The organism is Micromonospora sp. CA-240977, from assembly GCF_050942285.1.
In the GTDB taxonomy this organism is placed as follows: Bacteria; Actinomycetota; Actinomycetes; order Mycobacteriales; family Micromonosporaceae; genus Micromonospora.
This window is the reverse complement of the sequence record NZ_CP192055.1, coordinates 4894630-4952300: the sequence shown is the minus strand read 5'-3', so window position 1 is coordinate 4952300 and position 57671 is coordinate 4894630. Positions and strand designations below refer to the sequence as shown.

Annotated in this window: 47 protein-coding genes (2 of these 47 only partly in view); 34 read left to right on the top strand and 13 right to left on the bottom strand. The window is 69.2% G+C overall.

Translation table 11 applies throughout. The features are described from left to right. The 8 genes from ACQPWW_RS22280 to ACQPWW_RS22245 all read right to left on the bottom strand — a co-directional run. Positions 1-400, bottom strand: the 5' end (the start) of a protein-coding gene (locus tag ACQPWW_RS22280; RefSeq protein WP_433125253.1) for an iron-containing alcohol dehydrogenase. 809 nt of this gene lie to the left of the window's left edge; only the first 400 of its 1209 coding nucleotides appear in the window; the start codon lies at positions 398-400; its stop codon lies beyond the left edge, outside the window. A 326-nt stretch (positions 401-726) separates the two neighbouring features. Further along, positions 727-2187, bottom strand: a complete 1461-nt coding sequence (locus ACQPWW_RS22275; protein ID WP_433125251.1) for an NAD-dependent succinate-semialdehyde dehydrogenase — start codon at positions 2185-2187, stop codon at positions 727-729. 73 nt (positions 2188-2260) lie between these two features. Further along, complete coding sequence (locus ACQPWW_RS22270; RefSeq protein WP_433125249.1) at positions 2261-2422, bottom strand: hypothetical protein; 162 nt, start codon at positions 2420-2422, stop codon at positions 2261-2263. Between the two features lie 35 nt (positions 2423-2457). Further along, the gene (locus tag ACQPWW_RS22265; RefSeq protein WP_433125248.1) at positions 2458-3534 is read right to left on the bottom strand and encodes an ABC transporter ATP-binding protein; all 1077 of its coding nucleotides are present in this window, start codon (positions 3532-3534) and stop codon (positions 2458-2460) included. Next, positions 3534-4601 carry an ABC transporter ATP-binding protein gene (locus ACQPWW_RS22260; RefSeq protein ID WP_433125246.1) on the bottom strand — a complete coding sequence of 356 codons (1068 nt, stop codon included), beginning with the start codon at positions 4599-4601 and terminating at the stop codon, positions 3534-3536. The genes ACQPWW_RS22265 and ACQPWW_RS22260 overlap by 1 nt, the downstream gene beginning before the upstream one ends. Further along, positions 4601-5512, bottom strand: coding sequence for a carbohydrate ABC transporter permease (locus tag ACQPWW_RS22255; RefSeq protein ID WP_433125244.1), 912 nt, complete (start codon positions 5510-5512; stop codon positions 4601-4603). Before ACQPWW_RS22255 ends, ACQPWW_RS22260 begins: the two co-directional genes overlap by 1 nt. After that, positions 5512-6444, bottom strand: a complete 933-nt coding sequence (locus ACQPWW_RS22250; RefSeq protein WP_357402277.1) for a carbohydrate ABC transporter permease — start codon at positions 6442-6444, stop codon at positions 5512-5514. Before ACQPWW_RS22250 ends, ACQPWW_RS22255 begins: the two co-directional genes overlap by 1 nt. Positions 6445-6458: 14 nt before the next feature. Beyond that, positions 6459-7865 (bottom strand): sugar ABC transporter substrate-binding protein, encoded by a 1407-nt coding sequence (locus ACQPWW_RS22245; RefSeq protein WP_433125243.1) that lies wholly within the window; start codon positions 7863-7865, stop codon positions 6459-6461. Positions 7866-8128: 263 nt separating this feature from the next. On the opposite strand from ACQPWW_RS22245, the gene ACQPWW_RS22240 reads away from it, so the two are divergent. The 3 genes from ACQPWW_RS22240 to ACQPWW_RS22230 all read left to right on the top strand — a co-directional run bounded on the left by ACQPWW_RS22240 (position 8129) and on the right by ACQPWW_RS22230 (position 10383). Then, positions 8129-8872 (top strand): GntR family transcriptional regulator, encoded by a 744-nt coding sequence (locus tag ACQPWW_RS22240; RefSeq protein WP_433125242.1) that lies wholly within the window; start codon positions 8129-8131, stop codon positions 8870-8872. Between the two features lie 94 nt (positions 8873-8966). Next, positions 8967-9536: a DJ-1/PfpI family protein gene (locus ACQPWW_RS22235; RefSeq protein WP_433125240.1), complete on the top strand. Its 570-nt coding sequence runs from the start codon at positions 8967-8969 to the stop codon at positions 9534-9536. Positions 9537-9555: 19 nt separating this feature from the next. Next, positions 9556-10383 carry an alpha/beta fold hydrolase gene (locus ACQPWW_RS22230; RefSeq protein ID WP_433125238.1) on the top strand — a complete coding sequence of 276 codons (828 nt, stop codon included), beginning with the start codon at positions 9556-9558 and terminating at the stop codon, positions 10381-10383. A 56-nt stretch (positions 10384-10439) separates the two neighbouring features. On the opposite strand, the gene ACQPWW_RS22225 is transcribed toward ACQPWW_RS22230, so the two are convergent. Further along, on the bottom strand, positions 10440-11180 hold the full coding sequence (locus ACQPWW_RS22225) for a class I SAM-dependent DNA methyltransferase (protein ID WP_433125236.1): 741 nt from the start codon (positions 11178-11180) through the stop codon (positions 10440-10442). Positions 11181-11887: 707 nt separating this feature from the next. Between ACQPWW_RS22225 and ACQPWW_RS22220 the strand changes: the two genes are divergently transcribed. The 21 genes from ACQPWW_RS22220 (at position 11888) to ACQPWW_RS22120 (ending at position 38853) form a co-directional block, all read left to right on the top strand. Then, entirely contained in the window at positions 11888-13159 is a 1272-nt protein-coding gene (locus ACQPWW_RS22220) for a hypothetical protein (RefSeq protein WP_433134484.1), read from the top strand. A gap of 32 nt (positions 13160-13191) precedes the next feature. Next, positions 13192-14151: a hypothetical protein gene (locus tag ACQPWW_RS22215; RefSeq protein ID WP_433125235.1), complete on the top strand. Its 960-nt coding sequence runs from the start codon at positions 13192-13194 to the stop codon at positions 14149-14151. Continuing rightward, on the top strand, positions 14148-14366 hold the full coding sequence (locus ACQPWW_RS22210; protein WP_433125234.1) for a (2Fe-2S)-binding protein: 219 nt from the start codon (positions 14148-14150) through the stop codon (positions 14364-14366). Before ACQPWW_RS22215 ends, ACQPWW_RS22210 begins: the two co-directional genes overlap by 4 nt. 4 nt (positions 14367-14370) lie before the next feature. Next, positions 14371-15330 carry an acetylxylan esterase gene (locus tag ACQPWW_RS22205; protein ID WP_433125232.1) on the top strand — a complete coding sequence of 320 codons (960 nt, stop codon included), beginning with the start codon at positions 14371-14373 and terminating at the stop codon, positions 15328-15330. Then, entirely contained in the window at positions 15327-16295 is a 969-nt protein-coding gene (locus ACQPWW_RS22200) for a hypothetical protein (protein ID WP_433125231.1), read from the top strand. The genes ACQPWW_RS22205 and ACQPWW_RS22200 overlap by 4 nt, the downstream gene beginning before the upstream one ends. Beyond that, positions 16292-16942, top strand: a complete 651-nt coding sequence (locus ACQPWW_RS22195; protein WP_433125230.1) for an MOSC domain-containing protein — start codon at positions 16292-16294, stop codon at positions 16940-16942. The genes ACQPWW_RS22200 and ACQPWW_RS22195 overlap by 4 nt, the downstream gene beginning before the upstream one ends. After that, complete coding sequence (locus ACQPWW_RS22190; protein WP_433125229.1) at positions 16939-17607, top strand: hypothetical protein; 669 nt, start codon at positions 16939-16941, stop codon at positions 17605-17607. The genes ACQPWW_RS22195 and ACQPWW_RS22190 overlap by 4 nt, the downstream gene beginning before the upstream one ends. Continuing rightward, positions 17604-18320: an HAD family hydrolase gene (locus ACQPWW_RS22185; protein ID WP_433125227.1), complete on the top strand. Its 717-nt coding sequence runs from the start codon at positions 17604-17606 to the stop codon at positions 18318-18320. Before ACQPWW_RS22190 ends, ACQPWW_RS22185 begins: the two co-directional genes overlap by 4 nt. Further along, positions 18304-18792, top strand: a complete 489-nt coding sequence (locus ACQPWW_RS22180) for a CYTH domain-containing protein (protein ID WP_433125225.1) — start codon at positions 18304-18306, stop codon at positions 18790-18792. The genes ACQPWW_RS22185 and ACQPWW_RS22180 overlap by 17 nt, the downstream gene beginning before the upstream one ends. 181 nt (positions 18793-18973) lie before the next feature. Next, a complete protein-coding gene (locus ACQPWW_RS22175) occupies positions 18974-23938 on the top strand; it encodes an amino acid adenylation domain-containing protein (protein WP_433125223.1) in 4965 nt (1654 codons plus the stop codon). Between the two features lie 14 nt (positions 23939-23952). Then, a complete protein-coding gene (locus ACQPWW_RS22170; RefSeq protein WP_433125222.1) occupies positions 23953-24171 on the top strand; it encodes an MbtH family protein in 219 nt (72 codons plus the stop codon). Positions 24172-24280: 109 nt separating this feature from the next. Continuing rightward, complete coding sequence (locus ACQPWW_RS22165) at positions 24281-24505, top strand: phosphopantetheine-binding protein (protein WP_433125221.1); 225 nt, start codon at positions 24281-24283, stop codon at positions 24503-24505. Next, a complete protein-coding gene (locus ACQPWW_RS22160; protein WP_433125219.1) occupies positions 24505-25677 on the top strand; it encodes an acyl-CoA dehydrogenase family protein in 1173 nt (390 codons plus the stop codon). Before ACQPWW_RS22165 ends, ACQPWW_RS22160 begins: the two co-directional genes overlap by 1 nt. Before the next feature lie 25 nt (positions 25678-25702). Continuing rightward, positions 25703-26584 (top strand): aminoacyl--tRNA ligase-related protein, encoded by an 882-nt coding sequence (locus ACQPWW_RS22155; RefSeq protein ID WP_433125218.1) that lies wholly within the window; start codon positions 25703-25705, stop codon positions 26582-26584. A 79-nt stretch (positions 26585-26663) separates the two neighbouring features. Beyond that, positions 26664-27995, top strand: coding sequence for a condensation domain-containing protein (locus tag ACQPWW_RS22150; RefSeq protein WP_433125216.1), 1332 nt, complete (start codon positions 26664-26666; stop codon positions 27993-27995). A gap of 8 nt (positions 27996-28003) precedes the next feature. Beyond that, positions 28004-29863, top strand: coding sequence for an ABC transporter ATP-binding protein (locus tag ACQPWW_RS22145; protein ID WP_433125214.1), 1860 nt, complete (start codon positions 28004-28006; stop codon positions 29861-29863). Next, entirely contained in the window at positions 29860-31641 is a 1782-nt protein-coding gene (locus ACQPWW_RS22140) for an ABC transporter ATP-binding protein (protein WP_433125212.1), read from the top strand. Before ACQPWW_RS22145 ends, ACQPWW_RS22140 begins: the two co-directional genes overlap by 4 nt. Beyond that, complete coding sequence (locus ACQPWW_RS22135; protein ID WP_433125211.1) at positions 31638-35600, top strand: non-ribosomal peptide synthetase; 3963 nt, start codon at positions 31638-31640, stop codon at positions 35598-35600. Before ACQPWW_RS22140 ends, ACQPWW_RS22135 begins: the two co-directional genes overlap by 4 nt. A gap of 111 nt (positions 35601-35711) precedes the next feature. Further along, positions 35712-36863, top strand: coding sequence for a nucleotidyltransferase family protein (locus ACQPWW_RS22130; protein ID WP_433125210.1), 1152 nt, complete (start codon positions 35712-35714; stop codon positions 36861-36863). A 76-nt stretch (positions 36864-36939) separates the two neighbouring features. Then, complete coding sequence (locus tag ACQPWW_RS22125; RefSeq protein WP_433125208.1) at positions 36940-37398, top strand: flavin reductase family protein; 459 nt, start codon at positions 36940-36942, stop codon at positions 37396-37398. Between the two features lie 588 nt (positions 37399-37986). Beyond that, positions 37987-38853: an alpha/beta fold hydrolase gene (locus tag ACQPWW_RS22120; protein WP_433125207.1), complete on the top strand. Its 867-nt coding sequence runs from the start codon at positions 37987-37989 to the stop codon at positions 38851-38853. Positions 38854-39023: 170 nt separating this feature from the next. Here ACQPWW_RS22120 and ACQPWW_RS22115 read toward each other — a convergent pair whose 3' ends face one another. Together ACQPWW_RS22115 and ACQPWW_RS22110 are read right to left on the bottom strand one after the other, a co-directional pair. After that, the gene (locus ACQPWW_RS22115; RefSeq protein ID WP_433125205.1) at positions 39024-39872 is read right to left on the bottom strand and encodes an alpha/beta fold hydrolase; all 849 of its coding nucleotides are present in this window, start codon (positions 39870-39872) and stop codon (positions 39024-39026) included. An 11-nt stretch (positions 39873-39883) separates the two neighbouring features. Next, on the bottom strand, positions 39884-40717 hold the full coding sequence (locus ACQPWW_RS22110) for an alpha/beta fold hydrolase (RefSeq protein ID WP_433125203.1): 834 nt from the start codon (positions 40715-40717) through the stop codon (positions 39884-39886). Between the two features lie 209 nt (positions 40718-40926). Between ACQPWW_RS22110 and ACQPWW_RS22105 the strand changes: the two genes are divergently transcribed. From ACQPWW_RS22105 to ACQPWW_RS22080, 6 genes are all read left to right on the top strand, one after another. After that, entirely contained in the window at positions 40927-43800 is a 2874-nt protein-coding gene (locus ACQPWW_RS22105) for a BTAD domain-containing putative transcriptional regulator (protein WP_433125202.1), read from the top strand. A 92-nt stretch (positions 43801-43892) separates the two neighbouring features. Further along, positions 43893-44378: a response regulator transcription factor gene (locus ACQPWW_RS22100; protein WP_433125201.1), complete on the top strand. Its 486-nt coding sequence runs from the start codon at positions 43893-43895 to the stop codon at positions 44376-44378. Between the two features lie 117 nt (positions 44379-44495). Beyond that, positions 44496-46109: a LamG domain-containing protein gene (locus ACQPWW_RS22095; RefSeq protein ID WP_433125200.1), complete on the top strand. Its 1614-nt coding sequence runs from the start codon at positions 44496-44498 to the stop codon at positions 46107-46109. Between the two features lie 179 nt (positions 46110-46288). Then, complete coding sequence (locus ACQPWW_RS22090) at positions 46289-47536, top strand: FAD-dependent oxidoreductase (RefSeq protein ID WP_433125199.1); 1248 nt, start codon at positions 46289-46291, stop codon at positions 47534-47536. An 8-nt stretch (positions 47537-47544) separates the two neighbouring features. After that, positions 47545-48033, top strand: a complete 489-nt coding sequence (locus ACQPWW_RS22085) for a MarR family transcriptional regulator (RefSeq protein WP_433125198.1) — start codon at positions 47545-47547, stop codon at positions 48031-48033. A gap of 253 nt (positions 48034-48286) precedes the next feature. Further along, on the top strand, positions 48287-49678 hold the full coding sequence (locus ACQPWW_RS22080; protein WP_433125197.1) for a hypothetical protein: 1392 nt from the start codon (positions 48287-48289) through the stop codon (positions 49676-49678). A 113-nt stretch (positions 49679-49791) separates the two neighbouring features. Here ACQPWW_RS22080 and ACQPWW_RS22075 read toward each other — a convergent pair whose 3' ends face one another. Beyond that, complete coding sequence (locus ACQPWW_RS22075) at positions 49792-50796, bottom strand: LacI family DNA-binding transcriptional regulator (RefSeq protein ID WP_433125195.1); 1005 nt, start codon at positions 50794-50796, stop codon at positions 49792-49794. A gap of 138 nt (positions 50797-50934) precedes the next feature. Between ACQPWW_RS22075 and ACQPWW_RS22070 the strand changes: the two genes are divergently transcribed. The 4 genes from ACQPWW_RS22070 to ACQPWW_RS22055 are packed head-to-tail and all read left to right on the top strand — an operon-like array spanning position 50935 to position 56464. Then, positions 50935-52242: an extracellular solute-binding protein gene (locus ACQPWW_RS22070; RefSeq protein WP_433125194.1), complete on the top strand. Its 1308-nt coding sequence runs from the start codon at positions 50935-50937 to the stop codon at positions 52240-52242. Next, complete coding sequence (locus ACQPWW_RS22065; RefSeq protein ID WP_433125192.1) at positions 52239-53237, top strand: carbohydrate ABC transporter permease; 999 nt, start codon at positions 52239-52241, stop codon at positions 53235-53237. Before ACQPWW_RS22070 ends, ACQPWW_RS22065 begins: the two co-directional genes overlap by 4 nt. After that, a complete protein-coding gene (locus ACQPWW_RS22060; RefSeq protein WP_433125190.1) occupies positions 53234-54100 on the top strand; it encodes a carbohydrate ABC transporter permease in 867 nt (288 codons plus the stop codon). The genes ACQPWW_RS22065 and ACQPWW_RS22060 overlap by 4 nt, the downstream gene beginning before the upstream one ends. A gap of 39 nt (positions 54101-54139) precedes the next feature. After that, positions 54140-56464, top strand: coding sequence for a glycoside hydrolase family 3 N-terminal domain-containing protein (locus tag ACQPWW_RS22055; protein WP_433125189.1), 2325 nt, complete (start codon positions 54140-54142; stop codon positions 56462-56464). Between the two features lie 145 nt (positions 56465-56609). On the opposite strand, the gene ACQPWW_RS22050 is transcribed toward ACQPWW_RS22055, so the two are convergent. Further along, positions 56610-57671 carry the 3' portion of an FAD-binding oxidoreductase gene (locus ACQPWW_RS22050; protein WP_433125187.1) on the bottom strand. 288 nt of this gene lie beyond the right edge of the window, so only the last 1062 of its 1350 coding nucleotides appear in the window; the start codon falls outside the window, past its right edge — the gene reads right to left on this strand; the stop codon is at positions 56610-56612.

Genomic DNA, 57671 nt, shown 5'->3' with positions numbered 1-57671 from the left:
CCGCGACGAGAGGAAACGTCGGCCCCGGCACCTTCGACTCGCCGTAGTAGTCGCGCGGCGTTCCACCGTGGCGTCGGATGACGCCGACGATTTTGGCGAGGTCGATCACCGTGCCACCCCCGATGGCGAGGATCACGTTGGCGTCCACCTCGGCGGCGGCCGAGACGGCCACTGCGACATCGGCGAGTGGCACGTCCGGGGTCGCGTCGGAGAAGACCTTGACGACCTCGACCTTCTCCCGCACGGCGGCGACGATCTCGGCCACGCCTGGCTGTCCGAGAAGGACCCGGTCGGTCACGATGAGGACCCGCGAGCCACTCTCGGCGACCACTCGTGGGATGTTCTGCGCGACCCCTTCGCCCACTATCAGCTGGCGTGGTCCGCGGACGGTCTCAAGCATGTCGGTGCCTCTCCGGATCGTCGGCGGCGATGTGCTGGGCGGACGTCCCGGTCACCGGCGAGACCGGGAGGGCGTCGGCGACGTTGTCCGCCCGGGTGGCGCAGGCGCGCGCCCGGACTGGATCGTGCCCGGTCGCCCTCGGCCCCATTTCGATGAGGACGCCGCCCGGTGTGGACGGGTGGTGGGTCGGGTCGGGGGTTCCGCGGACATCGTTGCCATGGGCGGTACGAGGCCGGGTCGCGACCAGCGCCCCGGTCATGAGCCCGAGGGCGTGGCCGTCGGGACCGCCGGAGGGGCTGATCGCCCCCACCACCGCGGCAGGCCGGTCACGGTAGGTCGATCGCGGCGTAGGTGAGGTCGAGGTACTCGAGGATGCCCTCGTGCGACCCCTCCTTGCCGATCCCGGACTGCTTCACGCCTCCGAACGGGGCTGACGGGTCCGAGATCAGACCACGGTTGATGCCGACCATCCCCGTTTCCAGTCCCTCGGTGAACCGGAGCGCCCGCTGGAGGTCCCTGGTGAAGATGTATCCGACAAGGCCGTGCTCGGTGTCGTTGGCCTTCGCCAGCACCTCGGCGTCGGACGTGAACGAGATGATCGGCGCCACCGGGCCGAAGATCTCCGTCGCCAGCATCCGCGCATCGTCGGGCACGTCGGCGAGGACCGTCGGCGGGTAGAAGTGGCCGGGCCCGTCCGGACGCTCGCCGCCCACCACGACCCGGGCGCCGCGATCGACAGCGTCGGTGACGAGCTCGTCGATCTTGTCCACCGAGGCCTCGTCGATCAACGCCCCGACGTCCACGCCGTCGTCGAGACCATGGCCCACCGACAGCGCGCCCATCCGCTCGGCGAAGCGCGCCGTGAACTCCTCACGTACCGGCTCCTCGACGTAGATCCGGTTGGCCGCGATGCAGGACTCCCCGATGTTGCGCATCTTGGCCACCATGGCACCGTCGACAGCGACGTCCAGGTCAGCGTCGGCACACACGATCAGGGCCGCGTTGCCGCCCAGTTCCATTGAGGTACGCAGCACGTTGTCCGCGGCCTGTCGCAGCAGCACGCGCCCGACCTCGGTCGACCCGGTGAACGAGAGCTTGCGGGTCCGACTGTCGGCAAGCAGTGCGGAGACCACCTTGCCGGAACGCTTGGTGGTCAGCACGTTGACGACGCCCGGGGGAACGCCGACCTCCTCCATGATGCGGGCCAGCAACAGCATGGTGAGTGGCGTCTGGGCTGCTGGCTTGGTGATCGTCGTGCAGCCCGCGGCCAGCGCGGGAGCGATCTTGCGGGCACCCATTGCCAACGGAAAGTTCCACGGCGTCACGAAGACGCACGGTCCGACCGGCTTCGGTACGGTGAGGATGCGATATCCACCGGCGGGAGCGATGCTGTAGCGCCCCTCGACGCGCACCGCCTCCTCGGCGAACCAACGGAAGAACTCGGCGCCGTAGGCCACCTCTCCCCGGGCCTCGGCGAGCGGCTTGCCCATTTCGAGCGTTATCAGCCGGGCGACCTCCTCGGATCGCTCGGTCAGTGCCCGGTACGTCGCTGTCAACAACTCTGACCGCTTCCGCGGCGGGGTCGCCGCCCACCCCGCCATCGCCGTGCTCGCCGCGTCCAGGGCGGCGAGCCCGTCAACGACGTCGGCGTCCGCCACCTCGGCGATGGTCTTGCCGGTGGCCGGGTCCTCGACGGCAAAGGTCGCTCCGCTCGCGGCGTCGCGCCAGGCGTCGCCGATCCGGAGCCGCCGGTGCTCGGGGGCCAGGACGTTCATCGGGTCACTCACTGCGTCACCTCCTGTGATCTTCTTGGTGCTGTCCGGCGTGCCTCAGTGATCGCCGTGCGCGTGGTCGGACGGGTCACCCGCCCTCGTCGGGGGCGAGGTTGCCGAGCGGGTCGAGGGTGGCGGTGGCCCTGTCCGCAGGGCGACGCCCGCCACCGATCGCCTTCTCGGGCCACGACCGTCTCAGCGTCGTCGGACCGTGCGCACTGCTGACGGTCCGCCGGGGCTCGACCGCCACGTGCGGGCGCATGGTGTCGTCGCCGCCCGGCGCTGTTACCGCCCAGCCTCGGACAGCGACAGCCCGGTGCCCGCGTCGAACAGGTGCGCACGGTCCAGGTCGACGGTGACCTGCAGCCGCTCGCCCGGCGTACCGGTGACGGTGGGTCGTGCCTTGACCTTGAGGATCTCCGTCCCCACCCGGACGTCGACAACAGTGCGGTCACCGAGCGGCTCGAGCCCGTAGAGTTCCCCCGACAACGACGCGTTCCCGCGCTGCTCGACGGACAGGTCCTCGGAGCGCAGGCCCAGCAGCAGCGGACGACCGTCCTCGGCAGTGGTCCAGTGGGGCCGCGGCAGCGTCCAGCCTTCCGCACCGACCAGACGATCGCCCTCGGCGTGGCAGGCGAGCAGGCTGATCGGCGGGCTCCCGACGAATCCGGCGACCCACTGGTTGGCGGGACGCTCGTACACCTCGGTCGGCGTTCCGACCTGTTGCACCTTCCCCTCCTTGAGGACCGCGACCTGGTCGGCCATGGACAGGGCCTCGACCTGGTCGTTCGTCACGTAGACGAAGGTCGCGCCGAGGCTCCGGTGGATGCGGGTGAGCTCGGTGCGCATCTCGACGCGGAGCTTGAGGTCGAGGTTCGTCAGCGGCTCGTCCATGAGGAACGCGCGCGGGCGACGGACCAGCGCCCGGGCCAGGGCGACACGCTGCATCTCACCGCCCGACAACTGTGCGGGACGACGCTGCAGCAGACGTTCGATGTGCAGCAGGTTCGACATCTGTTCGACGGCAGCGGCGATCTCGCTCGACGAGCAGCGGCGTGCCCGCAGCGGTGAGGCGATGTTCTCGTACACCGTGTGTCGCGGGTAGAGGGCGTAGCTCTGGAAGACCATTGCCAGGTCGCGTTCGGCCGGGGCGTCACCTGTCGCGTCTCTGCCGTCCAGGTGCACCGAGCCGGCGTCGAGCTTCTCCAGGCCGGCGATCGCTCGCAGGGTCGTCGTCTTGCCTGCCCCGGAGGGCCCGAGCACGACGAAGAACGAGCCGTCCGGCACGTCCAGCGTCACCCCGTCCAGCGCCTGGACCTTGCCGAAGGACTTGCGTAGCCCGTCTGCTGCAACGGTTCCCATCAGGCCACCAGTTCTTCCGTGCGCACGTCGTAGACCGCCGGGGTTCCGCCGGTGTGCCGCAGGCCGACCTTTGCTTCAGCGGCGAATCGAACAGTCGGTGGCATCCGGACCCGGACGTCCCGTTGGCCGCCGTGGTCGACCACGTAGATGATTTCGTCGCCCAACCACTCCACCGAGACCACCCGGGCCGCGATGGTGCCGTCCGCCTCGGGTGCGGTGACTTCCATCGCCTCCGGCCGGACGCCGGCGACCAGGGCACGGTCGCGTGGCAGGCCGGGCGGCGGCGGAAGAACCAGTCCGCCCTGACCGCGCAGCTCCCCGTCGGCCACCTCCACCTCGATCAGGTTCATCGGTGGAGAGCCGATGAACGCGGCGCAGAAGAGACTCGCCGGGCGGTCGTAGACCTCCAGCGGTGTGCCGATCTGCTCCACCCGGCCCTTGTTGAGGATGGCGATCCGGTGACCGAGCGACATCGCCTCGACCTGGTCGTGGGTGACGTAGACCATCGTCGCGCCGAGTTCCCCTTGCAGGTGCTTGATCTCCGTGCGCATGTCCGCCCGCAGCTCCGCGTCCAGGTTGGTGAGCGGTTCGTCCATGAGGAAGGCGCGCGGTCGGCGCACCAGGGCGCGTGCGAGCGCGACACGCTGCTGCTCCCCGCCGGACAGTTGGCGCGGTCGCCGGTCCAGGAGTGGGCCGAGCCGCATCAGCCGGGCGGCCTCGTCGACCCGCGCGTGCACCTCAGGTTTGGGCAGCCCCTCGGCGCGCAGTGGGAACGCCAGGTTGTCGCGGATTCTCAGATGCGGGTAGAGGGCGTAGAACTGGAACACCATGGCGATGTCGCGCTCGGCGGGCGGCAGGTCGTTGACAAGCGTGTCGCCGATGCGGATGTCGCCAGTCGTCTGCCTCTCCAGGCCGGCGATGGCGCGCAGGGTGGTCGTCTTGCCGCAGCCCGAGGGGCCGAGCATCACGAACAGTTCACCGTCGCCGATGGACAGGTCGACGTGCTCGACCGCGACGGTCCCGTCCGGGTAGCGCTTGTGCAGCGCTGTCACCTCGATGCCCGCCATCAGCGTCGCACCGCCCCGAGCGTCACACCGGCGATGAGGTGCCTGCGCACCAGGTACGCGAAGATGAGCACCGGTAGGGCGAATACCACTGAGGAGGCGGCCACGAGGCCCCAGTCCGTGGTGGTGCCGCCGATCAGGCCGGCGATGGCCGGTGGGGCCGTCCGCACGCTGTCGCTGGAGGTGAGGAAGGTGGCGAACACGAACTCGTTCCAGGAGAAAATGAGGGCGAAGACCGCCGTCGCGGCGATGCCGGGCAGGAGCAGGGGGAGGGTGTACTTCCGGAACGCCTGCAGACGGGTGTAGCCGTCGAGCATGGCGGCATCCTCGTACTCGGCGGGCACCTCGTCGACGAATCCCTTCATCATCCAGATCGTGAACGGGACGTTGAAGGCGGCGTAGATGAAGATCAGGCCGAGCTTGTTGTCGATGAGTCCGAACTCGCGGTACATGAGGAAGATCGGGATCACGACCACCACGGGCGGCATGAAGCGGGTGGACAGGATGAAGAACAGCTGGTCCTTCTTGGCTCTCACCGCGAAGCGTGAGTAGGCCCAGGCCGCCGGGACCCCCAGCACGGTGGCCAGCAGCGTGGAGACTCCGGCGACCACCACCGAGTTGAAGAACGAGACGGACAGGGCAGTGCGACCGCCGTCGGGGGCGACGAACACGTCCTTGAAGTGATCCATGGTGACGTCGAAGTTGAAGAACTTCGCCGGGATGGCGTAGACGTCCCGGTTCTCCTTGATCGACGTCTCGAGCATCCACAGCACTGGAAAGAGCATCACCACGGCCAGCACGGTCAGCAGCGCGACCTCCAGCAGGGAGCGGCCCCGGCCGCCAAGGCGGCGCGCGGGGGGAGTGTGATCCCGGCCCGGACCTGTGGACACGGCCTCGTCGACGGAGACGGCCATCAGTCCTCCTTGAGCTTGTTCAGGTAGCGCAGGTAGAGCTGCGTGAGGACGATGACGACGAGGACCATGAGGATCCCGTACGCCGAGGCGGTTCCCGTGTTGAAGCCCAGGAACGCGACCTTGTAGATGTGGAACGACAACGTCTCGGTGGAGACGCCGGGGCCTCCGTTGGTGAGGATGTAGACGAGGTCGAACAGCCGGAAGGCCTCGATGGCCCGGAACATCACGGCAATGAGAAGCAGTGGCCACACAAGCGGAAGAGTGATGGTGCGGAACCGGAACCACTCGGAGGCCCGGTCGATCGAGGCGGCCTCGTACAGGTACTTGGGCACCGCGCTGAGGCCCGCGAGCGCGATGAGCATGATGAACGGCGTCCACTGCCAGGTGTCGACAACGATCAGGGAGATCAGTGCCGTCCGCTGCCGGGTGAGCCATTCCACCTGACCCAGACCGACCGAGCCGAGCATGCTGTTGACCACGCCGAACTGCGCGTCGAGCATGAACCGCCAGAACAGCCCGACCACGACCGGCGACAGCATCATCGGCACCAGGAACAGCGTGGTCAGCACTCCTCGCCCGTGCGTGCGCCGTGAGATCAGGTAGGCGATGCCGAAACCGAGCACGGTCTGCAGGCCGACCGCGCCGACCACGTAGATCAACGTCGTCAGCGCCCTGGTGTGGACCTGCGCCGAGGTCAGGATGGCCGTGTAGTTGCCGAACCCGATGAAGTTGGCCGGGCCGCCGCGGGTGGCCGAGTAGTCGGTGAAGGACAGGTACAACGACCACAGCAACGGGAACACCGACATGGCGAGCAACAGCAGCATCGCGGGGGAGATGAACGTGACGGCGAGCCAGCGGTCGCTCAGCCGCCGGGACCGCCCCGGTGCAGGTGGCGTCGCGGACGCCACCTGCCCGGGGTTGTCGGTTTTCACAGGGGTGGGGCCACTCACAGTCCGCCGCCGCCCTTGCGGTTGCTGGAGTCGAGCACGCTCTGCTGCTCCTTGGCGATGTCGTCGAGCGCGTCCTTCGGCTTCTTCGCGCCGTTGAGAGCCGCGTTGACGTTCGTGTTCTCGATGTCGACGAGACGCGCGTACTCGGGCACGTTCCACATGTCCCGCATTCGCGGCACCGAGTCGGCGTACACCTTGTTGAACGGCCCGGCGTTGAGGAACTCGGGTGACTGGATGGCGTCCGTACGCGATGGCACGCCACCGGCCGCGGCCCACTTCTTCTGAACGTCAGCCTGCTCGAACCACTTCATGAAGTTCAGGGCCTCGGCCTGGTTCGCCTTGGCGGAGTAGGCCGACACGTGCATCCCCATACCGCCGAGCGGGACCAGGTTCGTCTTCTGGGTCGGCAGGGTGGCGAAGGCCAGCTTGTCGAGAATCTGCTCCCGCGTGGTGCCGAGCGTCGACTGCTTCGGGTCGAGCAGGCCGCCGCTCGCGGCGATCCAGTTGAACGCGATGCATGCCTTGCCCTGGGCGACCGCGGCGTTGACCTCGTCGATGAACCAGTTGCCGGAGCCCTTGGCGGTCAGTGGCTTCATCTTGTTGACCAGGACGTCCATCGCCTCCTGGCCGGCGGCGTCGTTGAGGACGCCGTCGATCTTGCGCGCCTTCGCGTCCCAGAGGTTGCCGCCGTAGACGCCGTTCACCGTGTTGTAGGTGACGGCCGCGGCGTCCGAGCCGTTCGCCTGGTGGAAGGCCAGCCCGCTGACGCCTGGGTTGTCCGCCTGGCACTTCTCGGCGGCTGCGATCATCTGGTCCCAGGTCTGCGGTGGCTTGTCGCCGATCAGGTCCTTGCGGTAGATCATCGTCCAGGTGTCGCCGAGCAGCGGCAGTCCGTAGAGGCTGGCGTTCTCGTCGCGCTTGCCGGTCTCCGCCTGGGGGAACTGACCGTAGGCCGCCAGGAGGTACGGGTTGTAGGCCGTGACGTCGATGTTCGCCTTGACGTAGTCGGTGAGGTCGAGGATGTTGCCGTTCGTCACCGCCTCGCCGATGTGTTGCGAGTCCAGGATCGCGATGTCGAAGTCGGTCTTGTGCGCGGCGAACTGGGTGAACATCGCGTCGTGCCAGTTCGCGTTCGGCACGGTGTTGACCTTGATGGTCGCGTTCGGCCGTACTTTCTTGTACTCGGTGTTCGCGAAGGTCTCCAGCGCCTTGGCGGGCGGCCAGTCGAACCAGATGAAGCTGAGGGTCAGCGGGTCCGTGGTGAGCTCCGGGATGGTCGCCGGTGCCTTCGGGGCGCTCGCCTTCTCACTGTCGTCCTTGCCATCGCCGCAAGCCGTTACGGTCGTGGCCACCAGCAGCATGGCCGCCGTCGCCAGCCGTACCTTTCGCCCCGGAACGGACATTCGTCCTATTCGCTTTGGTTGCCGCATCTTAGTGCCTGCTTTCTGGGTGGGGACTTCTAGAGCCTCGCTATGTGCTTCGCCGAGCAGTTGCTGGGTTGTTCAGGCGTGCCGCCGGGCTGTCGTGGGGGCCGACCCGCGGTGGTGGAGAATGAAGATCATCCGCCACTTTTCCTATACGATCGAGTTGGGGGCGTCAGCATGCCGCAGCGTCGTGACTGGTGTCAACAGGTTCGCGAAGACGCAGGAGAGGACCTCAGGTCACGATGGACGACGAAGCGATGATCGCGCGGGGCCGCAGGGCCATGACGGGCGGAATGCCGCCGGGAAGATCTCGCGGCCGGCTTGCCGACGAGGTGTACGACACGCTGCTCGAACAGCTGATGTCGCTACGGATCGAGCCTGGCTCCCGCGTCACTATCGACGTCCTGGCACGAGAGCTGGGGGTCTCGCAGACGCCGATCCGGGACGCGCTGAACCGCATGGAGGCCGAGGGCCTGGTCGTGCGCGTTCCCCATGCCGGCTACCGCATTCCCCCCCAGATCACCAGGCACCGATTCGAGGACATGCTCGAGGTCCGCCTGCTCCTCGAGCCGGCGGCGGCGCGCCGATCCGCCGAACGCGCATCGTCGGAGCAGGTGGCCGGTCTGCGACGGATGCTGGAGGAGATGGCGGAGCTGGAGGGGGGCAACGGGCTGACGGCCTACGGCGCCTTCGGCCTACGCGACGCCGCCTTTCACGATCTCGTCGCGCTGAGCGCGGAGAACCAGGTCATCCGTGAGGCGCTCGCTCGCCTGCACAGCCACGTGCACCTCTTCCGGCTGCACCACGACACCCAGGTCACCCACTTGGCCATGGCCGAGCACGAGGAGGTGGTGGCCGCGATCGCCGCGCGTGACCCCGACGCCGCCGCCTACGCGATGCGTCGGCACATCCTGCGATCCGGTGAACGTTTTCGACGATTGTTCGATGAGGTCGAGGACGCGGACGGAATGGCGCTGGAGGCTTGACGGGCGGGTTGGGCCGAGCAATGCTAACTCGACCGGATCGGATCGGATCCGATTGGATCCCACCTCACCCGCCACCAGATGCGAGGAGAAGCAGGTGCCCAGAGCGCTGCTCCTGACCGGCGACGCCGCCGAGGAACTCGACACCATGTATCCCTACTACCGCGTGCAGGAGGGCGGCTGGGACGTCGACGTCTCGTCACGGACGATGCGTGACGTACAACTGGTCATCCACGAGTTCGACCCCAACTCCGACGCCTACGTGGAGAAGGACGGCCGGAAGCTGCCTGTCGACGTGCCCTGGGCCGACGTCGACGTCGAGCGCTACGACGCCCTCATCATCCCCGGGGGACGTGCCCCCGAGTGGATCCGGGTCGACGCCGACGTCAGGCGCATCACCGAGCACTTCTTCGCGCGCAACCTCCCCATCGCGCTGGTGTGCCACGGCGCGCAGGTACCCGCGGTGTACGGGCTCCTGAAGGGTCGAAAGACCGCGTGCTTCCCTCCCATCACCGGTGACATGGAGAACGCGGGCGCCACGGTCATCGACGCTCCCGACGTGGTGGACGGCAACCTCGTCTCCTGCCGGGGATGGCCCGACATGCCGCAGTTCGGCCGCGCGATGATGGACGTCTTTTCGAAGTCGGTCAACCCCGCTTCGGCATGACCACACCTGGCCTGCCCCGGTGACCGCACTTCGGACCGTCACAGTCGACGGCTCTCCCGTCCACGTCCTGGAGAGCGGCACCGGGCCCGCGGTGCTGATGCTGCACGGCTCCGGACCCGGTACGACCGGGTCCGGCGCCTGGGCAACGACGGCGCAGGCGCTGGGCACGTCCTTGCACCTGGTGGCTCCTGACCAGGCGGGGTTCGGCGGCACACCGGTCCCGGCGGGCTCCAGGGGTGGGCTCCGGCTGTGGACGGAGCAGGCCGCGGGCCTGATGGCTGCTCTCGGTATCGAGCGCTACGCAGTGGTGGGTCACTCCATGGGCGGTGCCGTGGCGCTGGCGTTGGCGGCCGCGCGCCCCCAGCAGGTCACCCGTGTCGTGGCGGTCTCGACGATGGGCGCCCCCGGGGCGCCGCTCTCGGCTGACCTCGACGCGCTCTGGGCCGCCCCCGCCGGCCCGCTCGGGGCACGGGACATGCTGAGTCGCCTCATCCTCGACCAGGCGCTCGTTACCGATGCGGCAGTCGACGCCCGTGCGACCGCGATGCGAGCGGGGGCGGCCGCGTTCGCGTCGTTGTTCCCTCCACCCAGGGCCCGATGGGTCGAGGACCTCACCCTCGCGCCGCAGACGCTGGCAGCGATCCGCGTGCCCGTGCTGCTCGTGCACGGCGCCGAGGACCGGGTCACCCCGCTCGCGACGGCGGCCCAGCCCCTGCTCGAACACCTGGCCGATGTCCGTCTGCACGTGTTCGGCCGGTGCGGGCACGTGCCGGCGGTCGAGCACCCGCACGAGTTCCGGCAACTGCTGTCGTGCTTCCTCGGCCGGGACCGAGGCGACACCGTCTGACCCTGGCCGCCTTCCGTCTCTGATCACGGTCCGATGCGTTGGCCCGGCGGACATCGTCAGATTGGTCTGCGCCACACAGAGATGTGCTTCGCGGAGTCCTGGGTGAACGCAGAGCCGTCCCAGTCCGCAACTCGGCGTTCCAGCTCGAGCCCCGCGATCCGTGCCATCAGGTCGAGTTCTGCCGGCCAGGCGTACCGGTGCCGGGAATTGTCGCGGCGGTAGTGGCCATCGTCGCCGTCGCGGGTGAAGTGGTGCGAAACGAGGATCTGCTCGACCAGGTCGAAGGTGTCGAAGCCGAGATGCTGCTGAGAGACGTCGAACGGCACCGCGACCTGGCCGGGCGGCAGCAGCCGCAGCGGCGGCACACCCAGCTCGATGACGAACCTGCCGCCGGGCTCCAGATGGCGTGCGGCATTGCGGAAGCACTCGACCTGCTCGTCCTGCGTGAGCAGGTTCGTGATGGTGTTGTAGACGAGGTAGACCAGGGTGAACCCGCCGGGAACGACGGTGGTGGCCATGTCCCCGATGACCACCGGGAGGGCCCTCTCGTCGATCTTGCGCCGCAGCACCGCCGCCATGTGCTCGGACAGCTCGATGCCCACCACCGGCACGCCGCGTTCCCGCAGCGGTACTCCGACCCGTCCGGTTCCGATGGCGAACTCCAGCGCCCGGCCGCCTCCGGCCAGCTCGGCGAGGAAGTCGAGGGTCGGTCCGAGGACGGCAGTCGACGAGGCTTCGGTTTCCTCGGCGTCGTAGCGGTCGGCGGTCGTACGGGTCCACAGTTCACTGCTCGTCACGGACCATGACTGTGCCGGGTGCCGAGGGCGCTGTCGACGCAATTAGGGTTCTCCGCAGGCGGTGATCATGCTGGTCGTGGCCGTGCCCAGCTACCCACCGCCGACGTCGTCGAGTACGTGATCGGCCGCGCATTCCTATACCGCGCCTAGGCGATCCGCGCCCACCTGGCGCCCGCGATCTTCGTCACCCGGCTTCCTTCCCGAGGTCACGACGGTTAGGAAAGTTTATTGACGTCGATCTGTTGACACGCCGTAAGATTCCGTCTACTTTGATCATGGATGTCGGCAACGGTCAATGCCTGCGCCGCTCCTATGCCTCGGATGATCCTCACCCATCCAGGCGCCGCATCTCGGATGATTGTGGCTGTTGCACCACGGCGTCGTTCCAGCGGATCTTTTCGCGTGGAACATGGCCGACCGTCGTCTGTCAACCGGGCGATGATGATCCACGGGGGAAGGGTACGGCTATGGATGTGTCTGCGGATTTATTCCGATATCGGGTAGTTGCGAGTGCGGCCACTGGCTGACTTGGCCCCGGTGACTCTCCGTCGAGGGTGACAGCTCATCCCGTCTTCGGTTCTTCTCGGCCCGACCTGCATGGCTGGCTCAGCTCGTCCAGGCCTTGTGGTGCGGCAGCCGCCGTCGGCGTTTCAGCGCGCCCTTTGTCAGCTCACCCTGCTTGCGATTCACGGGAGGCCTGTGTGGCAATGTCAGAGTTCACTCCTTCCTCGAAAGCCTGGATCGATCCTTCTGGTTCATTCGGTGTATTCGCGGAACGACGTGACGGCCTGATCAACATCGACAAGTACGAACCGCGGCAATTGGGCGTCGACGAGCCGTACCTGGTTCCGTCGCTGCCTGTCGAAGTGCACTGTCACGGGCTGGGGACCGTCGACTTCTCCAATTTTGCCGATATCGATCTGTTTGCGGTCGACCGGCACGCCGCCTCCGAGGGCCTCCTCTGTATCCCGACGCTGTACCTGCGTCAGGAGCGGCTCGACGGATTCGTCGCGTTCATGCACGAGTTCGCAGCCCTCAAGGCGGACGGCAAGCTCCCGTTCGTGCCCGCCATCGCGCTGGAAGGCCCGCTCGTCGCCAGCTTCGGCGGCACGCCGGCCTCGTCGGTCTGGGCCCCCTCCAAGGAGGAATGGGAGAAGCTCGCCGGTTGTGGCCCGCTCGGTCTGGTCTACATCATGCTGTCGCCCGACGCCCTGCAATCCAGCTCGTACCTGGCGGCCCAGTTCACCCCGGACCACCCGTCTCTCGAGTGGATCGTGACGCGGCTCGTCGAGAGCGGCGTACGTCCCGCGCTCGGCCACTTCGCCAAGGAGAATCCGCAGCTGGGCGCCGACTGCATCGAGGAGGTCCTGGCCGCGGCCGAGGCCGCCGACTGCCCGCACCCGGGCGTCCGGGTCGTCACCGACCACCTCTTCAACGAGATGCCGCTGCTGATAAAGCACGCCTTCCGGACCTCCAAGGCGCGGGCGAACCGGGATCGGCTGCTGGCCGAGTACGATCTTCCGTCCTGGAATTTGGCCGATCTGCACGAACAGGTCGGGCCCGTGCCGGCGGCGATCATGCGGGGCGCGCATCAGGGGCGCATCGCCGCATGCCTGAACTTCGACGGCGAGCACGTCGACTTCGCGATCGCCAAGCGCGCCATCGAGATTGTCGGCCCGTCGAACATGATGCTCATGACCGACCGCAGTGACGTCGCGCGTCTCGCGGGTCAAGACCTGCACCAGGAGCCCGGCAGCGACCTGTGGTACCAGGAACAGGGCGTCGTCGCGGCGGGCACGCAGCCGATCGACCAGCAGATCGAGAACGTGCGTGCGCTCGGCGTGCCCGAGGCTGACATCTGGCACCTCGTCTCGTTCACCGCCTATCGCACCTTCTTCCCCGAGCTGGACCTGAGCGCCGGGCCGTTCGCCAAGGGCTGTTTCGTGGACGCGAAGCGGCAGCGGTTCGCGCTCATCTAGCGCCGCACGACGTCGTTGATCGGGGGGCAGTGATGAGCGAGGTGGCAATGGATATCGGTGGGAACGCCGCAGCACGCAGGCACGACATTCCGGCAGACCTGTTGGCTGCCCTGACGCGCTCGCCTGTCAAGGCCCGGATGTTCGCGGCCGACAACTATTTCCGAGAGGCGACGTGGACCTTCGGGGATCACGTTCAGGACGTCCTCGGTATCGCCTCGTGTGTGCTCAAGCCGGACGCCGCGGTGGGCCGGCGGTACGGCATCGCGCTACAGGCCCTCCGGGAACACGGCTTCACCCCGGTGGACGTCCTGCGGGTACGACACAACCGGCTGACGATCCGCGAGACCTGGCGTTTCCAGCTGAACTTCGCGGATCGACACCGGATCGCCACGATGGACCTCTACCTGCGGTCCCTCGACTCCGTGCTACTGATCCTTCGCGACGATCGGCACCGGCCCGGCGGGGTGCCCGGATCGGTCCGGCTGGCCTCCCTCAAAGGGCCCGCCACCGCCCGCCTCCGCCGACCCGAGCACCTGCGTGAACGTCTCGGCGCCATCAACGGTCTGTTCAACTTCCTCCACACCACCGACGAACCGCTGGATGTGCTTCGCGACCTGAGCGTGCTGTTGCCGCCGGCGGACCGGGAACGCGTGCTTCGCCGGATCTGCTCGCCGCGCGACGTCGGCCAGGAGTGCGCGGAGACCTTTGCCGCGATCGAGGCCGTCACCGAACCGCACGACCTGGACGTCGGCAACAGCTGGAAGCGACTGTCCGAGTCCGACGCTCCGGTCGGTGACCTGTCCCGCAGGCAGCGGGCCGGCGAGCGGATCAGCGCTGTGGAGCTGCTCGCCGCGGCGCACCATCCGGACGCGCAGCCGTCGGAGTTCTGGGATCTGCTCACGGTGCTGACCGACACCGTGCGGTTCAACGTCCCGGACATCGAACGGCTCTATCCGAACGTCCTGCTCGAAGCGTGGCAGGAGGCGGTGTGAGCATCCTGATCTGCGTCTGCAAGCGCGTCACCGAGGACGAGATAATCGGTTGGATTCAGCGCGGCGTCCGCACTGTCGACGGCCTCGGCGCGTACTGCGACGCCGGCACCGGTTGCAGCGACTGCCACGACTCCCTCGAAGAGCTGATCGAGGATTTCCGGACCGACGAGGTGGTTTCGCGACCGACACCGGAGGCACCGGTTGGCTCCCACTGACGCCGTGTTGCGGCAGTTTTGGCGAGAGGCTGTCCAGCAGACAGACGGATTTCCCCTGGATGTCTCGTGCGTCGCGGTAGCGAGCCCGTTGGCGAACCACGCCGTGTACGACATCTCGTTCGCGGGCGCCCACGGCCACCGCATCAGCGGCTGGTTCGTCGTGCCCGCAGGTCAGGCCGAGCCCCTGCCGTGCGTTGTGCAGTTCCTCGGCTACGGCGAGGGGCGGGGCCATCCGGTGGACCGCCTGTTCTGGCCGGCGTTGGGCTACGCCACCCTGGTGGTGGACACCCGGGGCCAGAGCGGATCGTCCGGGCGGGCGGGCGCCACCCCCGATCCGGTCGGGCTCGTCCATCCGCAGATGCCGGGGTTCACCACGCGTGGCATCCTCGATCCGGCGACCTACTACTACCGCGACGCCTATCTGGATGCCTACCGGGCGGTGGCGGTGGCCGCCGGGCTGCCGGCTGTCGACCCGACGCGCATCAGTACGGCCGGATGCAGCCAAGGCGGACAGTTGGCCCTGGCCGCGGCGGTGCTGAGCGCCGGCGTCGCCGCGGCGCTTATCGAATCGCCCTTCCTCTCCGGCGTCGGGGATCTGCTTCGGCTTCCCGACCGTCAGCCGTACCGGGAACTGCTGCGGTTCGCCGGGAGCTATCCGGAGCTGCTGCCCACTGCCGCACACACGCTCGGATTCTTCGATGTCACCACGTTGGCGGCGTACGGCAGGTGCGCGGCGCTCTTCTCCGTCGCCGGCCGAGACGAACGCTGCGCGCCGGAGACCGGGCGGGCGGCTCACGCTGCCTACACCGGGGACAAACGTCTGCACGTCTGGCCGCTCGCCGAGCACGCCGCCCCGAACACCCCGCTGCGGCTGGCGGAGGCTGACTTTCTGACGGAGGTCCTCTCCGAGCGGCGCGACAACCCCGGCCCGCGGATCCTCTCGCCGGAAGGAGACCAACGATGACAGCGCTTCAGGAGAGGTCACCGGTGGACCAGCTCACGGAGATTCCGCCCGCTGTCCGCCAGGCGGTGACCTGGTCCAGCGTGAAGGCCGATCTCTACGCGGTCGACCACTACTTCCGCGAGGCCTACTGGGCCTTCGGGGACATCATCGGCGAGATGCAGAGCATCGCGTTGTGCATGCTCAAGGCGGAGGCGACCGCCGGTCGCCGGCTGGTCCCCGCGCTCCGTGCCCTCGAACAGGCGGGATTCCGGGCGGTCGACGCCGTCCGCTTCCGGCACGACCGGCTGACCATCCGGGAGGTGTGGCGCTACCAGTTCAACATCGCCACCCGGCATCGGATAGAGGCGATGGACGTCATCCTGCCCAGCACCGACACGGTTGCCCTCGTGCTGCGCGACGAGCGCTGGACGTCCGCAGCGGTGCCGGCGGCGGTTCGGCTCAACGCCCTCAAGGGGCCGGCCGATCCCGCGCTCCGGCAGCCCACCCATCTGCGTCACCAGCTCGGCGTCGTACAGGGTCTGTTCAACTTCACCCACATCTCCGACGAACTCGCCGATGTGATGCGTGAGCTGGCCGTGATCAGTGACGAGGCGCGTCGCCTGAAGACCCGGGAACGCATCCTGGCGAACCACGACGCGCGTGCGGAGGTGCTGGAGATCTTCGCTGACCTCGAGGCGCGGCACCCCGCGCACGACTTCGACATCGAGCACAGCTGGGCCAGGCTGGCGGCGCGGGAGGGGCCGGCGGCCGAGGCTGCCCAGCGCCGGGCGCGAGGCGACACGCCGTCGCTGGACGAGATGCTGGCGCTCACCCGGGCGATGCCCGTCGAGGCGCCCGGAAGGTGGGACCTGCTCACGATTGTCACGCACCTGCTCGGCGACATGAACGTTCCCGGTGTGACGCCCACGGTCCCGAACGTCACCGAGGAGTGGCGTCCCGACGCAGCACGTCCAGTCGGATCATGAGCGCGATCCTCGCCACCCTCAACCTCGGCGTCGAGCGACGCGGCGCCTGGACCAGCATCGGCCGGAGCGGCATCGACAAGCGGCCCGTGCCTCATCGGGTCATGGCCCGTACCCATGGCCTGGAGGGTGACCTGGTCGCCAACCTCGCCGTGCACGGCGGTCCGAACAAGGCCGTCTACGCGTTCGCCCGGGAGGACGCCGCCTTCTGGGAGCAGGAGTTGCAACGCCCCGTCGGGCCGGGCAACTTCGGAGAGAACTTCAGCACCGAGGGCCTGGACATCACCAACGCCGAGGTGGGTGAGCAGTGGGCCATCGGCGAAGCGTTGTTCGAGGTCATCCGCGCCCGCAAACCGTGTCGGGTGTTCGCCGGCTTCTGGGAGGTTCCGGACCTGGTGCAGCGTTTCATCGCGCACGGCGCGCCGGGGGCCTACCTGCGTGTTCTCCGGGAGGGGACCGTCGGTGCCGGGGATCCGATCGACATCGTCAAGAAGCCGGGACACGGCGTGACGATCAACATCATGTTGCGGGCGCTGACCTCGGAGCGGCACCTGCTTCCACTGTTCCTCAACGCTCCGGAAATGCTTCCCAAACACCACGAGAAGGCGCGCCACTGGCTCGCCGCCCAGAAGAAGGAGATCGGCTCGTGACACAGACGACGACAAGCGCCCCACTGATCGACCCCGCCCGTCTGGCCGCACTGGACTGGACGGACATGCCGAAACTGCTCGGTCCGCTGGAGGAGCTGCTTGACGATCTGGTCAGCTCCCCGACCTGGCTCAACGACGCCTTCGATCACGTGCTGCGCACTCCGGCACTACTCAATCAGTGTGAGCGGCTACAGGAACTCGACCGGGTGGTGCTGGTCAGTGACAAGAACAGCGACGTTCGGGTACGCCTGCACCTCTTCACCGGCAGCGACTTCGACCGGCCGCACAACCACCGGTGGAGCTTCGGCAGCCGCCTGCTGCACGGTAGCTACCAGCACTACCTGTTCGGCGACTACGAGGAGCTCGACACCGAGACGCGGATCGGCACGCCGGCCCTCGTACGCGAGGAGAAGGCCGGCTCCGGATACCTCATCCGCCACACGATGGTGCACACCGTCGCCTCGCCGCCGGGAACGACGTCGCTCATCGTCCGCGGCCCTGCCGAGAAGGACCGCTTCGTGGTGATGAACCGAAACACCGGCGAGGCCTGGTGGCAGTACGGGCAGAAGGCCGAGAAGCCGGAGGACCAGGCGAAGCGGCGTCTCGGCGCGGAGCGGGTCGAGGAGATCCGACAACTCCTGATCAGCCAGGGCGCGATCAAGTGACCCAGCCCTCGCTCGAGGAGCCGGTGGATCTCCTGATCTTCGACTGCGACGGCGTCCTGGTCGACAGCGAACCCATCGCGGTACGCACACACGTCGGGATCGGCGCCGAGCTGGGCTGGGCGCTCACCGCCGACGAGGTCGTGCAGCGCTTCATTGGCCGGTCGACCACCTCCATCAACGCCCAGATCGCCGAGCGGTTGGGTGAGGCGGTCGCGCTCGACTGGGACGAGCGTTTCCGGGTGGGCCACGCCGAGGCCGTCGACACCGATCTGTCTATCGTGGACGGTATCGACGACGCGCTCGACGCCCTGGAGGCGATGGGCATCGGCGCGGACCGCCGATGCATCGCGTCCAGCGGCAGCCACGAGAAGATGCGTCACACCCTCGGCCGCACCGGGCTCTATCCGAGGTTCCAAGGCAGGATCTTCAGCGCGCACGAGGTCCAGCACGGCAAACCCGCGCCGGACCTCTTCCTGCACGCCGCGCGCAGCCTCGGCGTGGAACCGCGACGATGCGTCGTCATCGAGGACAGTCGCTACGGGGTGCAGGCCGCCGCCGCAGCCGGGATGCGTTGTTTCGGCTACGCGGGCGGCCTGACCCCGGCGGACTGGCTCGAGCAGCCCGGCACGACGGTCTTCACCGACATGCGTGAGCTGCCCCGCCTGGTCGCGATGTCCCAAGGGCGGGAGAGCGTGCATGGCTCTCGAAATTGAGCGCAAGTTCCTCGTCGACGACTTCGTCGCGCCGGTCGACGCTGCTCGGCTCGAACTCGAACAGGGTTACCTCGCCGCGGGCGACAACGGCATCGAGGTACGGCTGCGTCGCAGCGGGTCGGAACTCCTGCTCGGGGTGAAGCGGAAGGTCGGCGAGATGTCCCGGGTGGAGGTCGAGCTTCCGATCAGCGAGGAGGAGTTCGCCGACCTGTGGCCGGCGACCGCGGCTATGCGGCTCCGCAAGACCCGCCACGTCGTCACCCGAGACGGCCTGGTGTTCTACGTCGACGAGTACCGCGATGAGCTGGCGGGGCTCGTGACGGCGGAGATCGAGTTCGGCTCCGAGTCGGAGGCGGAGGAGTTCCGACCGACGTCCTGGCTCGGGCCGGAGATCACCGGCGCCGAGGCGTACAAGAACCGCACGCTCGCGCACGCCGGTCTGCCGAAGAGCGCGGCGGACCCGCCGACATGACAACCGACGGGGGGTAACCGCGGCTGCGCGTTGTCCGGCGTGATTCATGACATCGACTTGGGGGGCAGGTATGACCGAAGAGCCTGATCGCCGACCGACCCGGCGCACACCGGCTCGCCTCGTCAGCGAGTGGGCACGGTCCTCGCCTGCCGCGATCGCTGTCGTCTGCGGCGACCGCAGCATGACTTATCAGCAGCTCGACGAGGCGTCGGACGAGCTCGCCGCCCGGCTCGCGGCTGCCGGGGCGAGCCCGGAGCAGCTGATCGCTGTCGCGCTGCCGCGCACCGTCGAACTCGTGGTCACCCTGCTCGCGATCGGCAAGACCGGTGCCGCGTACCTGCCGCTGGACCCAGCGCACCCCAGCGCCCGTAACCGGCGCATCGTGGCGGCCGCCCGGCCGTCGTTGCTGGTGAGCGACAGCGTCACCGAGGCCACCATCACGTTCGCCGACCAGGTGCGACGGGTTCTGGTCGACGTGCCTGCCGAGAACCAGGATCCGGGCCGGCGGCCGCCGTCGCCGGAACCGGCCGACGCGCACGCCTTCTACGTCCTCTACACCTCGGGATCCACAGGCGCCCCGAAGGGGGTGGTAAACACCCTCGGCAATCTGATGAACCTCCTCGACGACTTCGTGGAACGGCTCGAACTGAGCCCCGACGACCGGTTCCTGGCCGTCACCACCATCGGCTTCGACATCGCGGGCCTCGAACTGTTCGCCCCCCTGGTGAGCGGCGCGCGCCTGGTGCTGGCCACCGGTGCGGAGCAGGGCGACCCGATCGCGCTGGCCGCGCAGCTGCCGGCGCGGGACATCACCGTCGTCCAGGCGACGCCGGCCCTCTGGCAGGGCCTGCTCGACGCGGCGGAACCGGATCTCACCGGCATCCGGGTTCTCGTCGGAGGCGAATCGCTGCCACCGCTGCTGGCGCGCCGGCTACGGGCTGGCGCGGCAGAGGTGACGAACGTCTACGGACCGACGGAGACGACGATCTGGTCGACCGCCCGCAGGCTGGACGCCGCGCTCGACCTGGACGACGGCACGGTGCCGATCGGCGTTCCGATCCGGGAGACCGGGATCCGGGTGCTCAACGAGAAGCTGGCGCCGGTCACCGATGGCGCCATCGGTGAGCTCTACCTCAGCGGTGCCGGCGTCGCCCGTGGCTACCTGGGGCAGCCCGCTCTGAGCGCCCAACGGTTCGTGGCCGATCCGACCGGCGCGCCGGGCACCCGGATGTACCGGACGGGCGATCTCGTACGGCAGCGTCCGGACGGGGATCTCGAGTTCGTGGGGCGCGCCGACACGCAGATCAAGATCCGCGGCTTCCGGGTGGAGCTGGGGGAGATCGAGGCCGCCGCGACCGTTCTTCCGGGCGTCACCCGGGCGGTGGCCATGCTCCGCGAGGATCGGCCCGGCGACCGGCGCATCGTGCTGTACCTGGTCGGCGCGGCCGGCGACCTGCCCGAGCCGGCGGAGGCCCGCGCGCTGCTGGCCAAGGCGCTGCCCGACTACATGGTGCCGTGGACGGTCGTCAACCTCGACCGGCTGCCGTTGACGCCGAACGGCAAGACCGATCGTGCGGCCCTTCCGGCGCCGGCGCTGCCGAAGAGTTCGGACGGCCCGTATCGCACCGCCACCGAGCGCCAGCTGGCCGCACTGGTCGCCGCGGTGCTCGGACTCGACTCGGTCGGCGCCGACGACGACTTCCTCGCGCTCGGTGGGGACTCGCTCCTGGCCGCGGGGCTGATCGGGCTGGTACGTCGGGAGCTGGGCGCAGTGCTGTCCATGCGGCAGATCTTCACTCGGCGAACGGTGCGGGGCCTCGCCGAATTGCTCGCCCCCGGTGCGGGGCCGGCGGCGACGCCGGCGGGGACACCGGTACGTCAGCCACGTCCGCGGCGCATCCCGCTGTCGTTCGCCCAGCAACGACTCTGGTTCCTCAACCGGATGGAAGCAGGCAGTGATTCCTACCTCCTTCCGCTGACCCTGTGGGTTCGGGGTCCGTTGGACACCGCGGCCGCGGTGGCCGCGTGGGACGACGTGCGGGCCCGGCACGAGATCCTGCGCACCATCCTTGCCGAGACCGACGACGGCGAACCCGTGCAGCGCGTGCTGACACCGCAGGAGTGCCCGGCAGAGCCGCACCTGCTGCGCTGCGCGACCCGGGAGGAGATGGCCGCCCGTCGGGCGGAGCTGCTCCGCCCGGGGTTTGACCTGTCCAGCGAGCCGCCCGTCCGGGCCTATGTGCTGTCGACACCTGCTGACGAGCATGCCGTGCTCTTCGTCTTCCACCACGTGGCATGCGACGGCTGGTCGATCGCGCCGCTCGTCTCGGACTACCTCGCGGCCTACGACGCGCGGCGGGCCGGTCGCGCGCCCACGCTGCGGCCCCTGCCCCTTCAGTACGCGGACTTCGCCGTCTGGCAACGCGACCAGCTCGGTGACGCCACCGACCCGTCCAGCGTGGCTGCTCGCGACCTCGGCTACTGGCGAGCGGCGTTGGACGGGCTACCCGATCAACTCGCGCTCCCGTACGACAGGCAACGCGCCGCGCGGCCGTCGCACCGCAGCGGCACCGTCGAGCTGACGGTGGACGCCGTGCTGCACGAGCAGCTGACGCGGCTGGCGCGCGACGGTGGCGCGACGCTCTTCATGGTGTTCCACGCGGCGCTCGCCGTGGTCCTGTCGCGACTGGGCGCGGGAGCGGACATCCCGATCGGAAGCCCCGTGTCGGGGCGTAACGACAGGGTCCTCGACCCGATTGTGGGTTTCTTCGTCAACACGCTCGTCCTGCGCACCGACACGTCGGGTGATCCGTCCTTCGCCGAACTGCTGAGTCGGGTCCGCGAGGCCGACCTGGCGGCATTCGACCACGACCAGTTGCCGTTCGAAGTGCTTGTGGAGGCGTTGAACCCGGTCCGGACGCCGTCCCGGCACCCGTTGTTCCAGGTGCTCCTGGCGGCGCAGAACCCCCGCCCTCCCATCCGTACCGTCGGCGACCTGACCATCGAGGTGGACGAGTCGGGCGCGAAGGCCGCCACCTTTGATCTTCTGCTGAACTACACCCCCACGACCACTGATGACGGCTCTCCGGGCGGCGTCGACCTGTCGCTCGACTACGCGACGGACCTCTTCGACAAGGAGACCGCCACCCGGCTCGGCGGATACCTGCTGCGGATCCTCCGGGCGGCCGTCGGCGATCCGACCGTTCCTGTGCATGCCCTCCCCATGCTGTCCGCCGGCGAGCGCTGGCAGGTCCTGGAGGGCTGGAACTCCACGCGACGGACAGTGGACGGCACGTTGCTGCCCGAGCTGCTGCACCGTCAGGCGGCCCGCGCACCCGATGCTGTCGCCGTCCGTTTCGAGGAGAGCTCGCTGACGTACGCGGAGCTCGACGAGCAGTCGAACCGGCTCGCCCGGCTGATCATCGGCCACGGCATCGGTCCGGAGGCGATCGTGGCCGTGGCGGTTCCTCGGTCGGTCGAGCAGGTCGTCGCGGTGCTCGCCGTCGTCAAGGCCGGTGCGGCGTACCTGCCGGTGGACACCGGTTACCCGGCGGACCGCATCTCGCACATGCTGGCTGACGCGGCGCCGGCCTGCGTACTGACCGCTGGCGAGGCTCCGATCGGCGACGGCGGCTCGCTCACCATCGACGTCCGCAGCCCACAGATCAGGGCCCGGCTCGACGCCCTCTCCGGCGCGGACATCGCCGCTGGCGAGCGGGTCAGCCCGCTCCGACCGTCGCATCCGGTCTACGTGATCTACACCTCCGGGTCGACGGGTCGGCCCAAGGGGGTCGTGATGCACCACGCGGCCCTTGTCAACCTGATGGCGTGGCACGCGGATTTCGTACCCGACGGTGGCGTGGGCACTGTGGTCGCGCAGTTCGCCTCGCTGAGCTTCGACGTCGCGGCGCAGGAGATCTTCTCCGCGCTGACCAGCGGTAAGACGCTCGCGGTACCGCCGGACCACATCCGCAGGGACCCCGACGAACTGACCCGCTGGCTCGACCGCTGTGCCGTTGGCGAGCTGTACGCGCCGACGTCTGTGGTGGAGAGCGTCGCAGCCGCCGCCCAGCGGTTGGGTACGCGGCTGGACGCGCTGCGTCACCTCGCTCAGGCCGGCGAGGCGCTGGACCTCTCGCCGGCGGTCCGTGCTCTCTACGAGGGTCGACCCGACCACTACCTCTACAACTACTACGGCCCCACCGAAACCCACGCCGTCACCGGGTCCGTCGTCCCTGCCGCCACCATCAGCACCGGGCGTACCGCGCCGATCGGTCCGCCCATCCCGAACATGCGGACCTATGTGCTGGACCACCGGTTGCAGCCGGTGCCGGTCGGCGTGCCGGGTGAGCTCTACCTCGCCGGAGCGCAGGTCGCCCGCGGCTATCTCCGTCGTCCCGGACTGACGGCACAGCGGTTCGTGGCGGATCCCTTCGGAGCGCCCGCCACGCGTATGTACCGCACCGGCGACCTGGTCCGCTGGCGTCCGGACGGCAGCCTGGACTTCCTCGGCCGGACCGACTTCCAGGTCAAGATCCGGGGCTTCCGGGTGGAGCTCGGCGAGATCGAGAGCGTCCTCACGGCGATGCCCGGGATCGTCCAGGCCGTTGTGCTCGCCCGCGCGGACCGGGCCGTCGGCCAGCGTCTCGTGGCGTACGTGGTCGGTGAGGGGGGCCGAGCCCCCGACCTGTCGGAGATCCGGGCGCAGGCCGGCGGCAAACTGCCGCAGTACATGGTGCCGTCGGTGGTGGTGCCACTCAGCGAGCTGCCGCTGACGCCGAACGGCAAGCTCAACCGTGCGGCGCTGCCCGTTCCTGACTACTCGGAGGCGCTGCGAGGGGGACGACCGGCGCGCACCGCGCAGGAGGCGACGCTGTGCCGACTCTTCGCCGAGACGCTCGGTGTCGACACGGTCGGCGTCGATGACGACTTCTTCAGCCTCGGCGGTCATTCGCTGCTGGCAACGCGACTGGTCAACCGGATCCGCGCCGAGTTGCGCTGTGAACTCGACATCCGCGATCTGTTCGACGGCCCGACCGTGGCCGCGATCTCCCGCTGTCTGCGCGGCAGGTCAGCCGCCCGCCCGGTACTGCGGCGGATGCGCCCCGTCGCTCCGGACCGACTTCTCCTGACGAACGAATCCTAGGCTGGGGAGGATCTGTGACCACCAATCCGTTCGACGACGAGAGTGGCCGCTTCTACGTGGTGGTCAACGACGAGAAGCAGCATTCCCTGTGGCCGGTCCTCGCCGACGTTCCGAACGGCTGGCACGTCGCATTCGGTGACTGCGACAGGGCTGCCGCCCTGGCCTACGTCGAACAGCACTGGCCGGACATCCGTCCCCGGAGCCTGCGAGAGGCCATGGCATCCGAAGGGTGATCCGTGGGTGCGGAATCGCCGACATCCAGTCGCACGGCAGCGGACTTCATGTGGAAACGATAGGAGAAAAGCCTTGCAAGACCTGGTGAAGGAGATTGTGAGAAGTTGTATGGACTCGCCGTCCCTCGACCTTGAGCCGGATACGGATCTGTGGTCCGCGGGCATCACGTCCATGCAGGTGGTGCGAGTCATGATCGCCGTCGAGGAAGAGTTCGACATCGAGCTTCCCGAGGAGGCGCTGACCCGCGAGACCTTCTCTTCGGTGCAGGCCATCACGCAGGCGGTGCGCGGACTGACCGCAGGCGCGCCCTGCGTCACCGAGACTGTCGCCTGATGCCCGGCGTCCGCGACCTGCCGAGCGCGACCACGATGAACGGCGCCTCGCACTCGCTTCGTGAGGCTGCCGCGATCCTCGCCGAGAACGCGGTCAACACCGACCGCGGGGCGAGCTTCCCGGTGGAATCCGTCGCCGCGTTGCACCGCGCCGGGGTGCTCAATGCGGCGTGCCCGACGGAGTACCGAGGTCTCGGCTGCACCCTCGACGAGCTGATCCAGACCGGGATCGAGCTCGGACGCGGCTGCGGCTCCACGGCCATGATCTGGGCGATGCACCAGGTTCAGGTCGCGTGCCTCGTGCGGCACGGGAGTGCCGAGATTCGTGACCTCCTCCCGTCGGTCGTGGCCGGGGGAACGCTTGTCGCCTCGGTCACCTCGGAGCGGGGCATCGGCGGCAGCCTGCGGACGAGCTCGGCAGCAGTGGTGCCCGACGGGGACATGGTGCGGCTGGAGAAGAGCGCACCGACCGTCTCGTACGGGCAACAGGCCGGCGCCTTTCTGATCACCGCTCGCCGGACGGCCGACGCGCCCGCGACCGACCAGGTAGCGGTCTACGCCGAGGCGGACCAGGTGTCGCTCACACCCGCCGGGCCGCAGTGGAATCCCATGGGTATGCGGGGCACGTGCAGCCCGGGGTTCGACGTGGTGGCGACCGTACCGGCGTCGCACGTCCTGCCCGTCGGGTTCGGCGAGATCGCCGAGGCCACCATGGTGCCCCTGTCCCACCTCCTGTGGAGTGCCTGCTGGACGGGGATCGCCACGGACGCGTTCCGCAGGGCGCAGTCCATGGTGCGCCAACGCACGCGGTCCGACGGGAATCACCTGGAGCCGAGGCTGGCCGCGGCGGGAGCCGCGCTCGCGCAGACCCGGGCTCTGCTGACCGAGGCGGCGGGTCGCTACCAGCCCATCTGGGCCGACCCCGCCGCAGTGGGGGCACGTGGTGGTCCCGCGCTCACGCTGTTGCTCAACGACCTGAAGGTGCTTGCCTCCACGGCGACTGTCGATGTCGCCAGATGCGCCCTCGAAATCTGCGGCATGGCGGGCTACTCCGAGGACGGACCGCTCTCGGTGGCGCGGCATCTGCGCGACCTCTACTCGGCGCGACTCATGATCGGTAACGATCGGCTGCTCAGCACCAATGCGCGACTGAGCCTCATGAAGAAGGTGTGACATAGACACCCTGGACACCACCGACGTGCTCGCGGCGTCGCTCATTCCCACCGAGGTCTCCGGCGTCGGCGTGCTGAACGCCGCGTTCGAGGCGGTGGTGGACGGGCTGCGTTCGTCCGTTCTCGGCTTCGCCCGGCCGGAGGACCCGCAGGCGTTCCATGTGCCACCCGTCATCTCGCGGGCACTCCTGGAGCGCCTCGGCTACGTGGACGCGTTCCCGAACCTGCTCGGCACGCTGCACACCTTCGTCGGGGACAACCGGCGGTGGCGGGCGGTCCAGGCCGCACGACTGGCGGACGGCGCTCCCTGGCACAGCGACCAGACGATCAGCGATGTCGTGGCGTTGCCGGCGACCTGCTATCACCTGTATCCGCTGGTGGCCAGCCAGACGCTGGCGCAGGCGGTGACGATGACCGCCGAGGCGTCGTGCTACCGGCACGAGGGGAGCAGCGAGCTGGGCCGGTTGCGCAGCTTTCGCATGCGCGAGATCGTGCGGATCGGCGGCCCCGACGACGTGCCCGCCTGGCGCGACGAGTGGCTGGCGCGGGCCCGCACCTGGTTCGAAGGGCTCGGCCTGACGGTGTCGGTCGAGGTCGCCACGGACCCGTTCTTCGGCGACGCCGCCCGGATGATGGCGCCCCCGCAGCGGCAGGAGGAGCTCAAGTGGGAGCTGAAGGCTGATCTCGGCACCGGCAGGGCGCAGGCGATAGCGAGCGCGAACTACCACAAGGACCACTTCGGCGGGCTGTTCGGCATTCAGACGGACGGGGACGTCGCGCACACGGCCTGCGCGGCATTCGGATTGGAGCGGATCGTGCTTGCCCTGATCGCGGTGCACGGAGCCGCACCGGAGCGTTGGCCAGCCTCCGTGCGCGGCGCGCTGGGGTTCGGCGGAGCAGACAGGTGACGCGCCCACCGCGCCGGCTGCCCGCAGAGCCATTCGCCGCGCGGGTCGCACCGACCGGCCGGCAGGAGAGGGTTGGATCATGACCGACGAGCGTGCGTCGAGCCCGCTGACCTTCGGACAGCTGTCGGTGTGGCGCGTCATGGAGACGTATCCGCTGGAACGCTTCTCGGAGACGTATCTGCGCGAGTTTGTGCCGGTGCCTCCCGGCACCACTGTGGACGAAGCGGTGCGGGCCCTCAGCGTTCTGTGCCGCCGACACGAGTCGCTGCGAACACTGTTCGTGGACTCTCCGGAGGGGCCTCGCCAACACGTCCTGCCCGCCGAGGAGACGGTGACCGTCGAGGTGGTCGAGCACGACGACGCCGCCGTGGTCGCGGGGCGACTGGCCAAGGAGCGGATCGTCCGGGCGGAGGAGTTCGGCCGCCGGTTCGCCGTCGTCACCCGCGACGGGCTGCCGCACGCCGTCGTCATCGTCGTGGACCACATCGTGTCCGACGGCTACGGCGTGATCCGTCTGCTGGCGGAGCTGTCGGCACAGCTCGGGTCGCCGGACGAGCCGGGCCGGCAGTGGCTGGCCGAGACAGCGCCCTCCCCGAGGGACCTCGCCGCGGAGCAGTGGTCCGAGGCCGGTCGATCGCGCCGCAACGCGGTGGTGCGGCACTGGCAGAAGCTCCTGAACACACTGCCCGAGGAGCACTTCCCGGTGCCGCTGTCCGATGGGGACATCCCGGGTCGGATCGAGGCCGTCCTGTACTCGACGCGGGCCCGCGCGGCGCTGGAGCTTCTCGCCGCACGCTCCAACGCCTCGCCGCACACCCTGCTGCTGTCGCTGACCGCGGTGGCCTGCGGCGTGGTCACCGGCGCCGCCCAGCCGGTGCTGACCCTCCAGTCCGGCAACCGCTTCGACCCGCGGTGGAACGCGATAGTCAGCTCCATGAATCAGTACGTGCCGCTGCCGGTTGATCTCGGGGCGCCCGAGACCCCGTACACCGACTTCCTGTCCCGCCTGGGCGCGTCGGCTTTCAAGGCGTACCGAATGGGCATGTACGACTTCGACGGGATCACCGACCTGGTGCGCCAGGAACGGCAGGTCGAACTGGGGTTCGACCACTTCTTCAACTTCCTGCCGACCGACATCGTGGCCCGGCCTGCCGCCCGGCTGGACGGCCATCCGCCACCCCGCGTGGAGGAGTACACCCCACGCCGCCAGATCGGACCCCGCTTCGACGTCAAGGTCCGCTTCGGCGCCGAGATGCCGATCGTGATTCGCGCCGATCCCCGGCTGCTGCCCGCCCCGGAGCTGCGGTCGTTGGCCGGCTGGTTCGACGAGCAGTTGTGCCGGCTGGCCGACGGGACGGACACCACAGTGCGGCAGGTCGCCGATCGCTGCGCAGCCGCCATGAAGAGATGAAGAGTCCAATGACCGATTGGGGAACGGTGGGGCGGCAACGCCTCCAGCTGCTGATGCTGCTCACTCGGGCGGGACGCGCGACTCTGGCCGGACTGCTCGTGGCGCACCTGACCGCCGCCCTGGCGCCGGCGGCCACGGCCGTGTTCACGGGTCTGCTGCTCACCCGCGCCCTCGACGCGGGCTCGGTTGGTGAGATGGTGCCGCACCTGACCCTCGTTGCGGTCGTGGTCCTGTTGGGCCAGTGCACGGAGCTGCTGCGTGAGCCGCTCGACGTGCTCGCGGCCCGCCGGATCGACGGTCGGCTGCGCTCCGACGTGCGTCGCCGGGTGTCCGAGCCGCGGGGGATCGCACACCTCGACGACGGTGACTACAGCACGGACGTGGCCCGCGTGTCGGAACTCGGCGGCTGGCGGACCCGTACCCCTGGAACCGGCGCCGTCGGTCAACTCGTCCTGCTGGGGCGGCTGGCCGGGGCGGTCGGCTGCGGCGCGGTGCTGGCCTGGTACGAGCCGTGGCTGGGGATCACCCTGCTGACCGCGACTCTGCTGATGCGCGCCATGATCCGTCGGCAGTGGGTGCGACTGGGCGCGATCTGGGACTCGCGGATGGGTGACCGGCACCGGATGGAGTACTGGTCGGACACGCTCACCGGCTCCGCCGCCGCCAAGGAGGTACGCCTGTTCGGGCTCGCCGGCTGGCTCAACGCCCGGCACCGGGAACAGTCCGAGGACTGGCTCGGCGAGATCTGGCGTGAGCGGCGCGGCATCCTGCGCCGGCAGTGGGTGACGTTCGGCCTCGCCGGGGCGGCCGGTTTCGCGGCGCTCTACGTGCCGGGAACGGCGCTGGACAACGGCCAGCTCACGTCCGGGGCGCTGGTGACGATGGTCCTCGCCGCCTGGGGCGTCTTCGCGGCCGGCGTCATGGGGCACGAGGCCTTCGACATCGAGTACGCCACCGGCGCGATGCAGGCCTTCGACCGCCTGCGCTCGCATCGGCTCGCCGCGGTGGACCAGGGCGGCGGCGGACTGCCGGCCCCCGAATCAGCGCCGCGCCTCAGGTTCGAGGGCATCGGCTTCTCGTACCCGGGCAGCGCGGAGATGGTCCTGGACGGACTGGACCTGGAGATCCAGCCCGGTGAGGTGCTGGCCGTGGTCGGCCGCAACGGGGCCGGCAAGACCACCATGCTGAAGATCCTCACCGGTCTCCAGCGACCCACCGAGGGCCGCGTGAGCGTCGACGGGATCGATCTGGCCCAGCTGGACATCACCTCCTGGCGTCGCCGGGTCGCCGCCGTCTTCCAGGACTTCGTGCACTATCCGCTGACCGTCCGGGAGAACATCGCGCTGGGCGCGCCGGAGGCCGAGGCGACCGACGCGAGCATCATGGCCGCGGCCGAGGCGGCGGGCGCCCGGGACGTCGTCGATCGGCTCCCCAACGGGCTGGACACCCTGCTCACCCGCGAACACCGGGGCGGGGTCGACCTCTCCGGCGGACAGTGGCAGAAGATCGCCATCGCCCGCGCGATGTTCGCCGTCGCGCACGGCCGCAAGCTGCTCATCCTCGACGAGCCCACCGCACATCTGGACGTCAAGGCGGAGACGAGCTTCTACGACCAGGTGATCGCGGCGGTCTCGGGCGTCAGCATCGTGGTGATCTCCCATCGGCTCTCCACCGTCCGCAACGCCGACCGGATCGTGTTGCTGACCGGCGGCCGGGTCACCGAGACCGGGGACCACAGCGAGCTGATGGAGCTCGGCGGCCACTACGCGCGGCTGTACCGGCTCCAGGCCGATCGCTTCGGCGACGGACCGCCGGCGGGCGCGCCCGAGGCTCCGATGACGGTACGTCCAGGAGGAGCGAAAGCATGACAGTCGGGTCCAACGTGGTTCTCGCCATACTCCGCATCGCGTACCGGGCCGACCGGAAGGCCACCGCCACCGTACTGGTGCTGGCGTTCTTCAACGCCCTGGCCGTGGCCGCCACCGGTCTCGCCGTGCGTAACCTGTCGAACTCCGCCGGGCTCGGTGGCGGGCGGGGCATCCTGCTTGCCGCCCTGGTCGGCGCCCTCGCCTACGCCATGATCGCCTCGGCCCAGCGGGTGCAGGGCGGCCTGCAACTCGACCTCACCGAGCGGGTCGACCTCGTGCTGCGCCAGCGGCTGCACGTGATGACCGGCGGCGCCCCGACAGTGGAGCACCTGGAACGCACCGAGTTCCTCGACCGGCTGAGCCAGATCCGGTCGAGCACCGAAACCCTCGCGGGCGCCTGCTGGGGTGCGGTCAGCGCAGCCTCGTCGATGCTGAGTCTCGGACTGAGCGCGTGGCTGCTGGCCGGCGTACATCCGGCGCTGTGCGCGCTGGTGCTGCTTGCCGCCCCGCCGCTGTACTTCTCCCGCCGCGCGTCGTCGTTGCTCGCCCGCGCCCGCGATGAGAGCGCCGAGGCCGAGCGCCGCGAGTTGGGCCTGCACCGTCTGGGCACCTCGGCGGCGGCCGCCAAGGAGCTGCGAATCAGCGGCAGTGACCAGAACGTGGACGGACGGGCCGCGGACTACTGGGACAGCGTGACCCGGCGGCTCGTGCGCGCGTTGCGCGTCGCCTCGCTCTGGCAGGTCGCGGGCTGGACCGGCTTCGCCGCTGGCTATCTGGCCGCGCTGGCCTTCGTCGCTCACGAGGTGAGTCAGGGCCGGGGCACCCCGGGCGATCTGCTGATGGTGGCCAGCCTGTCGGGGTACCTGCGCGCGCAGCTGGCCACGACGGTGAACGGCCTCTCCCAGTTGGCCGAGGGGCGTGCGACGATGCGCCACCTGCAGTGGCTCCAGGCGCACACCGAGCGGCACGCGCACACCGGCACCCGACCGGCTCCGACGCGGCTCACCGACGGCATCCGCCTGCAGGGGGTGACCTTCACCTATCCCGGTACGGACCAGCCCGTGCTGCGCGACGTGGACCTCCACCTTCCGGCCGGCTCCACGGTGGCGGTGGTCGGCACCAACGGCGCGGGGAAGACCACGCTGGTCAAGCTGCTCACCGGGATGTACGAACCGGAGCAGGGCGAGGTGCTCATCGATGATGTTCCGCTGCGGGAACTGCGCCTGGACGAGTGGCGCGCCCGGACGACAGCGGCCTTCCAGGACTTCCTCAAGCTGGAAGGCCGGGCACGACACACAGTTGGCGTCGGCGACGTGTCACGTGTCGACGACGAGGCCGCCATCGAGGCGGCGGTGGCGGTGGCACAGGCGGAGGACGTGGTGCGGCGGCTGCCGCAGGGGCTCGGCGCCAGGCTCGGCCGGACCTTCGGCGGCGCCGAACTCTCGCACGGCCAGTGGCAGAAGCTGGCGCTCAGCCGGGCGGCGATGCGTCGCAAGCCGTTGCTGGCGATGCTGGACGAGCCGACCGCCGCGCTGGACCCGCAGGTGGAGCACGATCTCTACGAGCGCTTCACGGGCCCCGGTCGGTTGGCCGACACGGCCGCCGGTGGCATCACCCTGCTCGTCTCGCACCGATTCTCCACCGTCCGGGCGGCGGACCTCATCGTCGTGTTGGACCGCGGCCGGGTCGCGGAGCTGGGCACACACGACGAACTCACCCGCACACCGGGCAGATACGCCGAGCTTTACGCCGTGCAGAGCCGGGCGTACGCGCTGTGATCCCGCTGTCGCACGCTCAGCAACGGCTGTGGTTCCTCGACCGGCTGCACGGATCCGACCCGGCCTACCACCTGCCGGTCGTCCTGCGGCTGCGGGGACCGCTGGACCGTACCGCGCTGCGCCTCGCCCTCGGTGACGTCGTCGCCCGACACGAGTCGCTGCGCACGGTCTTTCCCGACGTCGACGGGGTGCCCTGCCAACACATCCTGGATCTCCCGGCCGACGGCCCGCAGTTGCGAGTGACCGCAGTCGACCCGGCCGAGATCGACGCCCGGATCCAGGTCGTCGCGTCCGCGCCGTTCGTGCTCGCGGAGGCGCCACCGCTGCGAGCCGACCTCTTCGTGTGCTCGGTGGACGACAGCGTGCTGCTGCTGACACTGCACCACATCATCGCGGACGGCTGGTCGATCGACGTGCTGTTGCGGGACCTCGCGGCGGCGTACCGCGCCCGTAGCGAGGGCCTCGGCCCGCCGGGCTGGGCGGAACTGCCGGTGCAGTACGCCGACTTCACCCTGTGGCAGGGCGAGCTGCTGGGCGACCGCACCGACCCGGAGAGCGTGGCCGCCCGCCAGCTCGACTACTGGCGGAGGGCGCTCGACGGGGTCTCCACCGCCCTGCCACTGCCCACCGACAGTCCCCGGCCGGCGTTCTCGAGCCACCGCGGCGCGGGCGTCCCGGTCGAGTGGGATGCCGGTCGGCACCGGAAGCTGATGGATCTCGCCCGGCGGCACAACTGCACCGTCTACATGGTGGTGCAGGCCGCGCTGTGCGGGCTGCTGTGCCGGATGGGCGCGGGCGTCGACATTCCGCTCGGCGCGGTGACGGCCGGGCGTACCGACGAGGCACTCGACGACCTGGTGGGTTTCTTCGTCAACACGCTGGTCCTGCGCGCCGACCTGTCCGGTGATCCGTCGTTCGCCGAGCTGCTGCACCGGATCCGCGACGTCGACCTGGAGGCGTACGCCCACCAGGACCTTCCCTTCGACCTGCTGGTGGAGGTGCTCAACCCGCCGCGTTCCGTGGACCGCCACCCGTTCTTCCAGGTAATGCTCGCCTTCGACACGAGGGTGGACCAGGATCTGGACTTCGGAGCGGTCACGGCCGAACGGCCGGCGGTGGACGTCCCGGGAGCGAAGGCCGATCTCAATCTGCAACTGACCGAAATCGTCGACGCAGGCGGCGTACCGCGGGGAATTTCGGGAGTCCTCGAATACGCCACCGACATCTTCCGCGCGGACACCGTCGAGCTGCTGGCTGTCCGGTTGTCCCGCTTTCTCGACGCGGTCGTCGACGCGCCGGATCTGCCGATCAGCGCGGGTTCCCTGCTGACGCCGGGGGAGCGGAAGCAGGTCCTGGACGACTGGAACGACACCGCCCGACAAACGCCCGTGACCACCCTGCCGGCGGCCTTCCGGGCGCAGGCCGCGCGAACCCCGGACGGCATCGCCCTGGTCTCCGCGACCGGCACGCTGACCTACGCCGAGCTGGACCTCCGCACCGATGATCTGGCCAGGAGGCTGCGCGGACTGGGCGCGGGCCCGGGGACGACAGTCGCCGTGGGACTCCCGCGCTCCGCCGCGCTGGTCGTCGCGCTGCTCGCGGTGGTGAAGGCGGGCAGCGCCTATTTGCCGCTCGACCCCGGGCATCCGGACGAGCGGATCCGGATGATGCTGTACGACGCCCGGCCGGTGTGCGTGCTGAGCGACCCGGAGCTGCGTACGCGGCTTGAGGGCAGCGAGTTTCGCCTTGTCACCCTCGACGACCTGACGGCGGACGCGACAGTGGCCGCCGGTGATCTCCCGGACCCGGGGTCGGAGCTTCAGCCCCGGGACAGCGCGTACGTCATCTACACCTCCGGGTCCACCGGGCGCCCCAAAGGCGTCATCGTCTCCCACGCCGCGATCGACAACCGACTCCGCTGGATGCAGGCCGCCTACCCCCTCACCGCCTCCGACCGCGTGCTCCAGAAGACCTCCAGCGGGTTCGACGTGTCGGTCTGGGAGTTCTTCTGGCCGCTGCGGGTGGGTGCGGCGCTCGTCGTCGCCGGACCGGACGAGCACCGGGACCCGGCGGCGCTGGTCCGCACCATCGTGGCGAACGGCGTCACCGTCATGCATTTCGTACCGTCGATGCTGAACCTGTTCCGCACCGAGCCCACGGCGGTCCGCTGCGGCGGTCTGCGCCGCGTCTTCTGCAGCGGCGAAGCACTTCCGCGCGAAGCGGTCGACGCCTTCCACCAGGTTCTGCCCGGAGTCGCCCTGACGAACCTCTACGGGCCGACCGAGGCTGCCGTCGACGTCACCTATCACGACTGCGTTCCCGGCGAGTCCGGCGCGGTGCCGATCGGCCGTCCGGTCTGGAACACGCAGGTGCGGGTGCTGGACGACCGGCTGGACCCGTGCCCGGTCGGGCTGGTGGGGGAGTTGTATCTCAGCGGCGTCCAGCTCGCCGACGGGTATCTGGCGCGCCCGGGGTTGACGTCGACCCGGTTCGTGGCTGATCCCTACGGCCCGCCGGGCCGCCGGATGTACCGGACCGGTGACCGTGTCCGATGGACGCCCGACGGTGAGCTCGTCTTCCTCGGCAGGGCCGACGACCAGGTCAAGCTTCGCGGCCAGCGGATCGAACCGGGCGAGGTGGAGGCGGCGTTGATGGCGGACGAGACCGTCGGTGGCGCCTGTGTCGTGATCCGCGAGGACACGCCGGGCGACCAGCGCCTGGTCGGATACGTCACGCCGGCGAGGCCACAGGCGTCCGGCACGGTCGACCCTCAGGCGCTACTCGCCGGCCTCGGCGACGTGCTTCCCGGTCACCTGGTCCCGGCGGCCGTCGTGGTCCTCGACGAGTTTCCGCTCAGCGGCAACGGGAAGCTCGACCGCCGCGTTCTACCGCCGCCCCCGGTAAGCGTGCGGCGGAGCCGGGAGCCGCGGACGACAGTGGAGCAGCGTCTGGTGCAGCTGTTCGCGGAGGTGGTGGGTGTGCCCGGCGCGGGGGTCGAGGACGACTTCTTCCAGCTTGGCGGACACTCGATGCTGGCTGTCCAGTTGGCCCGTCGGATCCGTGCCGAACTCGCCGTGGACCTGCCGCTGCAGAGCATCCTCCGCCATCCCACGCCCGCGGCCCTGGCCCGTCAGGTGTCGTCGAGCCACACGGAGGAGGAGGTTTTCGGGCCGGTCCTGGAACTACGCCGCGCGGGGCCTGACGAACCGCTGTTCCTCGTCCATCCCTGTGCTGGCCTGAGCTGGTGCTACCTGCGCGTCCTGGAGTACCTGGGTCGCGGCAGGTCGGTCTACGCGCTGCAGGCCCGCGGGTTCGCGGAGGCGATCGCGGGAGGCCCGCTGCCGGCACTGCCCGAATCCATCCCCGAGATGGCCGCCGACTATCTGGCCCAGATCCGCAAGATCCAGCGGGACGGTCCGTATCACCTGGTCGGTTGGTCCTTCGGTGGTCTGGTGGCGCACAACATCGCTACCCGGCTTGAGCGTGCGGGGGACCAGGTGGCGTCGGTGGTGGTCCTCGACGGCTACCCGGACGTGGCCGGCGAGGACACCGATGGCGAATTGCTCCGGGTGGCGCTGCACAACGTGCTCGGTGTTCCGCCCGGTGACGCCCTCGGCGACGCCCGGGATCCGGACGACCTCACGAGTCGGAGTCTGGACGAGGTGCGTCAGTGTTTCCCTCCACTGGCCGACGCCGGTGACCACGCCATCCGAGCGGCGCTGCGGATAGGGCTGAACAATGTCCGTCTCCAGCGTCGCTTCGTACCGGATCTGCTTCGCGGCGACATGACCCTCGTCGCAGCTCAGGGGGAGGATCCGGCGGCATGGCAGCGGTTCGTCGCCGGCCGTCTGACGGTCCTGCGCCACGACGCGGAGCATCACGACTTTTTCAGTAGCGCGGCGGAGGAGACCGGACGGCTGCTCGCCGGCGCCCTTCGAGCGGCGGGATCCGGGAGATGACCGCCGTGCCGCCGTAGCGCCTCGGCATACCGGTCCAGCGGCCGACCTCCGCTTCCAGGGCGGCCATCCGGGCCGCGGAAATCGTTTCACTGTCCAAGAAGGAGATTCGAGATGCACGAAGCCCACGAGAATCAGCGCAAGGTCTGGCAACTCCTCGAATCGGTAGCGGCCACCGACTACTCGGATTCCTGGTTCGAGCAGGCCGTCGGCCTCGCCAAGGACCTGGAGGACCCGGACCTGCTCATCGCACTGGCGGCCAGGCACAAGATGGTGCCGGCGTTGGCGCACTTCTACAGCACGGCCGCGCTGAACTCGACACTGCCCATCGGCATGCGTGACCTGCTCAACGGCGCGCTGGCCTGGAATCGCTTCAAGGTGGAGAAGCTGCGTGCCGAGAGCCTCGACATCGCCGCCGGGTTCGCGGAGCGGGGGGTGCCGGTGGTGTTCAACAAGGGGATCGTCTTGCAGCAGTCGCTCTACGACGGCCTCGGTGTCCGCAGCTTCGGAGACGTGGACCTCATGCTGCATCCCGACCATGTCCCCGATGCCCGTGCGGTGCTGGAGGGCCTTGGCTACCTACCGGAGCAGACCTTCGACCCGGACCTCGGCGGACTGGTGAAGCTTCCCCGGGAGACGCTGCTGATGTACCGGCTCTACCCGGACCACGTCCCGCACTTCCACCGCGTCGATCCGGAGTCCGGTATCCCGGTCTACAAGGTGGACGTGGCCCTGAGTCCCACCTGGTTCGGCAGTGCCTGGCAGTTGCCGATGACCGAGGTGATGGGGAGCGCCGGGCAGACCCGGGTCGGGCCGGACGAGCGGCACCTACTGCCCACGCTCGGTGACGGCTACGCGTTCCTCTTCGTGGTGCTGCACCTTTTCCGGGACAGCTGGTTCGAGCGTGCCATTGCCGTTGGCGAGCTCCGGGTCACCCAGTTCGGTGATGTGTGGCGGTTCTGGCAGCGCTGGGGGCGGCAACATCCCGAGGAGCTGCGCACCTTGATCAAGGAGTACGGCGTGGGTCCGGCCGTCGCCTGGATCACCCACCATGTCGATGCGCTGTTCGGCAGCACGATGACCGCCGAGCTGGGGTTGCAGGAGTTCTGCGACCCGGTCTGGCTGGCCAGCGCGGGTGGCATGGACGGTGGCTTCCTCGCCTGGGACGGTGACATGCGCACGCGGCTGTTCAACCGGGCGCCGGTCGCGCTGACACCCATCGACGAGCCGCCGTACGGCGCGGACGCGCGTGGCAAGGCGTCCTGACCCGCCACGGGGGAGGCGTGGCGGAGGTGCCGACGCGGTTGAGCCGGCGCTCCTGAAGGACGACTTCCGTGAGGTGATGGCCGGTGTCTGCACCCCGGTCTCGGTCATCACCGCGATGTCGGACGGTCTGCCGCACGGTACGACCGTGAGCGCCTTCGCCTCGCTTTCCATGGATCCGCCGATGATCCTGGTCTCGCTGAGCCGGACCTCAAATCTGTTGGCCGTCATCCGTACCACTGGTTGGTTCGGCGTCAACGTGCTCGCCAGCGAGCAGTCCGCGCTCGCCGCAGGCTTCGCTCGCAAGGGCGGCACCGACAAGTTCAACGGTGTGCCCTGGCTTTCCGAGGGCGGGGTGCCGCGCCTTCCGGATTCGGCGGGCTTCCTGGTCTGCCGGGTCAGCCAGTTCGTGGCAGGAGGTGACCACATCATCCTGCTCGGTGAGGTGGTCACCGCACGCCCGGTCCGGGCTCGCCCGCTGACCTACCACGGGCGTGCCTTCGGCACTCACCTCCCGCACCATGCCCACGTGGTGTGACGGGGCCCTGGCAGAGGGAGCGCGAAACGGGGACGGCCTGACTGCGTAGACCGCGGATCAGGCCGCCGCCGTCTGCCGCAGTGGATGGAGGCGGACGGCGAGCCTGGCGCGTGGGCGTATCGGGTGACTCAGGCACCCACGGCGCGAGTCAACGTCGCCAGCAGGCGTGCGAGCGCAGCCCGATCGCGGTCGGTGAGGCCACGCAGAAGCCTCGATCAGCCGGTCCACCGGCTTGGTCACCGCCCCGGTGGTGACGAGCATCCGCTGGCTCAGCTGCCCGTGGACCTGTCCTGTCCGTTCGCCTGGATCACCGTGTCCATCATCAAGGTGAAACTTGAGCTATTTTCCCCTTCTGTCCGAGATCTCCGGGTCACCGTCAGTACGATGAGGATCGGGCGATCAAGCAGGTCGTGGGGACCCCGCGCGGTTTCACAGCAAGGGCGTCCCGGCGGCACTGCGGCCCGGCCGCTGTCGGTGCACGCGCGCTCGGCAGTGCTTTCGACCGGTGGCGGCTCCCGCGCGGTCGCGTTGGCAGCCAGGCACACCGGCCCGCGTTCGTAGACCACTGACCAACGAGGGAGAAGAGACATGCTCGGAATCTCGCTACGTCGGCCGAAGATCATCGCCGCTGCGCTCGCCGCGGCGACGCTGGTGACGGTGCTCGGCTCAGGCACCTCACGCGTGTTCGCGGACGGCGGTGGGCATCCAAGCCCCGACCGGGGGCAGGACGGCAGACCAACAATCGTCCTGGTGCACGGCGCCTGGGCCGACGGCTCGAGCTGGAGCGGGGAGGTCCGCCGACTCCAGGCACGCGGCTTCGACGTGCAGGTCGCCCCACAACCCAACCGGGGGCCGTCGATTGACAGCGGCTACCTGAAGGACTTCCTGTCCACGATCGAAGGTCCCATCGTGATCGCGGCACACTCGTACGGCGGATTCGTGGCAAGCGACGCCGCGACCGGCAACAAGAACGTCAAGGCGCTCGTGTTCGTCGACGCCTTCGCCCCCGACAAGGGGGAGACGGTGGAAGAGCTCACCGCCGGCTCCGGCTCGGTGCTCGAGCCGGCCCTGACCGACCCCACGAGCGTCTTCAAGCTCGTGCCGTTCCCCGGTGCCCCGGAAGGTGCCGTCGACGCGTACGTCCTGCCGAAGATCTTCATCAACGGCTTCACCAACGGTCTGCCGCGGCGGCAGGCGGAGGTGCTCGCCGTGTCGCAGGTCGCCCTGGCCACGAACGCCCTCGCGGAGCCGGCCACCGAGCCGGCGTGGAAGACGATCCCGGTGTGGGCCGTGATCGGCACCGAGGACCTGGTCATCCCGCCGGCCCGCCAGGAGGAGATGATGGAGCGGGCGGGGGCCGACATCACCCGGATCGACGCCGGTCACCTGGGCCTGATCTCGCATCCCGGTGAGGTCACCGAGGTCATTCTGGAGGCGGCCCGGACGACTGCCTGACCGGGCTTCCGACAACGGCAACAACCGTGGCCGCGTGTGGCGAACCTGCCAACGCGGCCACGGTGACCGGCGGATCACCACCAACCATCCCGAATTCCCCGAACAGACACTGGCTTGCCCCAGGGGCGGCCGTGGCATCGCGGTGAGCGATACCACGGCCGGTTGTGGTGTCAGTCGGTCGCCTTGGCGGCTGCCTCGATCTGATTGGTGACCGCTCCCGGGTCGGTAACCATCGACAGGTGGGGAGCGTTGATCTGGACGGCGTGTGCCTTGGCCCTCTCGGACATGGCGATCTGCTCAGCGGCAGGGATGACCGCGTCCTGCTTGCCGATCACCGACCACGAGGGAATGGTGCGCCAGGCCGGCTCGCCGGACTCCTCGAACAGGGCGTTCGACGCCAGTGGGCGCTGCCGGGCCGCCAGCACCGCGACGTCCTTCGCGGGAATTGTCTTGTCGGCGAACGCCTTGCCGAAGATCGACGGCTTCACGTAGAAGTTGGCGGCTTCCGTGTTGCCGGGGATCGCGACCTGGTCGAAGACGGTGGACGGTTCGGCCGCGAAGACCGAACCCGGCACGGCGGAGGTCAGCGAGAACACTGTGTCGTGCTGGTCCGGGATGTACGCGTCGACGTACACCAGGGCCTTGACCTGCTCGTCGCCCCGAGCGGCGTTCGTGATGACCATGCCGCCGTAGGAGTGCCCGACGAGGACGACCGGTCCGGTAATGGTGTCCAGGTACGCGCGGAGGCTCGCGGCGTCGTTCTCCACGCCCGACAGCAGGTTCGGCGGCGTGACCACCCGGTAGCCGCCGTGCTGAAGCTTGGCTGCCACCTTGTCCCAGCTCGACCCGTCCGCCCACGCCCCGTGCACGAGCACGACTGTCGGCTTGACCGCTGCGGAACGCGAATGTTGGGCGAGGCTCGTCGCGGCCTGCGCGCTGCCGATGCCAACACCGGTCAGGGTGAGGGCGCCGATGGCCGCGCCCACGTAGATGAGGCGCCGCCGGAAGGACAATTTCACGGTGTTTCCTTTCAGTTCTGCACGAAGTCGAGCAGGGCGGCGTTGACCTGATCGCTGTGGGTCCAGGCAATGGCGTGCGGCCCGCCCTCGATGACGAGCAACCGCGAATCCCCGATGAAGGCGGACAGTCGCTGGCCGGTCACCCCGATGGGTAGGACTCGGTCCTGGTCGCCCTGGATCACGAGTACCGGCACGTCAATCTTGGGCAGGTCGTCACGGAAGTCGGTGAGCCAGGTCGGAATGCAGGCCACCGCGGCGACGGGAGATCCGGCCACGGCCACGTTCACACTGGCCTGGAACGCCTCGTCGCTGACCAGCGAACCGCCGTAGACGTCGAGGTTGTAGAAGTTCTCCAGGAACTGCTTGAGCCACGCGTTCCGGTCCGCCCGTGCGGCCTGGATGAACCCGTCGAACAACGACTGCGGCGCGCCTTCGGGGTTGTCGTCCGTGCGCAGGAGGAACGGCGGGATCGGCGACATCATGACGGCCTTCGCGACCCGCTCGGTGCCGTAACGCCCCAGGTACCGGGCTACGTCGCCGGTTCCCATCGAGTGACCCACGAGGATGGCGTCGCGTACGTCCAGTTTCGTGAGAAGCGCGTTCACGTCATCGGCGAACGTGTCGTAGTCGTATCCACCGGCGGGCTGGCTGGAATTGCCCCAACCCCGCCGGTCGTACGTGATGACCCGGTAACCGGCCGCCAGCAGTGCGGAGGCCTGCTTCTCCCAGGCCTGCCCGCTCAGCGGGTAGCCGTGACTGAGTACCACTGGCGTGCCGGAGCCGTGATCCTCGTAATAGATCTCGATCGAATTGGCTCCCTCTGAGCCAACTGTGACATGGGGCATGCGTACTCCTTGGGCTTGCGTTCCACGTTGGGAACCTTGCCGAAGGTACGGAAATGGCACCGTTTCGCGAATCACCCGAACCGCGTAGTCCCGTGCTTGGCGACCAACTCGACGGACAACGAGAAGTGGGCGATGCGGGGGACCCGGGTAAACCGCAGGCTGGGTGGGAAAGGCGAAGCCGCTACCTTTACTTCAGTAGGATGTCAATCGTGACGACGCCCGACCGCAGGCTCCCGGACGGGCCGCCGTCCCACTGCGAGTTCAAGGTCTTCGGCGGTCTTGGCTGCCGGCGGGACGGCTCGGATGTCGATCTCGGCCCGGTGCGCCAGCGGATCATCCTGGCCAAGCTCCTCGCCGCCGGGGGTGACGCGGTCAGCCTCGACACCATCATCGACAGCCTGTGGGACGAACAACCGCCGGCCAGCGCCGCCAACCAGATCCACCGGCACGTCGGAAATCTCCGACGGATCCTCGAACCGGACCTGGACGTCCGCGAAACCGGGCGCTACCTCCTACCAGCCGGTACGGGCTACCGGCTGACCCTCGCGACCGAAGCCTCTGATCTGGCCATGTATCGCGAGTTGGTCCGGCGGGCCCGGGAGGCGCTCGCCGGCGGGGACGTCGTGGCCGGCGTACGGGCGTACCTGACCGCTCTGGAGCTTGGCCGCAGCCCGGCGTTCACCGACCTACCGGCCAGCGCGACGAGTTCGCCGGAGTTCGTTGCCATCGAACGGGAGCGCCTGGCGGTGGCGCTCACGGCCAGCGAAGCCGCGATCGCCCACGGCATGGCCGGCGCCGTGCTGACCCCACTCCTGAGCGTGGCCGCCGCGGCGCCGCTCGACGAGGCGCTACAGGCATGCCTGATGCGCGCGTACGTGGTCACCGGTCACCGGGCGGAAGCGGTGCGGGTCTTCGAGCGGACCCGTCAACGTCTCGCCGAGGAACTGGGGGTGGACCCGGGGCCGGAACTGCGGGAGGCGTATCGGGAACTGCTCGCCAGCGGCTGGACCCAGCAGGAGGAGCTGCGCCCACCGGAGGCTCCCCGGCCCGCACAGCTGCCACCACAGGTCGCGGGCTTCGTCCGCCGGAACGACGTGGCCGCCATGCTCGACGACCAGTTGTCCGACGCGTTCAACGATGCGACAGTCGTGGTCACCGTGCTCGGCGGGATGGGCGGCATCGGCAAGACCGCGCTCGCCGTGCACTGGGCCCACGAGATCGCCAGCGACTTTCCCGATGGCCAGCTGTTCCTGAACCTGAGGGGTCTCGATCCGGACGGACGCGTCATGTCGGCGGAGGAGGCGCTCGCCACGTTGCTCGCGTCCCTGGGCGAGCCGGCGGTCTGGTCACCGCAGGAGACCGTCGACGCGCAGGCAGCTCGTTACCGCAGTCGACTCTTCGGTCGTCGGCTCCTGATTCTCCTGGACAACGCGCGCGACTCCGACCAGGTCCGCCCGCTGCTGCCGGCCTCCCGGGGCTGTCTGGTCATCGTGACGAGCCGCAACCGGATGACGAGCCTTGTCACCCGGGAGGGCGCGCGTTACCTGCACGTCGATCGGCTGACCGGCGCCGAGTCCCGCCAGCTTCTGATCAGCCGCCTCGGCGCCCGTCGCGCCACAGCCAACCCGGACGCGTTGGACAAGGTCATCACGCTCTGCGCCGGGCTGCCGCTCGCACTGGCGATCGTCGCGGCCCGCGTGGCCCTCAATCCGGCACTGCCGTTGAGCGTGGTCGTCAACGACGTCTCGGCGCCGTCCGCCAAACTCGACGCGTTGTCGAGCGCGGACTCGTCCGACGATGTCCGGTCGGTGTTCTCGTGGTCGTACCGTGCCCTCGATCCAGCGGCGGCGCAGATGTTTCGTGCCCTCGCCGTGCACCCGGGTCCGGGGACCTCGCTGGAGTCGGCGGCCAGTCTCGTCGGGGTCGGTCGCGCACAGACGCGCGTACTGCTCGTGGAACTGGTGACCGCGAATCTGCTCGACGAGTCGCAGCCCGGGCGGTACGCCCTGCACGATCTGTTGCGGGCCTACGCCGGTGAACTCCTTGACGAGGATCAAGAACGACCGGAGTACGAGAGGCGTCTCATCGCGCACTACCTGCACTCGGCCCGCGCCGCGTACGCGAGGCACCACCGGCAACCAGTCGGCGCCGTCAGCACACCGCCGTCGGAGGTGACGCCTGAGACGTTCGACAGCGTGTCGCAGGCTGCCGCCTGGTATGCCCGCGAACGGACGGCGCTCTGGGCGACGGTCGACCTAGCCCTCGCACATGGGCGGGGGCCCGACGCCGCGGCGATGGTCCTCGCCGCCTCAGCGCCGGGCAGCAACTCCATCCCCGCCGGCCGGACACAGACCGTGCTCGCGATCCTCACCACGGCCGGCGTGCTCGGCGAGCCGCTGGTGGAGGCCGAACTCCTCCGCACCGTCGGTGAGGTCTTCGCCCCGCTGCCACAGGCCGACGAACATCTCCGTCGAGCCCTGTCCATCTTCGAAGGCGCCGGCGAACTCGCCGGACAGGCCGATGTCCTGCGGAACCTCGCAGTGCTGTCGTTGTCGCGTGGCGACCACGACGCCGCCAACGCGTACGGGGAACGCTCGGTGGGTCTTGCCCGGCAGACGGGGCGCCAGGAGTTGCTCGCCGTCTCGCTGCTGACACTCACGAGAGCGCTCCTGGGGTCCGATCGGTTCGAGGCTGGCACCCGGGTCGCGGACGAAGGCCTGGCCATCGCAGTGGGGCAGCACCTCGACCACCTGAAGATCTACTACGCACAGCTCATCGCGGAGTCCTCCTGGAAACTCGGCCGGCTCGAACGAGCGGCGACGGTGTCGGAGTGGGGATTGACCGAGGGCGTCTGCGAGTCGGACGGTCCCCGGTGTGCCGTCGCGGCGATCCTCGCGCGGGCCGCATTCGATCTGGGCGACCTGGCGCGCGCGGAACGGGGGTGCCAGCAGTTCGAGAACCTGATCGCCGACAACGGCTTCCGTGAACTCATCGAGTTCTCCGGCATGGAAAAGGCCGAGGAATATCGGACCATTGTCGCGTATGTCCGGGCCCGGGTGAGCTTGATGAGGGGCGCGTCATAGGCGGATAGGGCGAGCACTCAGTCTGCACTCGTCGTGCACAGCGGTGCTGTCGGATGGTCGTCGAGACCCCGACCCCTCGCCCGAGGAGCACCATGCGCCGCGCCGTAGCCGAGCCTGCCCGAGTCGTTCCCCGTGCGGTACTGACCCCACGACAGGAACAGGTCGCCCTGCTGGTGGCGGCAGGCTCCACAAACGTCGAGGTCGCGACACGCCTGGTCATCAGCACCCACACCGTCAAACATCACCTACGCGGGGTGTTCCACAGACTGGGCGTCGCATCCCGCCGCGAACTGCGCCGCACGCTGGCCCCCCACGACACGACGGGCCGCTTCGCCCAGAGCTGCTGCCTGACCAGCCAGGAGCGCGACATCGCGCGCCGGGTGTCGAACGGCGCGTCCAATCGCGAAGTGGCGGCACAACTGTTCATCAGCCCCAGCACCGTGGACTATCACCTGCGCAAGATCTTTCGGAAGCTCGGCATCTCCTCACGCCGAGAACTGGCGAGACGAGACGCGCTCGCCGCGCCTCGACGGGACAGCGTCCGACAGGCGTACCCGGACAGTTCAGCCTCCGGCTAGGAAATTCGGGGTAGCGGGGCCGGGATCGTGTTGTGACACTGTCCGGGCGATCAGGCGCCCTGGGTGTGAGAGTCCCCTCCGCCGGGTCGGCCTGTCGTTCTTCATGGGAAAGGTTCGATGATCAAAAACACTCTTTCCATTCGTCCGGCCCGGGGTTCTGCCCGTAAAACCGCGCTGCGCCTGGCCGTGGCCTTCGTCGCCGCGTCGCTACCCCTTGCTGGTGCCACCACGGCGAGTGCGAAGCCACGTCCCGTCACCGTCCTCGACCGGCACTCAGGTCCGACGGCGATCTGGGGTCTGGAGGCGTTTCCAGGGATCAGCCAGGCCGCAGGGCTGTCCGACCAGCAGCCAGCCGTGGGCGGTGACACCCCGTTGGTCGGCTCTGACATCAGCTGGCAGGACGACGCCCGGATGGTCGGTGGCCAGGCAGTGGCCTTCAACGGGACCTCGTCGTATCTGTCGGCGTCACCTACGGCTCTGAACACGGCCGGCACCTTCTCTCTCGCAGCCTGGGTGCGGCTCACCGACACGTCCGTCAGCAGGGTTTTCGCTAGCAAGGCCGGTGCCGGCCGGGCCTCTCTCTCGGTTGGCTACGACAGACGCAGCAACCGGTGGCAGGTCCAGATGCCGTCAACGACGGGCAAGGGCGCGAGGGGGTCCGTCGCTCGATCGAACTCGGCGCCTCAGATCGGACTCTGGACGCACCTGGCGGTTGTGCATGACGCGACCGCACGGACCGTCACCCTCTTGGTGAACGGGATTGCCGAGGCGACCGCGACCAGTGTGGCCGCGGTCAACGACCCGTCCGGGCCGGTCCGGTTAGGTCGCGGTGACGACACCTGGTGGCAGGGCAACGTGGCCGCTGTCCAGGTGTACGACCGGGTGTTGGTGGGCCAGGACTTCACCGGCTGGCTGGCCTCCGATCCCGCGTCCGGGGGTTTCAATGAGTCGGGCCTGCTGGATCCACGGTGGGTTGGTGATTGGAACTTCGATGGCGCTGTCGTGTGCTACGAGGACAACAGCCTCGACCCGACCCTGTGCTCAGCACCGGACTCGACAGCCTTCGGTCGCCAGCTCACCCTGAGCCGGGGTGTCGACGTCGTGTTCGACGGACGTCGGGGGAGCAGCACCCTCGCACTCGACCATACCCACTGGATCGACGACCCGTCGGATCCGCACTACGGCGAGGAAACCTGGGAGTACGCCCGCAGCCAGACCAACGTGGCCCACGAGGGAAACCCGGTGTGGGAGGACGGACCAGTTCTCCGTTCGGATCAATCGTTCACGGTGTCCACCTGGGTGCGGCTTGATGCGGCAGAGGGCGCGCAGACGGTCGTCTCGCAGGAAGACGCGGACCGCAGTGCCTTCCGGCTGGCGTACGAGCCGGACAACGGCGGCCAGTGGAGGTTCGACGTCGCCGACGTCGCCGATGCCTCCACCTCCGCGACTACGCCCGCGACTGCCGTCGACGGCTGGCACCAGCTCGTGGCCATTCTCGACGTCGGGCGCCGACAGGCGCGGCTCTACGTGGACGGAGCGCTCGCCACGACCGTTGGACTCCACGAGGCCTGGCAGCCCTGGCAGGCAACGGGCTCCCTGCTGGTCGGCCGGTCGACGACTCCGGAAGGGCCCGCCGAATGGCTCAACGGGCAGGTTGACGACGTCACTGTCTACCAGGGCATGCTGAGCGACGCGCGCGTGCAGTACCTGTTCATGGATCAACAGAGCTAGGCATCTGGCGATGCGTCGGGCCTGGCCATGGCCCCTCCTCGGTGGCGAATTCCGCGCCAGGCCCGACGATCGCATCCGTGTCGGCGGTGGCCTCGCGGCGAGGAGCGGTAGGACGCGGCACGAGGGTGTGCAAATTCGGGGGCCTTGCTCAAATCATCTTAGTCATTAAGATAATCGGCATGGGCATATCGACGGACTTCTCGGTGGCAATCGCCGGCGCCGGCCTCTCCGGCCTCTGCCTCGCCCAGTACCTGATGCGCGCCGGCATCAACGTGCACGTCTACGAGCGGGACCCGAGCCCCTTCGTCCGGCGGCAGGGCTACCGGATCATCCTCGACCGGTACGGGCTGGAGGCGCTGCGCGCGAGCCTGCCCCGCCAGCTGTACAACCTGGCGCTGACCACCGGCGACGAGCCCGGCGGGAACCTCCGCTTCACCGACAGCCGGCTGCGGGACGCATTCACCATCACCTTCAAGGACGAGCCGCACGCGACCCGCCAGGTCGACCGGCTGACCCTGCGGTCGATCCTGCAGTCCGGACTCGACGGACGCATCCACTACGGCAAGGACGCCGTCGCGGTGGACAGCGGCGGCCCGGCAGGGCTGCGGCTGCGGTTCTCCGACGGCGGGGCCGCCGCGGCAACAGTCGTCGTGGGCGCCGACGGCGTCGGCTCGGCGCTGCGCGCCCAGCTCATGCCGGAGGCGGACCCGGCGAACACCTCGATGGCGGGCATCTACGGCCGTTCGCCCCTGCGGCGGAACGGCGAGAGCGTGATCCCGGACGCGCTGCGTACCAGCGGGGTCCTGGCCATCGCCGACCGGCCGGGCCGCGCCTTCTTCTTCACCTCCATGCGGTTCGGCGAGAGCCCGCCGGAGGCGTTCGCGCGCCTGGCTCCGGGCAGCTATGCGCCCACCGGCGACGACTACGTCATGTGGGGGCTGCTGCTCCGGCAGGAGGAGGTGCCTACCGGTGTCCGCGGCGACCTGCTCGCGCTGTGGAAGCTGGCCACCAGGATGAGTGCGGACTTCCACCCGCTCATCCGGCGGCTGGTCGGCACCGCCGAGCTGGATGCCACGGTGCTCAACCTCTTCGCCACCGGCCGGCGCCCGCGCCGGTGGGCGCTGCCCCGGGCGACGATGATGGGCGACGCCGTGCACGTCATGCCGCCGTTCGGCGCTCACGGCGGCAACACCGCGCTCCGAGACGCCGCCCTGCTCGGCCACCGGCTGGTCGAGGCCCGGGCGAGCGGCACACCGGTGGAGGAGGCGATCGCCGGCTACCAGGACGAGATGGTGCCCTACGCCTTCCGCGCCGTCGACACCGCGGCCGGGCTGATGCGCCGCCTCACCGGAGGCGCGGCCGCACCGCACTGGGTGCTGACCCGCGTGTTACCTCGGCTGCACAGGGTCACCGTACCGGAGGCATGATTGCGGGCGTGTCCCACGAACCTGCCCGCGCGTCCGCGCTCGCCGACCTCATGCGGGCCGGGCGGGAGATGTCGCGGCTGTCCATGGTGTTCCGGTACGCCATCGCGGAGCGGCTGGGCCTCACAGTGACCGACCTGGAGTGCCTGGACTACCTGACGGACGTCGGATCCGCAACCGCGGGGCAGGTCGCCGAGCGGACCAACCTCACCACCGGGGCGGTGACAAGCATGCTCCGCCGGCTCCAGCAGGCGGGCTACGTGACGGCCACGCGCGACCCGGCGGACCGGCGGCGGGTGATCGTCACCCTGCGGCCGGAGCGGATCGCCGAGTTGAAGCGACCGTACGAGCGGTTCGCCGAGCGGGCGGAGCGGCTCATCGAGGGCTACAGCGGCGACGAGGTCATGCTGCTGGTCCGGCACTATGACCTCATGCAGGCGATGTACCTCGCCGAGCTGGACCGCCTCCGCAGCGGCGACACCGCGCAGCGGCCTGCCTGAGACGGCGTCGCGTAACAGGCCGCGCTCCCGCTCCCGGCCGTGTGGCACGCCGACAGTCCCATCTCACCACGGGATGCCGCTGCCGATCGTGACGAAGAGTGTTGGCTTGAACACATAGCGATCAATGTGGTTGGTCGGGTCTGCTGCAACTGGCGGGTCGCTACCTGACGACACGCCTTCGCGAAGCCCTACCGAAGGGGGAATGCGCATGTTTGGCAACGGGCGCCGGCCTCGGAGCGGACACCGTCTGGGGTTGGCCTCCCTGCTCGTGAGCGTGTTGGTGCTGGTGTCGTCCGGGCAGCCGGTCTATGCCGCCAACCTCGGCAGCGAGCCGACCCTGCCCTACGCTCAGCCGAACAACACCAGCCTGCCCAGGGCCGGCTGCGACACGACCGCCACCGACCCGAAGAATCCGCCGGTCAGCAGTCCGGCGGCGCTGCAGGTGATCTACGCGTGGAATGACTCCACCGGCAACCAGTACTCGACAAACGTCGAGCACGCCGCCCGCGTCATGGACCGCGTTGACTGGTTGTTCGACCAGGCCAGCAACTACGACCAGCACGTGAAGCTGAGCTGCCGGTCGACGACCACCAGCACGTACAACGAGTACGCGCAGGCGGTGGTGACACCGGAGAAGATCGACACTACGAACACCGACTTCTGGTCGATCGCGAACGAGCTGGCGGCCAAGGGGTACGACGACAGCAACCGCTGGTACGTGGTCCTGACGGAGTTCGCCGCGCCATCCAACTCGGCACACTGGTGTCCGACAAGCGGGGGTAGCGGCTGCATCTCCGTCGTCGAGGCCTGGGACAGTGGAGTTGTCGGGCACGAGGTGTCGCACCTGCTCGGCGCGGGCCACGCCTACATGTCCGAGCACGTCTGGCAGGACTCCAACGGTAACTGGCAGGCCGAGCAGTACTGCCCCGACATCACGATGTGCTTTGGCGACTGGTGGGCCTATGACATGGGCTACCGCCAGAACTACGACCCGAGCGAGACCAGCGCGACGTTCTACGTGGACAACTATCCGTCGACGACGACGAGGAACACGGCGGCTCACCCGCTGCTCACCTCGCCGGTCTGCTGCGACGTCGGCGCCAACAACGACCTGCTGACCGCGCAGGAGCGGACCATCGAGGCACAGACGCCGGGCACCTCGAACCCCACCGGGTTCACCACCTCCGGCTCGGGGGCCGCCATCTCGGTGACGCCGCAGGGCTCGTACGCCGGTGTCTCCGCCCGCTACTTCGACAACCGTCGCTCGCTGCAGTTCGTCAGCTCACCGCAGTCGGCGGAGAAGTCGGTAGTGGTGAGCCGTAGGCCGTCGGTGACGGTCGGGCACAACTACAAGTTCTACGTCCGGCTTCGCGCCGACTCCGGCACCGCAGCGCTGCGCATGCGGTGGTACAACTCCGGCGGCACGCTGCTGTCCACGTCGACGAGCAGCTCGTTCGGCCTGACGTCGAACTGGTGGGAGTGGTCCCACGAAGCGGTCGCACCGTCGAACGCGGCCACCGTGCAGATCTCCGTGGTGGCGCCGGCCGGTGGTTCGCAACCGGCGACCCTGACCATGCACGTGGACACCCTGCAACTGACCGACTGCAGTGCCAACGTCAACTCGCTGTGCCGCCCCACCACCTGATCCCACCCGGATGATCCGACCTTTCCCCACGTCGCGTGACGTGGGGAAAGGCGTGGGAGCCGCCGAACCGGCGGTGGGGGAGGCGCGGGCCGGGTGGATGTCCGGGCGGGGGATCAGTGGTACGGGCGGCAGGAAGAACGGATGACAAGCTCGGTCGGGAGCCGGATGTGGGTGTCGCGTTCGACGCCGTCGATCAGGTCGATGAGCAGGCGCAGTGCCTCGGCGCCCATCTGCTTCAGCGGCTGCATGATGGTCGTCAGCGGCGGATCGACAAGCGCCGACTCCGGCACGTTGTCGAAGCCGATCACCGACAGGTTGTCGGGCACCGAGAGGCCCATGCCGCGGGCCACGTCCATCGTGGAAATCGCAGAGAGGTCGTTACCAGCGAAGATGGCGCTCGGCCGGTCCGGGAGGGCGAGCAGCTCGGCGGCCGTGCTGGCGGCGCTCTCGATCCGGAACCCACCCACGCGGACGAGTTGCTCGTCCACCGGCACGGCCGCGTCGGCCATCGCCCTGCGGAAACCGGCCTCACGCAGCTGCGCCGACTTCAGGTCGGCGCGTCCGCTGATGTGGCCGATCCGCCGGTGCCCGAGGGACAGCAGGTAGTTGGTTGCCAGCACGGCGCCGGCGAAGTTGTCCGAATCGACGGTGGGCAGGTCGGACGGCCCGGTGTGGGGGTCGACGGCCACGACGTGGAAGCTGTGCTCGGTCTCGACCACTGTTGGCGTGACGATCACGGCACCGTCGATGAGGGTGCCGGAGAGGCGGGCGAGCGAGCGCCGCTCCCACCCCACGGCGGCGCCCTCGCCGTCGCCGCTGCAGTAGGCAAGCAGCTGGTATCCGCTGCCCGCGACCTCCTGGGACGCGCCCTTGAGCAGCTCCGTCGAGAACGGCTCGAACTCGGCGACCAGAATGCCGAGCACGTTGGTACGGTGGCTGCGCAGGCTCTGCGCTCCCAGGCTCGCCTCGTAGCCGAGGTCGTGGATGACCTGCTGGACGCGCTCCACGGTTGCCTGGGCCACGCCGTACCGACCATTCACGACCTTGGACACCGTAGCGACCGAGACTCCGGCGGTTCGTGCGACATCCGACATTTTGACGCGTTGCTGGAACACCACGCGTTGATGATAGGGCCGCCACCGAGGTCCGTCACGAGCGGTTCGAAAACGTTATCGATACCGATTGACATCAAGTTACGTGACTGTAAAACTTCGCCGCAGGCTGAGTACCGCGACTGACTAGTCGAGGAGACATCGATGGCAACGAAGCACCGTGCGGGTGCCGTCTGGGCACTGCTGATGACAAGTGTTCTCGTTGTCGCCGGGTGCAACGGCGGCGGCGAAGAGGCGGCTCCCCAGGGCGAGCTGTTCAAGGATCCGGTGACCCTGACCTGGTGGCACAACGCCTCACAGGACGGGCCCGGCAAGACCTACTGGGAGAAGGTCGCCAAGGACTTCTCCGCGCTCCACCCCACCGTCAAGATCGAGATCGAGGCGATCGAGACCAATCAGCTCCAGCGCACCCGGCTCCCCGCCGCGCTGCTGAGCAGCGACCCGCCGGACATCTTCCAGGCCTGGGGCGGCGGCGAGATGAGCGAGCAGGTCGAGGCCGACTACCTCAAGGAGATCACCGACCAGGTCAAGACCGAGGTTGCCAACATCGGCAGCGCCGCGGAGATCTGGCAGGTGGACGGCAAGCAGTACGGCCTGCCGTTCCGGATGGGCATCGAGGGCATCTGGTACAACAAGGACATGTTCGCCAGGGCGGGCATCGCGGCTCCGCCGACCACCTTCGAGGAGCTCAACACCGCTGTTACCAAGCTCAAGGCGATCAACGTCGTTCCGATCGCCGTGGGCGCCGGTGACAAGTGGCCGGCCGCGCACTGGTGGTACAACCTCGCGCTGCGCGCCTGCTCGGTCGACACCCTGAAGAAGGCGTCGAAGGACAAGAACTTCGACGATCCGTGCTTCGTGAAGGCCGGCCAGGACCTGAAGAGCTTCATCGACACCAAGCCGTTCCAGCCCAACTTCATCGCCACGCCGGGCCAGAACGACCCGACCAGCGCCAACGGCATGCTCGCCAACGGCAAGGCCGCGATGGAGCTCATGGGTGACTGGAACCGCGGCACGCTGGACACCGTCGCCACGGACAAGGCGAAGCTCGCGACGTTCCTCGGCTGGTTCCCGGTGCCGGCGATCTCCGGTTCCCCGGGTGACCCGAAGGCGGCCCTCGGCGGTGGCGACGGGTTCTCCTGCTCCAAGAAGGCCCCGGCCGAGTGCGTCGAGTTCCTCAAGTACATCGTGAGCCCCGAGGTGCAGAAGGGCTACGCCGAGACCGGCACGGGCCTGCCTGTCGCCAAGGGCGCCGAGGCCGGCGTGAAGGACCCCGCGCTGAAGTCCATCCTGGAGGCCACCTCCAGCGCGAGCTACGTCCAGCTCTGGCTGGACACGGCTTACGGCAGCACCGTCGGCAGCGCGATGAACGACGCGATCGTCGCCATCTTCGCCGGCAACGGGGCACCTGAGAAGGTCGTCTCGGCGATGAAGGCGGCCGCAAGCAAGTGACCTCCGCCAACCAGATCCGTATCCCCGCCGGCGACGCTTCCGCGTCGCCGGCGGGCCACCGCGAGGCCGAGCGCACAGCCGCCCGCCGAGCCGAGACCCGCCGCAAGTGGTATGAGATCGTCGGGCTCACCACGCCGGCCGTCGTCATCTACGTGATGTTCGTGCTGGTGCCGATGGGCTTCGCGGTCTACTACAGCCTGTTCCGGTGGCGCGGCGTCGGGCCGCCCACCGAGTTCGTCGGCCTGAGGAACTACACCCTCGCCTTCCAGGATCCGATCTTCCTCGACGCGTTGCGCAACAACGCCATCATCGTGTTCGGGTCGCTGCTGATCCAGGGCCCGATCGCCCTCGGCGTCGCCCTGCTTCTCAACCGTCGCTTCCGCGGACGCGCCGTGTTCCGCCTGCTGGTCTTCGTGCCGTACGTGCTCGCCGAGGTCACCGTCGGCATCATGTGGAAGCTGCTCCTGACCGGCGACGGCACTGTCGACGCGCTGCTGCGGTCCCTGGGAATGGGCGGCCTGGTGCACGCCTGGCTGGCTGACCTGGACCTGGTCATCTGGACCCTGCTGGCCGTCCTCACCTGGAAGTACGTCGGCTTCGCCATCATCCTGCTGCTCGCCGGGCTGTCCAACGTGCCCGACGAGCTGACCGAGGCGGCAGCCATCGACGGCGCGAGCTGGTGGCAGATCCAACGGCACGTCACGATCCCGCTGCTCGGCCCGACGATCCGGATCTGGATGTTCCTGTCCATGATCGGCTCACTGCAGATCTTCGACATGATCTGGGTGACCTCGGTGCCAGCGGTGCGGTCCCTCGGCGCATCGGCCACCATGGCGACGTACATGGTGGACAACGGGTTCTTCGCCCGGCTCTGGGGCTACGGCAACGCCGTGGCCGTCATCCTGTTCGTCATCTCCTTCGTCGCGGCGCTGCTGTTCCAGCGGTTCCTGCTCCGTCGCGACATCGAGGGCGCCATCACCGGAAGGGCGAAGTGACGATGGCCGTGAACTCCGTTCGCTCCCCGTCCACCGGACGCCGTCAGGTGTCCTGGGGCACGCCGCTCACCTACGCGCTCGCGCTCGCGGTCGCGGCCGTGTCGATCGCCCCGGTCATCTACGTGGTCATCGGCGGTTTCCGCACCACCCCGCAGATCGTCGCGGACCCGGCCGGCCTGCCCGACCCGTTCGTCTTCGACAACTACGCCAGGGTGCTGACCCAGAGCAACTTCTGGCAGCAGGCGTTCAACAGCGCGGTCATCGCCCTCGGCACCACGCTCGCCGTCGTCGTGCTCGGGATGGCCGCCGCGTTCGTGCTCGCCCGCTACCACTTCCGCGGGCGGGAGGGGCTCTACACCTTCTTCACCCTCGGCCTGCTGTTCCCGGCCGGGGCGGCGATCCTGCCGCTCTACCTCATGCTGCGCGACCTGAACCTGATCAACTCCTACTACGCGGTGATCCTCCCGCAGGTCGCCTTCTCACTGCCACTGACGATCGTGATCCTGCGCCCGTTCCTGTCGGCCATCCCGAGAGAGTTGGAGGACGCCGCCGCCATCGACGGTGCGAGTCGGCTCGGTTTCCTCTGGCGCGTCGCGATGCCGCTGTCGCGGCCCGCGCTCGTCACCGTTGGCGTCCTGGCGTTCGTGGCGAGTTGGAACTCGTTCCTGCTGCCGCTGCTCGTCCTCAGCGACGTCAACCTGCACACCCTGCCGCTGGGGGTGCAGAACTTCTCCAGCCAGTACACCACCGACACGGCAGGCGTCCTCGCCTTCACCTCGCTGGCGATGCTGCCGGCACTGCTCTTCTTCACGCTCGCGGAGAAGCAGATCGTCGGTGGCCTGCAGGGTGCGGTCAAGGGCTGAGCGGCAGCGGTACGGGGCACGACCACAGAAAGGCACAGCATGACTGAGGTCCACGCACTGGTGGACGGGCCGGCGACGGCTCAGGCAGGTCCGGAGCACGGCCGGCCGGCCGGGCACGACAGCGAAGCACGCCTCCGCGACCTGCTCGGCCGGATGACGATCGAGGAGAAGATCGCCCAACTCGTCGGCTTCTGGGAGAAGGAGGACGGCGAGGCGGTCGCACCGCTGCAGGGGGAGTTCGGCGACGCCGTCACGCTCGAGGACTTCTCCCGGCACGGGCTCGGTCACCTCACCCGCGCCTACGGCACCCGCCCCCTGGACGCGGCGGCCCGCGCGTCCTGGCTCTGGAAGTTCCAGCGAAACCTAGTAACGGGGACCCGGCTCGGCATCCCCGCGATCGTCCACGAGGAGTGTCTCACCGGGCTGTCGGCGTGGAAGGCGGCCACCTTTCCCACGCCGCTGGCCTGGGGCGCCGCGTTCGACCCCGAACTGGTCACCGAGATGGCCGCGGCGATCGGCGCCTCGATGCGGGCCCTCGGTATCCACCAGGGGCTCTCGCCGGTGCTCGACGTGATCCGTGACCCCCGGTGGGGTCGGGTGGACGAGTGCATCTCCGAAGACCCGTACCTGGTCGGCACCATCGGCACGTCGTACGTGCGTGGCCTGCAGGCGCAGGGGGTGCACGCCACCCTCAAGCACTTCGCCGGCTACTCCGCCTCGCGCGCCGGGCGCAACTTCGGCCCGGTGCACGTCGGCCGTCGGGAACTGGCCGACGTGCTGCTCCTCCCGTTCGAGATGGCGATCATCGACGGCGAGGCACGCAGTGTCATGCACTCGTACACCGAGATCGACGGGGTGCCCGTCGCCGCCGACCCGACGATGCTGACCGGCATCCTGCGGGACCAGTGGGGCTTCGACGGCACCGTGGTGGCCGACTACTACGGGGTCGCGTTCCTGAACCTGCTGCACCACGTGGCGAGCGATCACGCCGAGGCGGCCGGACAGGCGCTGACCGCCGGTGTCGACGTGGAACTGCCCACCGGCGACGCCTATCTGACCCTGCCGGCGTCGGTGCGGGCGGGCAAGCTCGACGAGGCGCTCGTCGACCGTGCGGTGCTGCGGGTGCTGCGCCAGAAGCAGGACCTCGGTCTGCTCGACGCGACCTTCACCGACGAGCCGCCCCAGGCGGTCGACCTCGACTCGCCCGAGCACCGGTCGATCGCCCGTCGGCTCGCCGAGGAGTCGATCGTGCTGGTCGCCAACCGGGACGCGCTGCCGCTGCCGGCCGGGCGACGGGTCGCCGTCATCGGCCCGAACGCCGATCGGCAGAGTGCGCTCTTCGGGTGCTACTCGTTCCTCAACCACGTGCTCGTCCAGCATCCGGGCGTGGAGGCCGGTATCGAGGTGCCGACAGTGCTCGACGCCATGCGGGTGGAGTTCGGCGACGATCTCGTCAGCTGGGCGCGCGGCTGCGACGTGGACACCGACGACCGATCCGGCTTCGACGAGGCTGTCGAGTCGGCCGCCGCCGCGGATGTCGCAGTCCTGGTCGTCGGCGACCACGCCGGCCTCTTCGGACGTGGCACTGTCGGGGAAGGCTGCGACCGGGATGACCTGGAGCTGCCCGGCGTCCAGCGCGAACTGGTCGAGGCGGTGGTGGCGACCGGCACACCCGTCGTCCTCGTGCTGGTCACCGGCCGGCCGTACACGGTCGGTTGGGCGCTGTCCCGCTGCGCGGCGGTGGTGCAGGCGTTCTTCCCGGGCGAAGAGGGCGCCGGGGCGATCGCGGGGGTGCTCTCCGGGCGGGTCAACCCGTCCGGCCGGCTGCCGGTCAGCCTGCCCGGGTCGGCCGGCGCACAGCCGTACTCCTACCTGCACCCCACCCTTGGTCAGGGCAACGAGGTGACCAACCTGCCGGCGACGCCGGTGGCGCCGTTCGGCCACGGCCTGTCCTACACGACGTTCACGCACAGCGATCTCACTGTGCCCAGCACGGTGCCCACCGATGGTGCGCTGGTCGTGACGGTGCGGGTGACGAACAACGGCGCGGTCGCTGGCGACGACGTGGTCCAGCTCTACGGTCGCGACGTGGTGGCCTCGGTGACCCGGCCGGTGGCGCAGCTGCTCGGCTACCAACGGGTCCACCTGGAACCGGGTCGGTCCGTCACTGTCGAGCTGACGGTCCCCACCACCCGGCTGGCGTTTTCCGACCGCACGTTCACCCGCGTCGTGGAGCCCGGCGACGTCGAACTCTGGGTCGGCACCAGCGTGCAGCGGGACACGCAGGCGGTGACCACGCTTGTCGGTGACACCGTCCCGGTCACCAACGCTTCCCCCCGCTGGACCACCACCGACATCCGCTGAAGCCGGTCCGCCGTCGTCGCCGGTGGACCGGCCCTGTCCGCGTTCCGTGGTTGACGGGCGGCAGCGCGGCGACAACCGGGCGGGCCGGACCGCCGCCCGCCCGGTGGGGGAGCGTGACCGGGCGGGGCAGGAGCAGCCGGCTGCGCTAGCTGTGGGGCCGGATGTTGTGGTTGAGGTGGAACACGTTGTGCGGGTCCCAGATCGTCTTGAGTGCGGTGAGCCGTGCGAGCTTGGCGGCCGGGTAGGCGCGGCGTACCCCGCGTTGCCCCTCGTCGGCGGCGAGTGAGTTGACGTAGACGCCGTCGGCGTACGGGTCGAGCGCGGCTCCGGCAGCACGAGCCGCCGCCATCCGCGCGTCGTCTTCGGATGGCTCGGTCCAGCGGGAGCCGGCGCCGAACTCGAACATGGTGCCCCGGTGACTGAACGCGGCGTCGGCATCCGCGACGTCGGCGATCGCGCCACCGTGCGCCTGCAGGCCTGCGGCGGGCAGGTGGGTGCCGGCGTGCAGGTCGGCCGCGCCGCGCAGCAGGAACGCCTCGATCGCGGCGGAGGGGAACCGCCGCAGGTAGTGCGCGCTGGAGTACCGGCGGTAGGCGTGGCCGCCGACGGTGTCGTCGCGTTGCTGCAGTTCCAGGTACGACGGTGTGGTGACCCGCTCGGCGACCGGTCGCCCGAGCGCGCGCATCGCCGGCAGCAGCCGGCGACCCTGTGCCGGGTCGCCGACCCATACGAAGCCCACTGTGGCGATCGGGCCCTCGGTCGTGCCGTGGACATCGGCGGTGAAGGTCGCCTGCCGCGGCGCGACGGCGTTGAGGTCCCGCCAGCCTTCGAGCACCGGTACGGCGTCCTCGGCGCGGAAGTCGAACTCGGCGACAAGGGTCTGCGTTCCGGTGTGGTGCAGCTGGAAGTCGAAGTTGGTGACGATGCCGAAGTTGCCGCCCCCGCCGCGCAGGCCCCAGAAGAGGTCGGGGTTCTCGGAGCGGCTCGCGGTCACCACCTCCCCTTCCACGGTGACCATCGTGTAGGAGACGACGTTGTCGCAGGCCAAGCCGTGTTGGCGGGCGAGCCAGCCCATGCCGCCGCCGAGGGTCAGGCCGCCGACCCCGGTGTGCGAGACGTTACCCGCGGTAGTGGCGAGGCCGTATGGCTGCGACGCCCGGTCGAGCGCGCCCAACAGCGCGCCGCCCTGGACCCGGGCGCGTCGCCG

Coding starts and splice junctions, on each gene's coding strand:
- ACQPWW_RS22090 (WP_433125199.1), top strand. CDS start 46,289: ATGGGCATATCGACGGACTTCTCGGTGGCAATCGCCGGCGCCGGCCTC.
- ACQPWW_RS22255 (WP_433125244.1), bottom strand. CDS start 5,512: ATGGCCGTCTCCGTCGACGAGGCCGTGTCCACAGGTCCGGGCCGGGAT.
- ACQPWW_RS22240 (WP_433125242.1), top strand. CDS start 8,129: ATGGACGACGAAGCGATGATCGCGCGGGGCCGCAGGGCCATGACGGGC.
- ACQPWW_RS22180 (WP_433125225.1), top strand. CDS start 18,304: ATGGCTCTCGAAATTGAGCGCAAGTTCCTCGTCGACGACTTCGTCGCG.
- ACQPWW_RS22070 (WP_433125194.1), top strand. CDS start 50,935: ATGGCAACGAAGCACCGTGCGGGTGCCGTCTGGGCACTGCTGATGACA.
- ACQPWW_RS22265 (WP_433125248.1), bottom strand. CDS start 3,534: ATGGGAACCGTTGCAGCAGACGGGCTACGCAAGTCCTTCGGCAAGGTC.
- ACQPWW_RS22095 (WP_433125200.1), top strand. CDS start 44,496: ATGATCAAAAACACTCTTTCCATTCGTCCGGCCCGGGGTTCTGCCCGT.
- ACQPWW_RS22220 (WP_433134484.1), top strand. CDS start 11,888: ATGTCAGAGTTCACTCCTTCCTCGAAAGCCTGGATCGATCCTTCTGGT.
- ACQPWW_RS22175 (WP_433125223.1), top strand. CDS start 18,974: ATGACTTATCAGCAGCTCGACGAGGCGTCGGACGAGCTCGCCGCCCGG.
- ACQPWW_RS22245 (WP_433125243.1), bottom strand. CDS start 7,865: ATGTCCGTTCCGGGGCGAAAGGTACGGCTGGCGACGGCGGCCATGCTG.
- ACQPWW_RS22150 (WP_433125216.1), top strand. CDS start 26,664: ATGACCGACGAGCGTGCGTCGAGCCCGCTGACCTTCGGACAGCTGTCG.
- ACQPWW_RS22145 (WP_433125214.1), top strand. CDS start 28,004: ATGACCGATTGGGGAACGGTGGGGCGGCAACGCCTCCAGCTGCTGATG.
- ACQPWW_RS22215 (WP_433125235.1), top strand. CDS start 13,192: ATGAGCGAGGTGGCAATGGATATCGGTGGGAACGCCGCAGCACGCAGG.
- ACQPWW_RS22195 (WP_433125230.1), top strand. CDS start 16,292: ATGAGCGCGATCCTCGCCACCCTCAACCTCGGCGTCGAGCGACGCGGC.
- ACQPWW_RS22055 (WP_433125189.1), top strand. CDS start 54,140: ATGACTGAGGTCCACGCACTGGTGGACGGGCCGGCGACGGCTCAGGCA.
- ACQPWW_RS22130 (WP_433125210.1), top strand. CDS start 35,712: ATGCACGAAGCCCACGAGAATCAGCGCAAGGTCTGGCAACTCCTCGAA.
- ACQPWW_RS22160 (WP_433125219.1), top strand. CDS start 24,505: ATGCCCGGCGTCCGCGACCTGCCGAGCGCGACCACGATGAACGGCGCC.
- ACQPWW_RS22260 (WP_433125246.1), bottom strand. CDS start 4,601: ATGGCGGGCATCGAGGTGACAGCGCTGCACAAGCGCTACCCGGACGGG.
- ACQPWW_RS22125 (WP_433125208.1), top strand. CDS start 36,940: ATGGCCGGTGTCTGCACCCCGGTCTCGGTCATCACCGCGATGTCGGAC.
- ACQPWW_RS22120 (WP_433125207.1), top strand. CDS start 37,987: ATGCTCGGAATCTCGCTACGTCGGCCGAAGATCATCGCCGCTGCGCTC.
- ACQPWW_RS22100 (WP_433125201.1), top strand. CDS start 43,893: ATGCGCCGCGCCGTAGCCGAGCCTGCCCGAGTCGTTCCCCGTGCGGTA.
- ACQPWW_RS22200 (WP_433125231.1), top strand. CDS start 15,327: ATGACAGCGCTTCAGGAGAGGTCACCGGTGGACCAGCTCACGGAGATT.
- ACQPWW_RS22140 (WP_433125212.1), top strand. CDS start 29,860: ATGACAGTCGGGTCCAACGTGGTTCTCGCCATACTCCGCATCGCGTAC.
- ACQPWW_RS22110 (WP_433125203.1), bottom strand. CDS start 40,717: ATGCCCCATGTCACAGTTGGCTCAGAGGGAGCCAATTCGATCGAGATC.
- ACQPWW_RS22165 (WP_433125221.1), top strand. CDS start 24,281: ATGGACTCGCCGTCCCTCGACCTTGAGCCGGATACGGATCTGTGGTCC.